This is a genomic window from Proteiniclasticum sp. C24MP, from assembly GCF_043951855.1.
In the GTDB taxonomy this organism is placed as follows: domain Bacteria; phylum Bacillota; class Clostridia; order Clostridiales; family Clostridiaceae; genus Proteiniclasticum.
In genome coordinates, this window is sequence record NZ_JBINJW010000013.1 from 1 (window position 1) to 57,671 (window position 57,671).

Sequence of the window (57,671 nt, forward strand, 5' to 3'; positions counted from 1 at the left end):
GAGGGGTGATGCTGCTGATAGAAAGCCGCATCCCCCTCTTTTTATGTTATTTGTCGTTTCATCTTCTACTTTATGGTGCACCGTTTAATGCTGAACCACCCTTTTCAGCTTATGCTTATATTCCTCTCTTTCCCTACTGATGTAGTTCAGAAATCCTGTCCGAAGTTTTTCTTCCTCCTCTGTGGTTTCAAACGAAGAAACAATTTTAAGGTGCACATCCGCATCATGGATTTTCCCTGCAGTATCCTGTATTCTTTTCAGGTGCTCCGCCCTTTTCATGGCGAGATCGCCCAGAAGGTCATCCTTCATCTGCAATGTATAGTTGATGTTTTTCGCCAATACTCTCAGTTTATGGACTTCTTTTTCCGAATCGTAATCAAGCTTCCTTTCCATCTCGGAAAAATGATCCATCAGCTCCTGATATCTGTCAGCAATGAATGTTTCGCTGTCTTTATCCAGAACCAGGGTGGAATTCCTGAAGAGCTGCTTTCCATAACCCAAAAACCGCTTCAGCGTCTCCTCATACCTGACTCTGAATGCTATAGGATCCAGTTTCTCTTCCTTCCCTCTAAAGAACCTGGTCTTCTCCATTTCTCTCTCATTCATTTCATAAAAGAGGTTCTTCTCTTCTTCCGTGAGCTGACTGCTGAATTTCTCAGACGATTTGAGATACACATGTTTCGCACGTAGAGATCCGAAATTACGAAGCAGCATCTTCAGACTAGAGATGAGCTCCTTTCTCTCCTTCTTTTTCAGCAGCGGCTTGTGGAAATAGAGCAGTGAAATCAGTTTTCTGATATTGATGCGAAGATCGTGAATGATTTCCTCAAGTTCCGTTTCATCGGGATTTCTCCTCAGTTTCATGAGCAGCAGATCCTGTGCAAGAAAAATCACCTTGGCATCCATCTGGAACTGATCGATCAGTGTGTTTTTCATTTTCATCCTTCTCACCCGACTTTTCTTCACTTTTTTCAACATTTTCCATCTTTTTTTAAATTTCTTTCAATGATTTTCCTAACTTCATCATAGATTTAATTATTACGGATATCAAGAAATTCCACCATTGTTATTCGTTTATTTATAGTTATGACGGTTTTGTAAACGATGTTCATTAACAAATGTAAATTTATCACCTCTACTGTCACTATGGTAAACATTTACCACTATTAACAAATCAAAATAATCGAACTAAAAATAATATTGACTTATTCTTATTAGAATGATAATATCACTTCATGATAAAAATTAATAAATAAATTACACAAATGTTGACGAAGAAAAAAACTACCTGGTAGATCCACAGAGAATCGGAGAAGCTGAGAACCGATGAGATACTTGTAGACAATAAATCACTTCCGAGTTTCATGACTGAAAATTCTCCAGTAAGTCATGACGCCTACCAGCGTTACATGGTTAGGGTTTAATAGAACCTGATGAGATAATATCAGCGATGATATTATGAAAATAAAGTGGTACCGTGCTTTTGCACCTTTATTATGTTCTACATAATAAGGGTTTTTTTTATACAAAAGAAATAATCAAATTTATCAAAATGATGGAGGGAACACAAATGAAAAAGGGAATGAAATTATTCACAGCCGGACTCTTATCCTCACTTATGCTCGCAGGATGCGGTGCAAAGGAATCTGTAGGAGACGGTGACACCGTCAAACTGGGACTTAATTATGAATTGTCCGGTAATGTATCCACTTACGGAACCAGCCTAGTCAATGGAATCGAATTTGCAGTGAAGGAGATCAACGCCAATGGTGGTGTGCTCGGAAAGCAGATCGAACTTGTCAAAGTGGACAATAAGTCATCAGGAGAAGAGGCTGCCAATGTCTCATCCAGACTTGCAACCAGAGACAACGTAGTGGCCATCCTCGGACCTGCAACATCAGGTAATACAAAATCAGCACTTCCACCAGCGGAAGAAAACAAAGTACCCCTGATATCAGCGTCCGCCACCGCTGACGATGTAACCCTTGATTCAAATGGAAATGTCAGACAGTATGTCTTCAAAACCTGTTTCAGCGACTCCTTCCAGGGTGTCACCATGGCAAACTTTGCCGCAAAGGAACTGGGACTTCTGAAGACTGCGATTCTGAGAGATAACACCTCTGATTACAGCCAGGGACTTACAGATGCCTATAAGAACACCTATGGTGCTTTAGGAGGAGAAGTCGTTGCCGAGGAAGCTTATCAGGCAAAAGATACAGACTTCAAAACACTTCTCACAACCATAAAAGCATCCGACCCGGATGTACTGTTTGTTCCAGGTTACTATGAAGAAGTCGGTCTTATCATCAAACAGGCAAGAGAACTTGGAATGAACATGCCTGTTCTAGGCGCAGATGGTTTCGACTCTCCAAAACTTCTGGAAATCGCAGGAGCAGACAATCTGAACGGAACCTACTACTCCAATCACTATTCATCAGGCGATACTTCCGATGAAGTGGTGGAATTCAAGACTTCCTTCAACACGGAATACGGTGCAGACCCGGATGCCTTCAACGCATTAGGCTATGACATGGCGTACATGGTGGCAGATGCTCTTGAAAGAGCCGGCGAAGTGGATCGTGAAAAACTGAAAGAAGCTCTGGAAGCTACTGAAAACTTCAAGGGCATCACAGGATCACTGTCCATCGATGAATTCCACAACCCTGTTAAAGCTGTGACCATTCTTGAGGTGAAAGATGGCGTACCGACTTACCTCATGAAGCAGCAACCATAAAACAGACCATAAGGATAGGGCTGTCTAGTTTAGACAGCCTCTACTCCATTTAAAGGAGGAATCATCTTGGAACAAATCATACAGCAGCTGATAAACGGTGTCTCACTGGGCAGCATCTACGCGCTCATCGCTCTTGGATATACAATGGTATATGGAATCATAAATCTTATTAACTTCGCCCATGGAGATGTACTGATGATCGGTGCTTACATCGGCTTCGCTCTGACAGGTATTTTCGGTTTTTCTTTCTTCCCCGCCCTGATCGTATCCATGCTGGCATGTGGGATTCTGGGTATGGTCATTGAAAAGGTCGCTTACAAACCCCTTAGAGGAGCGTCGAGAATCTCGAACCTGATCACTGCCATAGCTGTATCTCTTTTTCTTCAGTACGGTATGATGTATTTCGTCGGACCGGAAAGCCGAACCTATAAAGAAGTGCTTCCGTCATCACAGATCAAAGTCATGGGAACCGGAGCCGTCATTGACATCAAGAGTTTTTACATCATCGGAATCACCATTATTCTGATGCTGGTGCTTATGTATATCACAAACAGAACGAAAATCGGAAAATCCATGAGAGCTCTTTCCCAGGATAAAGATGCTGCGGAACTCATGGGCATCAACGTGAATAAAACCATCTCCTACACCTTCTTCATCGGCTCTGCTCTTGCAGGTGCAGCTGGAGTGCTTATCGGCGTCTATTACAGTACACTGAATCCGCTCATGGGCGCTACGCCAGGTCTGAAAGCCTTTGTCTCAGCTGTAATCGGTGGAATCGGAATCATTCCAGGCGCAGTATTCGGCGGTTTCTTCCTGGGTCTCATCGAGACACTTGTCAGCTCCATAGGTGGTTCACTCTATAAAGATGCAGTCGCTTTTCTCATTCTGATTCTGGTACTGCTCATTAAGCCTACAGGTCTTATGGGTTATAAAGAACAGGAAAAGGTATAGGAGGTAACATGAAGGAATTAATCAGCAAAAACAATATCGTAAAAGCGGCGATGGTTCTGGCTCTTTATCTCACCGTATACCTTCTGATGAATGCAGGAATCATCGATTCCTACATATTTCTGAATATCGTAAGTATCGGAATCAACATCATACTTGCAGTCAGCCTGAATCTCATCACCGGTTTCACCGGTCAGCTTTCACTGGGACATGCGGCATTCATGTCCATAGGCGCTTACGCATCAGGGATTCTTACAGCGAAACTGGGACTCCCCTTCATCGCTGGTATTCTCGGTGCAGCCCTTGCCGCAGCCCTTGCAGGCGTTCTCATCGGTGTCCCCACATTACGTCTCAAAGGAGATTATCTTGCCATCGCAACTTTGGGGTTCGGAGAAATCATCAGAATCATCGGCCTCAACTGGAAATATGTTGGGGGTGCCATGGGACTCAATGACATTCCCCGGTATACCAACTGGACGTGGCTTTATTGGATCATCGTTCTTACAGTGGTAATCATATGGAATTTTCTTTCCTCCTACAACGGAAGAGCAGTCATTTCCATCAAGGAGGATGAGATCGCATCCACTTCCATGGGCGTCAACACGAACTACTACAAAGTGCTGGTATTTACCATAGGTGCACTGTTCGCAGGAATCGCAGGTGCTCTTTATGCCAATTATTTCTATTTCATCAAACCGGATTCCTTCGGATTCATGAAGTCCGTGGATATTCTAGTCATCGTCGTATTAGGTGGCCTGGGCAGCATCAGAGGAAGCATCATAAGCGCCATCGCCTTATCACTGGTATCTTTGTCTCTGCAGGGAATCCCAGAACTTCGAATGGTCATCTATGCTGTGATTCTATTCATCATGATGGTGTATAAGCCTCAGAGAATACTCGGTTCTTTCAGAAAACTTGTGAAAAAGGAGGTATAAAATGGCACTGCTTAACGTAACGAAACTCACTAAAAACTTTGGTGGCGTAAAAGCTGTCACCGATGTCGATCTTGATGTGGAAGAAAACACCATCACCGGAATCATCGGTCCCAACGGTGCCGGAAAGACGACCTTTTTCAATCTTCTCACCGGGATCTACAAGCCCAGCTCAGGAGACATCATCTATCACATCAACGGTGATGTGAAAAGCCGCATGCTGAAGCCTCAGAAGATGACCAGTTATGGAATCGCAAGAACATTTCAGAACATAAGACTGTTCAAGGAAATGACCGTCACCGATAATGTTCTGCTTGGTTATCACTGCAATCTTTCCTATGGTGTGCTTCCTTCCATATTGAGACTTCCCTCCTATTTCAGGGAAGAATCCAAAGCTCTTTCCAAAGCCCATGAACTTCTGAAGATCTTCAATCTCTATGACAAAAGAGAGGAACTGGCTAAAAACCTTTCCTACGGAGACCAGCGTAAAGTGGAAATTGCCAGAGCTATGGCGGCGGACCCGAAGATCCTTCTTCTGGATGAGCCTGCTGCCGGTATGAATCCCAATGAGACAAAAGAACTCACAAAACTCATCAAATGGGTTCAGGAAGAATTCCAGCTTACCATTATTCTCATTGAACATGACATGTCACTGGTCATGAAATTATGCGATAAGATTTTCGTATTCGACTATGGACACCTCATAGCTGAAGGAGATGCGGAAAGTATACAGAACAATGAAAGAGTGCTCAAAGCGTATCTGGGAGGTGATTACGTTGCTGAAGCTCGATAATCTATCCGTCCACTATGGCGCGATACAGGCTCTTAGAAACATCTCCCTGGAAATCGGTCAAGGAGAAGTCGTTTCCCTCATCGGTGCCAACGGTTCTGGAAAAACCACAACTTTACGGACCATCTCCGGCCTGGTCAGGAAATCCTCTGGTGAAATACTCTATGACAACAAGGATATTTCAAAGAAGCAGGCTTCGGATATCGTGAAGATGGGACTTTCTCATGTTCCAGAAGGAAGACGTATTTTCCCCAGAATGAGTGTATATGAAAACCTCGAAGTGGGTGCCATTACCAGAAAGGATAAGGATGGCGTGGAAAAAGATTTCAAACGGTCCTTCGAACTGTTCCCTCGTCTTCTGGAAAGAAAGCATCAGATGGCAGGAACTTTGTCTGGTGGTGAGCAGCAGATGCTCGCCATTGCACGTGGACTTCTTTCAAGACCAAAACTTCTGCTGCTGGATGAGCCTTCCATGGGACTGGCTCCACTGATTGTAGAGGAAATCTTCACGATTCTTCGCGATATCAACGAGACAGGCACCACCATCCTGCTGGTGGAGCAGAACGCAAACCTTGCTCTTAATTTTTCCAATCGTGCATATATCCTGAAAAACGGAATCATTGACCTGGAAGGATACTCCAAAGACCTTCTCCATAATGAAGAAGTCAAGAAAGCCTATCTGGGCGCATAGAAAGAAGACCGGTGAGCGTCATTTTCACTCATCGGTCTTCTTTTTTTGCACTGTGGTCTGCTGCATTTAGAGGGTCTCCATATGGAAGATCGAAAACCCGGGTATTGACCTGGAGCAATCCGTTTCAGAGTCCTTGTTCCTTCAGATGCTACGCATCAAAATCGAAGAACTCTTCCTGTGGCACATTGAACTCCTCATAAATCGTCTCCGTTCTCACTGAATAGAACAAAGATCCCAATACAACGACGATAATGAATGGCAGGAGGACGGCTATGGCAAGTATCGCAATGAGGGACCTGTTTCCTTTCTTGACCGTTCTCTCACTATATGGATTATCATGATAATGATCAAGCGCTTTGGCGCAGTTGGGGCAGACTTTGTAGTGAGGCTCCACTGCCATGCCACAGTCAGGACATCTTTCCTTCAGATCTGCTCCACAGGATGGACAGGTCATGAATTCAGGCCTCACCCGTTCTCCACAGTTCGCGCAGGATAGCGAAGAATAGTTTTCCCTGAAGATAAGATAGATGATGAGACCCAGCAGTGAGGGCACGAATACAGCAACAATGGTCCACAACAGTGCATTCATCCCTCTCTCGCTGGCATCCCGATAGACATAGACGCCAATCATGACGGGAATGACGAAAATGAAAAGCAGTATGATCAGCAGTGGTATGGTGGATAGAAATATACTCATCGGTAAAGAACCTCCTTATAATTGATGTAGAGTTTATTTAATCCGTAGAAGAGGATGATCACGGATAAACTGACTATGATGAAGAGAGCAGCCATAAGATTCACTACCCATAATGGAAGTGCAGCTGCAACACCTAGAAGAAATGACAGGGCGTAATTGAAAAGAATCACAGCCAGAGAAGTCATCACCACAATGATTTTCCATTCTCTTTTCTCTTTTGAGATTCCCTCCAGTTTCTTCTGATCATAGAAAGGCTGCACGATGAACACTTCCTCCCTCTCCTCCAAAGATCTTATTTCTTCAAAAGCATTACTGATTTTATCGTCAAAATCCTGGTTCTCATTCATCTCTCAATTCCCTCCTTAATTCCTCTCTTGCCGCATGAAGTCTGGACTTGACAGTCCCTTCCTTAACCCCTGCAAGTTCAGCGATTTCTCTGGTTGAATATCCTTCATAATAGTGCAGAACAACTATCATCCTTTTCCTTCGATCCAGGCTCCCAAGCGCTTCAAGAAGTTCCTCACGGGCTGAGTCCTCCTTCGCGTATTCCGCGCTTTCAAGAACATAGTCCTTCTGCTCACTGGATCTGAATTCAGAAAACAGACTTTCAAAGGCACGTTTTTTCAGCATGCTGCGGTATGTGTTGACGCAGATTTTAGTGAGCCATGGGTAAAAAGACTGCTGTGAATTATATGTACCTATCCCTTTCAGGACTTTCAGCCAGGTCTCCTGATAGAGTTCTTCCGCTCTCAGTGGATCCCTTTCAAGCTTCAGACACAGAAAGTAAAGCCTTCTCCCATATTCATCAATGAACTCATCAATCATCCTGTCACCTGCCTTCAACTTGATCCTCTTATCTATATATACATCAGTTTATACCGAAAGGTTCATTTTAAATTCAGATTCTCCTGTTTCATCACAAAAAAATCATAAGTCAGACGCTGACTTATGATTTTCTGCTCTATATTTTATCAGGAATACTTTGTATGATCTCATCCAGAATTCCATGGGCAGTATCCGCTTTGGATAATTCACCTAAGTCTCTCTTCAGACCATCTTTTCCCAATAGGATAATCCGGTTGTGATCCTGGCCGAAAACCTTCCCATCCGAGATATCATTGGCTGCAATGAAATCCAGATTCTTTCTGGTCAGCTTTTCTTCTGCATACTGTTCCAGGTTCTCGGATTCTGCAGCAAACCCGATGAGGATCTGATTTTTCTTCTTCTGGCCAAGTTCTTTTAAAATATCCTTGTCTTTCACAAGCTCCAGTGTGAGAGAAGAATCTTCTTTCTTGATCTTATCCTTCGCCACTTCTTTTACTTTGAAATCGGAAACTGCCGCGGCCATGAAAACCATATCCGCAGACTCGAAATATGCATTTACCGCCTGGTCCATGGCTTCATTGGTAAGCGCAGTGATCTGCTGGATCCCCTGAGGCACACTTCCTGCAATATTACCGGTTATGAGAATCACTTCCGCTCCGCGGTCTCTCAGCGCTTCAGCGAGCGCCATCCCCATCTTGCCGGAAGAACGGTTCGTCAGAACCCTTACCGGATCCATAGGTGCTTCTGTTCCTCCTGCGGTGACGATGACCTTTTTCCCTGCATAGTCCTTCTTTGGATAAAGAAGTTTCATGATCTCATCGAAAATGTCATCCACCAGAGCAAGCTTTCCTTCGCCCACATCTCCGCAAGCCAGTCTACCTGCACCCGGTTTCACAAAAGTGAATCCCAGGCTCTTCAGCTTCTCGATATTTTCCTGAACCATGGGGCTTGCATACATCTGCGTGTTCATGGCAGGTGCAATGAGCACTTTGGCCTTCGTCGCCATGATGGAAGTTGAAATCCAGTCATCGGCGATGCCGTTTGCGATTTTGCCGATCATGTTCGCCGTTGCCGGAACCACCGCGAACACATCCGCTTTCTGGGCGAGAGAAATATGCGCGATCTCAAATGCCTTGGGCTCATCGAACATATCCGTAATGACAGGATTCTGACTCAGACTCTGAAAACTGAGGGGAGTGACAAATTCCTGTGCCGATTTTGTCATGGCCACGTCAACATCAATATTCTGCTTTTTCAGTCTCGAAACCAGTTCAAGGGCTTTATAGGCGGCTATGCCTCCTGTTACACCCAGCACAACGCTTTTCATCTTACTTCACACCATCTTTTAGTGTTTCATATTCAATCAGCCCTGCATTCACTTCATTTACTGCACTGGACAGCGGATTCACGCTGGTTCCAGGAAGAAGTGGTTCCTGTCCGTCTATAAGCTGTCTTGCTCTTCTTGATGTGATGGTCACCAGTCTGTATCTGTTCTCTACTCTGTTTAGTAATTCTGTTACTGATGGATCTATTAATGAACTCATTATAATTTTTCCTCCTTAAGGGTTAATATCTCATTTGAAACACGAGTGACACGACATTTCTCAGCTCTGACAATGCATATCAGATCCTGATAAGCCTGTTCCACTGTGTGATTGGTGATGGCATAATTGTATTTGTTCACATAGTTGATTTCATTATACGCCGATTTGAATCTGGTCAGAAGAGACTCTGGTGTCTCGCTTCCTCTCCCGATGATTCTGTTTCTCAGCTCATTCATGGAAGGCGGCAGTATGAAAATGAAAATCCCTTCGGTGGTGTTCTCCTGCACATTCAGTGCACCCTGAATGTCGATTTCCAGAATCACATCTGTTCCTTCACTGAGTTTTCGCTCCACTTCTGCCCGTGGCGTTCCATAGTAATTCCCATATACCTCAGCATATTCCAGAAACTCATCATTTTCGATCATTTTCTGGAACTCCTCGCGGCTTACGAAGTAATAGCTTTCTCCTTCCACTTCTCCCGCTCTAGGCGCTCTCGTGGTCATGGATACAGAATTCCATATGAAATTCTCGCAGTGTTTCTTGTATGCATCACATACGGTTCCTTTGCCTGCTCCTGAAGGTCCTGATATGACCAGGAGTAATCCTCTACTCATCTATACCTACCTCATCCACAATTTCGTCTTTCGTTTCCAGTCTGTGTGCTACGGTTTCAGGCTGCACTGCGGAAAGAATGATATGATCCGAATCCGTCACCACTACAGCCCTGGTTCTTCTGCCATAGGTAGCATCAATGAGCATGCCTCTTTCCCTTGCTTCCTGAATAATCCTTTTTATAGGAGCGGATTCAGGAGAAACGATGGCTACAATCTTATTGGCTGATACAATATTCCCAAAACCTATATTAACGAGTTTAATATTCACGACCTCACCCCTACTCAATATTCTGCATTTGTTCTCTGATTTTCTCGATTTCGTTCTTGATGAGAAGCACATTATTTGTGATCTCGATATCCACAGATTTCGATGCCATGGTATTGGCTTCTCTGTTCATTTCCTGAGCCAGAAAATCCAGTTTTCTGCCCACTGGAACAGTCTCATCCAGGAAGCTCTTCATCTGATCCATATGAGACAGAAGTCTTGTGATCTCTTCATCGATGCTTGCTTTATCTGTATATAGCGCAATTTCCAGAGCCAGCCTGGATTCATCCACCGGAACGGTTTCCAGAAGCTCTTTGATTCTGTTTTCCAGTCTTTCTTTATAAAGTGGAATGACTTCTTTGTCTTTTTCTTTGATCACTTCCACGATCTTTCTGACTTCATCCGCTTTGACCAGCATATCGTTTTTAAGGGATGCCCCTTCCACTTCTTTCATCTCCAGCATCTTCCTGGCGGCTTCTTCCACCGCTTCTGCCATGAGTGTCCAGATTTCCTCCATATTCTCTTCTTTTTCTTCTGTGAAAACCACGTCCGGAAATCTGGAAATCAGTGAAACCGAAATATCATCTGCCAGTGTAAACTCATCGCGAAGGTTTTTCAGGATATCCACATACCCCTTCGCCAGATACTGGTTGGATTTGACCACCGTATCTTCCTTTGTGTAGTTTCTGTAAGTGATGAATACGTCCACCTTTCCTCTGGAAAGATATCCGGAAATCACTTTTCTCACTCTGTCCTCCACAGGCATAAGACTCTTGGGCATTCTGATGTTCATATCGAGGTACCTGTGATTTACGCCTCTCATCTCCACCAGAAAACTTCTCTTTCCATCGTCCACCATGGCTCTTCCAAAGCCTGTCATGCTCTTTATCATCATACGCCTCCAATTTATTCCTTCATTATATGCCTTAACTCAGAGAGCATCAAGCATTATCCGTTTCTTCCAGATAGAGATCCTTCTCAAACCAGTCCCTTACATCCTCCGGATCGTCGTATATGGAAAGCGCAACCATCAGCTTTATTCTTGCTTTCTGACCGGGCAGCGCATCTCCGAAAATGACGCCCATATTCCTGAGATGCTTTCCTCCACCCTCATATCCGTAACTGCCGAAGACGCGTCCTTCGTAGCATCTTGATACAATGACCACATGGATTTTTCTGGATAGCGCATAGCGAATGCCTTCCACCATCTGGGGTGGAACATTTCCACGACCGAAAGCTTCGATGATAATTCCTTTTGTACCTTTATCCACCAGGAATTTCAGGTAGGTGGAATCCATTCCTGCCACGGTTTTCACAAGATCCACATTGGATGTCAGATGGTCTATGTCATGCACCTGTCTTACATCATTGCTTCTGTAGTATATTACACGGTTGTTGTCCACTATGCCTAAGGGTCCGAAGGATGGTGTTCTGAACGCGTTCAGTGAAAGTGAATTCGTCTTGGTCACTTCCTGGGCTGCATTGAGTTCTCCATTGAGGCAGACAAGGACACCACGATTTCTGGATTCCTTCGAAGAGGCAGTTACAATGGACTGCGCCAGATTGGATGGACCATCATAGCCAAGTTCCGAACCGGAACGCATGGCTCCAGTGAATACAATGGGAATCTCCGTATCTATGGTAAGATCGAAAAGAAATGCTGTCTCTTCCAGCGTGTCCGTTCCATGGGTGATCACCACACCATCGGGCTGATCTTCGCGAATCACTTTCAGCGTGAACTCTCTTAGCTCCATCATTTTCTCCAGCGTCATGTGCGGACTGGGAAAGGAGCTGAAGTTATAGGAGATGACTTCCGCATGTTTTTCGATTCCTGTGACCATATGCATGATTTCTTCTCCTGTGAGAGAAGGCACCGCAGCCTTTATCTTGGGGTCCACTTTCATCGATATGGTTCCGCCATTAAAAATCACGATAATTTTCTTCATATAATCTGGTCCTCTTTTCTCTTCTCTGCAAAATACTGATAGAAGTAGGTCAGAATCCTGCCATTATAAAGTTTTCTGTTCTTGTGGGCCTTTCTGCCGAAAGCTTTCTCGAACCCTTCCAGCGCAGAGAGGATATACATTTCAAAATCCTCGTTGACAGCCTTGTCACGACCCATTTTCTCCATGAGCATCACGATATTCTCTCTCTCTCCCAGACGCTCTCCGTATGGTGGATTCGTGATGATCGTCACATTCCGGTCTGTGTATTTCAGATTCATGAAATCCTGATGGTTGAAGTAGATATTCTTGAAAACACCCGCTTTTTTCGCATTCATCTTTGCAGTGGAAAGCACATAGGTGTCATTATCATATCCGGTGATGGAGAGTTTAAGGGATTTCACCTGATTTCTTGCCCCTTCTCTCACCTGATCATAAACATCCTTCGGAAACCCCGGCCAGGTCTCTGATACAAATTTACGGTCCACATTCGGTGCGATATTACGCGCAATCATGGCCGCTTCAATGAGGATGGTGCCGGATCCGCAGAAAGGATCGATGAGCGGTCTTGAACCATCATATCCTGAAATCAGAACCATGGCTGCCGCAAGTGTTTCCTTTACTGGTGCTGCGCCTGAATGTTCACGATAGCCTCTTCTATGAAGACCTTCTCCTGATGTGTCCACGGTGATTGTCGCAATATCCTTCAGAAGCGCGATTTCAATCTTGTAGACTGCTCCGGTTTCCGCGAAGATTTCACGATCGTAAGTCTTTTTCATGGACTCCACCACCGCTTTCTTCACAATGCTCTGGCAGTCCGGAACACTGTGAAGCTGACTTCTGACAGATTTCCCGACCACATGCATTTTACCGCTGATGGGAATCAGCGCACCGAAATCAATGGCTTTTGTTCCCTGGAACAGCTCTTCGAAAGTGACGGCTTTGAATTCCGCAAGTTTTATGAGCACTCTTTCTGCGGTTCGAAGGTGAACATTGCAGATGGCGATGTCCATTTCATCTCCATCGAACTCGACTTTACCGTTCTCCACCTTCAGATCTTCATAACCTAAAGCTTTCAGTTCATTGGAAAGTATTTTTTCTATGCCGAAGGCACAGGTGGCAATGAGTCTGTAATCCATTCTTTATTCTCCTTTAAGTGTTAAAGAGAGAGGACAATGATCTGATCCCATGATGTCATTGTATATGGAAAGATCTTCCACATCCTCCAGCATGTTCTCCGATACAACAAAGTAATCTATTCTCCAACCCGCGTTTCTGTCTCTTGCACGGAATCTCTGATCCCACCAGGTGTATTTCACTTCTTCCGGGTTCCTGTCTCTCCACACATCAGCATAGCCGTGGCTTAGAAGCTTGGTGAACCAGTCTCTTTCAATCTGAAGGAAACCTGAAGTCTTTCTGTTGCTTTCCGGATTCGCCAGGTCGATTTCATTATGTGCAACATTGAAATCTCCAGTGATCACCACTTTTCTGCCTGCATCCTTCAGCGCATCAAACTTTGCAAGAAGATCGTCATAGAATCTCATCTTATAAGCCAGTCTTTCCTCTCCTCTTCCTCCATTGGGGAAGTAGATCCCGAAAATCGCATACTCACCTACATTGACCTGAATCACTCTTCCTTCAGCATCGTACTCCTCTATCCCGGACCCCTTTATGATTTCATCCACAGGGATTCTGGTGTAGACCGCTACGGAAGAGTATCCTTTTCTTATTCCGGAGTGCATTGTCAGGGTATATCCCAGCTCTTTCAGATAAATCTCCTCTACCAGCTGGTCCTCCTGCATTTTCGTTTCCTGGATAAAAAGAATATCCGGATCCAGTTCCATGACACGCTCCTTGAATCCTTTTTTCATGATGGCTCGTAGTCCATTCACGTTCCATGATACTATCTTCATTCGATACCTTCCTTTATGAATATATCCACTGCGTTTCTGCCATCCACTTCTTCCAGCATGACTTTAATGAGCTCATTTCTGGAAGTAGGCACATTCTTGCCTACATAGTCTGCTCTGATGGGGAGTTCTCTATGTCCCCTGTCAATCAGTACCGCAAGCTGAATGCTTTTGGGTCTTCCGTTTTCTGTTACAGCATCCAGGGCTGCTCTAACAGTACGCCCTGTATAGAGGACATCATCCACAAGAATGACTTTCTTGTCCTTGATGGGCACATCAATCTGTGCATTCTTGATCATCGGTGTTTCATAATCTTCTTCCAGGTCATCCCGATACAGCGTGATGTCCACACTGGACACAGGAATCACCGCATCTTCAAATTTTCTGATGTTTTCCTGTATTCTCTCCGCCAGAGGTACGCCCCTTCTTTTGATTCCCACAAGAACGATGTCTTTTACCCCTTTATTCTTCTCTACAATCTCATGAGAGATTCTCACAAGAGCTCTTTCTATCGCTTTTTCATCCATGAGTCCCGCTTTAAATTCCATAAGCTGCCATAGAAGTATGCTTCTATGGATGACACCACCTTTTCTGTTTATTTGCTTCATCTATTCTATTTCCTGTTTTGTGCAATCCTATATCATCTCATTATACTAAAACATCCCAGCATAAGGCTAGGATGTGTTCATATTTTATTAATAATATTCATCTTTTGTTCTTATTTTCGTTCCATTCGATGAAGTTTCATGAGAAATGCCTTGAATTCTTCATGAACAGGAGCTCTGAAAATCTTATAGCCTTTCTGAGGCGTTTCAAACCCCAGGGTTGCAGCATGAAGTAGCTGCCCTTTGACAGATTCCTTTTTGTGTCCGTAAACATAATCCCCAACCAGCGGATGATGCAGCGAAGCCATATGCACTCTGATCTGATGGGTTCTTCCTGTCTCAAGCCTGGCTCTGATCAGTGTGAAGCCCTCATATCTTCTGATGACATCATAATGAGTAACAGCTCTTTTCCCGTCCTCCACGATGGCCATCTTCATTCTGTCCTTTCTGGAACGCCCCAGTGGAGCGTCGATGGTTCCATGTTCTGTTTTCACATTTCCATGAACCAGGGCATAATACTCTCTTTTCATCGAATGGTCCTTCAGCTGAGCTGAAAGATAGCCATGCGCAAGATCATTCTTCGCCACAACCAGAATTCCCGTTGTGTCCTTGTCTATCCGATGGACGATGCCAGGCCTTAGAATTCCATTGATTCCGGAGAGATCCTTGACATGGTACAGAAGTGCATTCACCAGAGTATCGTGGTAATTTCCCTGAGCCGGATGCACCACCATTCCCTTCGCCTTATTGACCACCACAAGATCTTCGTCCTCATAAAGAATGTCTATGGGTATATCCTTGGCGCTCACTTCCAGTTCTTCCAGTTCTGGAAGCTCCAGCAGAATTCTTTCATCCTCCTGTACCTTGTAGGATGATTTCCTGATTCTGTCTTCCACTGTAATGCATTCTTTCTCAATGAGCTTCTGTATGTAGGATCTTGAAAGATCCGGCAGTTTCTCACTGAGATACACATCCAGTCTTCTACCGGCTGATTCAGCTTCGACTATATACTGCAGTTCTTCCACGTTAATCCACTTCCTTCAGAATATAGATCACAAGAAGCCCTGTGCCGATGGTGATGCATATATCCGCCACATTGAATGAAGGGAAATAGTATACATCCTTCCAGTGCCAGGATATGAAATCCACCACAAACCCGAATCTCACTCGGTCAATGAGATTACCCACTGCACCAGTGAGAATGAGACCAGTACTGACGGTGAGAAGCCAGGTCTTCTTCTTCGCCTTATAGTAGTTAAACAGAAGTATCCCCATGATGACTACGGTGACTGCAGCCAGAAGGTACGCTCTGCCCTGGAAGATGCCAAAGGCTGCCCCCCTGTTTTCAAGGTAGGAAAGGTCAAAGAATCCTTCTATGACTGTGATATCCTGCTTTCCTTTCAGTGTATCCACTGCCCAAATCTTTGTCACATAATCCAGAATCAGTCCTATAATGAAAATTACGTAGATCATCTCAGCCTCCAAATTTCGCTTGTATTATGCATTATTTCCTTCAGTGTAATCATGTCGATGGTCTGCTGACTATCTGAACAGGCTTTGTCCGGTTCCACATGGGTTTCTATGAGCAGTCCGTCAGCGCCTGCCATGATGCCGGCTAGAGACATGGGTTTCACAAGATCCCGTACTCCCGTTCCATGACTGGGATCTACAAATACCGGTAATCTTGAATTCTTCTTCAGATAAGCAACCGAATTCAGATCCAGAGTGTTTCTTGTGGTGGTCTCAAAGGTTCTGATTCCTCTCTCACACAAAATCACCTGTTCATTTCCTGTATTCAGAATATACTCTGCCGCATTGACCCATTCATTGACCGTCGCGCTGAATCCTCTTTTCAGGATCACAGGCTTTCCAAGTCTGCCCACTTCTTCAAGAAGCACATAGTTATACATGTTTCTTGATCCGATCTGAATGATGTCCACCACATCCATGGCTTTTTCTATGTCTCTCACATCAAGTATTTCCGTGGAAATCACCATCTGAAATTCTTTCTTGATGGCGCTGAGAATTTCAAGCCCTTCCTCTTTAAGGCCTTGGAAATCATAAGGGGAAGTTCTGGGTTTGAACGCTCCACCTCTCAGCACATCCACGCCCAGATTCTTCAGATTCCCGGCGATTTTTCTCATGGTATCCATATCTTCCACAGAACAGGGTCCCGCAAAAAATACAGGGTCTTCTGAGATGATTTTATGTCCGATTTCAATTTTCACTTTGCCTAGCGAAAGGTCCATTGTCTTTTGCATCATTTCCTACTCCAATATCACGGTCAGCGCCTCGAGAATTTCCGCCTCTTGGACCATGACCTTTATTTCAGGTTTCTCTAATTCGCTTAATAGCGTAAACCTCATATTTTCATCATTTTTCTTGTCTTTTCGGATGGCCTCCATGAGCTTTTCTTTATCTGCACTGATTTTTCTCCGAAGACCATATTTGTCCATAATCTTCATAGCCTTGATCCCTGTCTCCGGATTCAGTCCCAGCTTCATGGTGCTGAGATCTATCTCGGCAAGTATTCCCAGCGCTACCGCTTCTCCATGGGTGACAGCACCCTCCAGTACACTTTCAATGGCATGACCGACATTATGTCCGAAGTTCAGGATGTTGCGTATTCCCTGATCACTGTAATCCGCCTGCACCACTTCACTTTTTATGAGCAGCCCGGAAAGGATATACTCCTTCATGGGCAGATGAAACAGATCCTTATCCGATGACAGAAGATCGTCCAGAATCAGCCGATTTCCGATGAGACCGTATTTCAGAATCTCCCCCAGTCCACTTCTCAGTTCCCTTTCTTCCAGGGTTTTGAGGAATTCCAGACAGATGATGATTCTGTCCGGTTTTCTGAAAGCGCCTATGTAGTTTTTGATGCCTCTGAAATTCACACCGCATTTTCCTCCGACAGAACTGTCGCACATGGACAGTAACGTCGTAGGCACCATAACGAAGGGAATTCCTCTCTTGAAAGTGGCTGCAGCATATCCCGCCAGATCCCCTGTGATGCCTCCGCCGATGGCAATCAACGTCTGGCTGACATGATTCTCAAGAAGAAAATCATAGATTTTCTCCAGTTCCGAAAGATTCTTGTTTTTTTCCGATGCATCAAAGAGATACATCTTTTTTCCTTCTAAAAACGTCATGAGCCCTTCTGTCACCTGGAGCAGCTTTCTATCCACGACAAAAAGCGCATCTTCTGGCAATTTTTCAAAAGTGCGATTCAAACCATCCGTGAATTCTATTTTTTCATTCCTAAACAGTTTTTCTTCCATAACATTTTCCTTTCAAAGGATATCTTATCACATGGAGTCTTCCTTCACAAGAAAAGAGACTTCGTTAAAAAGTCTCCCACTGTAGGATTTCAATCACCCTTTTATTTCCACTTCTTCCTCTGAAAAGCTGTCTTCGTCAAAAGCCCTCTTCTCCATGGATTCCTTCTGTTCAAATGCACTTTCATGAGGAGTAAGACCTGCAACTTTCAAGGAGCCCGTTCCAAGTGTTCCCCTTTCGATTTCCTCTGATGCGGATGTGAAGGAACTCATCTGACTTTCCATGAAATTCAGCACTCTCATTTTGAAATTACTGAATTCCATTCTGTATTTTTCATATTCTCTCTTCAGATTTTCATTGTCCTTGTTGGTATTTTCAATAATTGCCTGCGCTTTTGCCTGCGCATTTTCAATGATATGTTCCGCTTCCCTCTCCGCCTGGTTCTTTGTGGCATCTGCTGTATTCTGTGCCAGAACCAGAGTACTCTGGAGTGTTTTTTCAAGGCTTGCGTAATACTCGATCTTTTCACTGAATCCTTCTATCTTTTCCTTCAAACTTGCATTTTCACGATAGAGCGCTTCAAAATCTTCCACAATCTCATCCAGAAATTCGTCCACCTCATCTGTGCTGTAGCCTCTCATGGTTCTTTTGAAATCTTTATTGGTTATTTCTACTGGTGTGATCTTCATGTGTTACCTCCTCCATACTGAAAATTACTCGAATTTATAAAATGCGACCCTTAAGTTCCCTTTTTGAGTCGTTCCAATGATTTCTCCTATTTTGAACTTTCCTTTTCTTCTGATCGTCAGAGTATCTCCCTCATTTATTTCCTTAGCCTTATCTCTTGCTTCATTGTAATTCAAGAGTACGAGCCCTTTCTGAATCATCTCCAGCGATTTTGTGCGGGAAGTTCTAGCAAGCTCAGCTACAACCACATCAAGTCTCAGGGAAGCGATGACCGCCTCTCTTTTCACCAGATTAGGCTTAAGAAACAACACCTTCTCCTCATACTCATGCAGCGTCAGCTTCACACTGCACCTGCCGATCTGATTGAGATTATTCAGTATGAAGTCTGCCATCTCCTTGAAAATCACCAGATAGGCCTTATCATCTTTCAGAAAAATATCTCCGAATTTTTCTCGCAAGATGCCTAAACTCATGATCGCACCAAGATAATCTCGGTGAGCGAGCTCCATCTGATGATCAAGATTTTCAATTTCCATGATGGCCAGCGGATTTCCCCCTCTGACCCCGGAAGCGAAAATTCTTCTCTCAAAGAAATCTTCTCCCATGACGTGAATATCCCTGTATTCTTTCATATTCAGAATTCTGTTCCAGACACCAGGTGTATAGAATTCATCTGTATGATAAAAGAAGTTGAAGCTCTTTGCTCTTTCCAAAGACTCAAAGAGCTTCGCCATTCTATAGGGATCTTCTTCCGAAAAAGTTTTGATGAATCCCTTTTTATCCATTATTTCCAGTTCAGAAACCCTTTGATAGAGCTTTCTTCCTTCTGATCCCTCGTTACTTCAACCATAGATGGAGATAGAACATACACGCCGTTTTCCACTTCCTGCAGATCACCTGACAAAGCGTAGGTTGCACCGGCGATGAAATCCAGAAGTCTCTGAGCCGTCCTAGGCTCAAGACTTGATGTATTGACCACTACGATCATATTCGCCTTCAGGCTCTCGCAGATCTGTGGAGCTTCGTCGAACGTATTGGGTTTGATGATATTGATCTTTGTATTATTCCCATGAAGATTCACCACTTTATTGGGCTCCTTCGCTTCTCTTCTTCTGTTCAGAATCGAGTAATTTTCCTTAGGCTCAGCGATCTCTTCCTCTTCCAGTTCTTCTAATTCATAATCGTCATACATTTCTTCGTCCTCAAATCCCATCATGTTTTTGAATGAAGTCATAATTTTACCCATGATCTTTTCCTCCTTATAAATCTAATAATTTCTTGATCCGAATATCCCGGTACCGACTCGCACCATGGTGGATCCTTCCAGCATGGCTGCCTCATAATCCGAAGACATGCCCATACTGAGGATCTCCATTGTGAAACGCTCACTTTCATTCTTCTTCAGGTCTGTGAACACCTCCTTCATTTTTCTGAAATAATATCTGTTTTCTTCAAGGCTCCCCTGGGGAATTATAGCCATCAGCCCTCTGACATGGATTCTATCAAGATTTCTCAGAAGTTCCAGAAATTCAGGCAGATCCTTCAGCAGGATTCCTGCTTTCTGCTCTTCTTCTCCAATATTGACTTCTATCAGCGTATCCACCATGAGATTCATTTTTTCAGCTCTCTTATTGATTTCCACAGCCAGAGACTCTCGATCCAGAGACTGAATAAGATGAGTCTTCCCTAGCACTTTTCTGACTTTATTGGTCTGAAGGTGTCCGATGAGATGCCAGCGGATATCCTTCGGGAGCACATCATATTTTGCTTCTATTTCCTGTACTTTATTCTCTCCGAAATCTCTTATGCCCATTGCATAAGCTTCCATGATTTCTTCTGGAGATTTTGTTTTTGAAACCGCGATTAGTGTAACACCTTCTAAAAGAGTTTCCTTCACCCGGGCGATATTTTCTCTGATCCTGCTCAAAAAGTCACAACCTTTCACTCTGCTTCCTGAAGATACTTCGGTATGATAGGCGGCACCGAACCTTCAAGAACAATTATCGGCATTTTTTCAAGATTCACCTGAATGCCTCTGTTTTTCATAATTCTCAACTGATTGAATTCCGTTTCTGTATAGGCTTCCAGAAGACCCTTGTCCCCGATGGCTTTCACCACGAAAGGTGAGGGCAGTTTCTGACCGTTGATGGAAATGAATGCCCAGCTGCAGTAGACCTCAGATGTTTCAGTCACTCTCTGGCCATTTATGGAGATGGCTTCTGCTCCATTGAGCTTCAGCTCGTTGATAAGCTTCAGCATATCTTCATTATGAATGATTCTCAGCCAGCTGTCTATGGAGCCTTCCTGCTCTCCTTCTTTCGGAATCCCATCCTCCAGTGAAATGATGAGCCCCGCTCCTCTCACATCCTTATACCCTAATAACTTTTCATTTCGGCTGTATTCCTCTGTGAGGTCTTCCATCACATGAAAGGAATCCGTGCTTTCCTTCTCATATTCATGAAGCTTCGTCAGTATTTTTTCTTCTGTTTTCTTCAGTGCGTTAATCTCATTTTTCAATCTGCCGCTGTATTCCATAGCATCCTTATACTCGCTCTGTATCAGTATCACATCCACCTGCCCTGTTGCAAGCTGTACACCGGTAGCGATTCCGATTCCGATGATCACTGAGCCAAATAACGTCAGCATCTTACTCAAACGCATCATTTCTCTTTCCCCTATAGTACTTATCTATGAGCAGTCTTCGGATTACTGCAAAGTTATTGAAGATTCTTCCTCCGAACACAACCACTGCCGCCAGATACATGGGAAGACCCAGTTTGTCTCCTAGGAATGTCAGCGCTACAGCTATGATGGCATTTCCGAAGAATCCGGAAATGAACACGATATTATCGAATGTCTTTCCAAGATAAGCTTTCAGTGCCCCGAGCACAGAGTCAAGACAGGTCAGTATGGCTATGGTGAGGTAAGTGGTATACGCATCGGGAATCTTCACATCCAGAAAAAGCCCAAGCAGGATACCAACCAATAGTCCGACTATTACAATCATCTTCTACTTTGCCTCCTCTATGAACGATGCTGAAAAAGGTTTCTCATATTTGTTGATGACCAGCTCATCCACCGGCTGAAAGCGTATGTCATAAAACTCCAGGGCATTGTAGGACATCGCACCCTGAAATGCAACGGCGCTGTTCAGTTTCTCCTTGTCCCCGATGGCTTTGATGACGATCTCTTCTCTAGGAGAAACTTTTTCATCATTTATGAGTATATAGCTGTTGTTGGAACTGGATTTTATTCCGGTCTGTATGGCGATTCTCTTGTCATTGATGCTGATGGCTTCAGCTCCGGCGAATTTCAGTTCATTGATGATATAGACCAGTTCCAGATCCGTGAGATAGGTGAATGTCTGCGGGTTCAGAAGCGGATCAGTGGGTTTCAGGCTAAGGGTAAGTCCCGGTCCTTTAACATCCACCAGCCCTAAAAGCAGCCTCGACTGGTCCAGCTCCGTTTTCAGAAGCTGATTGGCTTCATTGGAGGAGGATGCTGCAAGCTCGTAGCTTTTCAGATCTTCCGTCAGTTTATTGTTGCTGTCAACCAGTGCGGCTTTCTCTTCCTTCAGCATTTCAATTTCATGGAACAGATCTTCTGTTTCCTGAACTGTAAGTTTTTTCACCGGATCCTGCAGCTGCTTATACTGGTAGGTCATAAGGAACCCCAGTAGTACGAAAACCAGTGCCAGAACCCATTGCATATTTCTGTTTGTCTTTTTCATTCTTATCCTTCTTCTTAACCATCACCATTTTCTGGTGCTTCTTCATTCAGTTCATCGTCTTCTGTCGGTTCTATCACTTTCGTCTCATCGAAAACCACCGGCTTCTCCACATAGGATAAATCAACGTATCCCTTTACCCCGTGCAGGTTCCCATCAGAAATGATATTGATTGCCGTGTTCAGCTTCTCTTTGAGTGAATCCGGATAACCCAGTCTTACTTCAAGATCCTTGAAGTAGGTTCTGATGTTTGTCATGTCTCGCAGATCAAGTTCCGTAAAACGTATATCACTTATGTTTCTTTCCTGGAGATATCTGAATTCCTCCAGGATCTTCACTTTTTCCGGATAAGCCTCATAGATATTTTCGCCAAGCTCTGGAAGCGTTATTTCATCCGTAAGGGTCACTCCATCCACCGCATTGGCTCCGATTTCAAGTAGCACGCCTTCTCTTGTTGCCAGACTGATGACGCCATCTTTATAATAATTCACTTCCGCCTTCTTTTCCTCAATTGTAATCTCGATGGTGGAAGGGAATATCCGTTTCATCTTCATATGCCTGAAATACGGCTGTTTTCTGAAAAAACCCTCTGTTTCATGCATGCTGAGCAGAAGTATGTTTTCTCCGAGAAGCTTATCTGTTTCACGCTCAATCAATGGAGATGGAATCTTATCATTTCCTGTTACAGATACAGATTGAATATCGAAAAATGGAGCATGGGTCACTGCTATGCCCGCTGAGATCATTATGAGGAAGAGAAGAAAGAGCATCACCCTTCTTCTTCTTTTCTTTTTTTTCTTTCTGATCCGATCTTGAACTTCTTTCAAGCTCATTTTATTCACGTCCTCTAATCATCACGATCTTCTGTTTCAGTCGTTTCCAATTTCTCAGCTGCCTGTATTCTTCTTCGATTGTCTGGAAATATTCAAAAGTATGCCAACAGCTGCCAGATTAACCACCAGCGAGGTACCTCCTGCACTGATGAAAGGCAGAGTGACTCCAGTAACCGGAAAAGCTCCGATGACCACTGCGATGTTGATCAGGGACTGAAGTGCGAATATGGCAGTGATTCCTATGGCCAGAAGCTTGCCGAAATTATCTTCTGCAGTCAGAGCGATTCTTATTCCCCTGAAAATCAGAATCATGATCATGGCAATAAGAAACAGTCCCCCAATAAGCCCCAGTTCCTCGACGACTACCGCAAATATAAAGTCATTCTGTGCTTCAGGGAGCCAGAAGGCTTTCAGCCTTGACATGCCGATGCCACGCCCGAAAATCCCGCCACTCGTAAGTGCATATAAGGACTGAACAAGCTGATGTCCATCCCCCTGCGCGTCTATGAAGGGATCACCGAAGTTCAGGAATCTTCTCATACGATAAGGTTCCTTGATCATGGCTACCACCAGCATGGATACACCCACTCCGATGTAAGTGAAAATCTGAATATATGGTACACCAGATAGAAATATCATGATGAGCGAAGTCATCATGAGGATTGCTCCTATGGATAAATTACTCTGCAGAACAATGATGATTCCAGCAAATAGTCCAGCCATGAGAAATACTTTTCTCGATGATTTCCAGGATTTTCCCTTGTTGATTTCCACTCGTTTCAGAACGTTGGCTGCATAGAGCACCATGGCGAATTTCGCAAGTTCTGAAGGCTGCAGTGAAAGTGGTCCCATTCTGATCCACCTGCTCGCCCCTTTCGTCGGGTCAAAGAGTATGACCGCAACATTCAGGATCAGCACAACGAAAACGATGAGTTTTGTAAACTGCATTGTATAACGGTGGTAGTTGAAATTGCTGATGATGAAAATCATGATGAACATGCCGCCTAGTGCAAACACGCCCTGTCTGATCACATCTTTGTATGACGCAAACCCTTTCGCCACATTTTCGTAACTGGATGCACTGAACACCATGAGCAGTCCGAAAAACACAAGAGCAATGGTGACTGCAAGAAGAGGGAAGTCCACTTCTTTATACTTCACTTTATATCTGCTGCGTTTCCTGGGCTTCCTGTTTATCTTGCTCCTGGAAGGCAAGCCATCCGTTCTTATCTTCTGTTGTGCTGTATTCATGACTACCTCCTGAACCACAAAGCGCTCTGATCTACATCAGTAAATACGTACCTAATACCATGATCAAAGTCACCAGTGAAAACACACGAACTATTTTTGTTTCTTTCCATCCTAAGGCTTCAAAATGATGATGAATGGGAGCCATCTTGAATACTCTTTTCCCGGTTTTCTTGAAATATCCTACCTGTATGATTACCGATAAGGTTTCTATCACATAAACAATCCCTACAAGAATCAGAAGCAGCTCCGTTCTTGTCAGAAGACTCAGTATGCCTACCGCTCCTCCTAAAGCCAGGGAACCAGTGTCTCCCATGAACACCCTGGCAGGAAACCTGTTGAAATACAGAAAACCGATCAGTGAACCGATCAGTGTCAATGAAAAGAACAGTACCTGAGTGTTCTCCGATGCCAGGGAAACCAGCACGAAAAACAGCAGTACAACGATGGTTACACTGGATGATAATCCGTCAATTCCGTCGGTGAGATTCACTGCATTGGTTACCGCAGCAAAAAAGATCACCACAAAAGGGATATAAAGAATCCCCAGACTGATTTCTCTGCTTAGGAAGGGAATCATTATGCTATTGTAATCAAATCCGAAGTACAGCACACTTCCAGCAAGCAGTCCGAAAATCAGCAGGTAAAGCATCTTGTGCTTTGCACTCAGTCCATCTGAAGATTTCTTCTTCACCTTGAGATAATCATCCAGAAATCCTATGAGTCCGAAGCTTAAGGTGACGAAAATCATAAACAGGACTTTTGTACTGAATCCTGAGAGAATGGTGCCCATTACTGTGAGGACACTCAGAAAAATAAATCCGCCCATACTGGGTATACCCTGTTTTGCCAGATGTGACTCCGGTCCATCCAGTCGTACATTCTGTCCGAACTTGAAGCTTCTCAGCTTGCCGATGATATAGGGTCCTATGATGAGTGCGGCAGCAATGCTTGAAACCATAGAAATAACCGCTAATTCCATTATCTTTTCCCTCCGAACTCTTCAAGTACTGGAATGAATCTTTCAAAATACATCCCTCTGGAAGCCTTGATGAGTACAATGTCATCCAGTTTCAGATGCTGATGCATGTGATTCTCCGCCTCTTCGAAGGTTCTGAATCCGACCGCACCTTCACCATAGACTGCACTCATCTCTTCCATATACTCTCCTACTGCAATAAACTGATCGATTTCCTTGTTTCTCGCATAATACGCCACTGATTCATGCGCAGCAAGGGCTTCCTCTCCAAGTTCCTTCATTGTTCCAATGACGGCAACTTTTCTTCCTTTGAAGTTGGACAGATAGTCAATGGCGGCTTTGGTGGAATCAGGATTCGCATTATAGCAGTCATTTATGATGGTGAGGTGATCCAGATGAATCACATCCATACGCATAGAACTCTTCAGAATATGCACATGAGATAGTTCTTCCTCTTTTATCCCTAGCTCTCTTGCGACAATATAACATAAAATTCCATTTTGAACATTATGCTTTCCTGGTATGTCCAGACGGATGATGTCTTTACTTTTATTTACAGAAAACTCAACATAATCTTCAGCGATATTGATGTTTCGTGCAATATAATCTCCTCTGTTCAGGCCTCCGTACAAAACCCTGTAAGGCTTGTTTTCCACGGTTCTCAGATACTCATCATCCCCGTTCAGCACAAGCAGTGAGTCACTGCCGAAGAAATCCGTTATTTCCATTTTCGCTTTCAGAATGTTTTCCTGTGAGCCTAGATATTCTATATGCGATAAGCCTATGTTCGTTATGACTGCAATGTCCGGTTGTGCCACCCTAGCCAGATTATGAATTTCAAGCGGCGCACTCATCCCCATTTCGAGTATGGCATAGTCATAGCTGTCATCCAGGGAAAAAATCATCAGTGGCAGACCCAGTTCATTATTGTAGTTACCTGAAGTCTTGAACACTTTGTATTTTTCTGAAAGCATTCCATGAAGAATGTCTTTTGTGGAGGTCTTTCCGGTAGAACCGGTGATGCCGATGATCTTAAGATCCAGCATTTTTCTGTAATAATAAGCAAGGTCAAGAATAGCCCGATAAGTGCTGCTTACCTTAAGGACGGCCTTCCCTTCAGGAACTTCAGTGATTTCCACATCTTCAACAACTGCTACATTGGCTCCATTTCTGAATGCATCCAGATAATGTTCATTACCGTTGAAGTGTTCGCCTTTGATACCGATGAACAGTGATTCTTCAGTGACAGTTCTGGAGTCGATAAACACAGCATCAAAGCCTGCTTCAGCACTTCCATATAAGGTTGCGTCTAAATGTTCCGCGATCTCTTTAACAAGTATAGTTTTCATAATTTCCTCATCTCTTCATACAATTCCAGTTTCAGAATCAGCATTAAATTCCTTATCAAATATATCATAATCTCACAGTTTTTGCTGAGGTTATACGAAAATAGCATGTGATTTCACATGCTACTTCTGATCAGTTTAAGGACAGATATTTCTCCACTTCCAGGAAGATCTCCTTAGCCCATGGAGCCGCAACCGTGTTGCCGTAAATAGCATCTTTAGGATTATTGACGATAACAAGAACTGTAATCTGCGGATCTGTATAGGGTGCTCCACCGATAAATGAAGAAATAAACTCATCATCGGAATATCCCTGTTTTCCATTCTCATCTGTAATGATCTTCTGTGCTGTGCCTGTTTTGCCGAACACAGGAATATCTTCCATGTATGCAGCACTCCGATCATTCTCTCCTACCACACCGTATAGCAGCTTCAGCATTCTATCCGCTGTATCCCTGCCTATGACTTCATGCTCCTGTGCTGTATCAAGAGCTCGCACCGTCAGATTGCCGTTGACATCTTCCAGTACAGCCTTCTCTGCCAGATGAAGCGGTTTCATGACACCACCGTTGGAAATGGTGTTGATGGCATTCATCATCTGAACCGGACTTGCCGTCTGAGCCTGTCCGATGGATGATGTGGCAAGGTCGATGGGTTTCATGTTCTCCTCTTCAAATACGATACCCGTTGTTTCACCGGGCAAATCAATACCTGTTTTCTGCCCGAAAAGATACGCGTCCACATATTCACTGAATTTTTCTTCTCCAAGCCTCTGGGCAATGAGAATGGTGCCTACGTTGCAGGAGTTTCGAAGAACATCCTGCAGGGACTGGTCTCCGTGTCCGGATCGATTGACGCAATTCACTCTGACGCCGTTGACCATGATGTATCCCGGACAGTTGAAATGATCGTGCTCATCTACAAGGCCCTCTTCCATTGCAGCAGATACCGTAACAATCTTGAATGTGGATCCCGGTTCATAGGAATCATTTACCGCAAAATTTCTGGTCACTGCATCAAACTCTTCCTGTGTACGATCCTCTCTCGGATTGTTGGGATCGAAATCCGGCAGATTAACCATACCAAGGACACCACCACTTTTAGGATCCGATACAATCATAGTGATGCTGTCAGCTTCATGTTTCTCCATAGCTTCTTCAGCCAGATTTTCAATGAAGTATTGGATTTTCTCATCAATCGTGAGTGTTATGTCGCTTCCATCAATTGCAGGAGTCTGAACGACTTCCGAATAGGGAAGTTCTCTGTTCTGTTTGTCGACCTCTGCAATTTTGATTCCACTTACGCCACGAAGTGTTTCATCATACCAGTACTCCAGACCCATGACACCTGTACCATCAATATTCACCGAACCCAGCACATGAGACAGATAGCTGCTGTTCGGATAATATCTGATATTATCATATCCGATCAGAAGAAAACTGATTCCTTCTTCCTTGATGTATGCTCTCAGCCTGTCGATGACATCTTTTTCGATTTTTCTCTTGATGATGATTCCTCTATGATCTGAAGTCAGCTTTTCCAGCATGACCTCGGTTTCTTCCCCCAGAATCTGGGCCAATGGTGCAGCGTAGCTTTCTGGAGTTTTCCCTTTTGATGCAAGGAGCCTTCTGAACGTATCCAGATCTGCATCCACTCTATACGCTTCAGTGGTTGATGCTAAAAGAGAGCCATTTCTATCCAAAATGTCTCCTCTTTTTGCAGGAATTATTATTTCTCTTACAATCTGACTCTGTGCTTTGGTGAAAATTTCATCTTTGGCTATGACTGTCACATAAAACAGTCTCGCACCCAGCCCTAAAAACAAAACCAGCGTAAGCACTGTAACGCCTATGTATCTTTTGTTATTCATATCCCACCTCTATGACCCGATTAGTTGAATATATTCAAGTTCAGCATAGAGAATATTTTATCTGTAAACTTGGGCTGTTTCACCACGGGTTCATCTTCAATAAAATTATTCTTTGACAAATCAGCTGTTATTGCACTTTCCTGACCAACTGCTACAAGTTCCAGTTCAATGGACTTTTCCGCAATCTCACCAATGGAAGAAGCTTTGATTATTTCTGCCTGCAGTGCTTCATTATTTTTCATGGTCATACGTGTTTCATTCTGCAGCTGAACATATTCATTCTGCATGTTATAGATCATTCCGCTTCTGAATATCGTAACAAATAGTCCTGTTGCCATAAAAAATATGGTGAGTACTGCACTCATTCTCATCTTATTGTTTCTGGCAGCATTTTTCTTCGCAAATTCCTGTCTCGACTTTTCCAGTCTTCTCTTCTCTTCTTCCTGAGCTCTTCTCTTCTCTCTTGTAATCTCAGGATTAGGAACAGCATTCATGTACTGAACTCTGTTGGGTAGTGCCATCATCATCACACCTTTCTATATATCCCGTAACCTATATTTTCTCTAAAACTCTGAGTTTTGCGCTTCTTGACCTGGGATTCTCTTCTATCTCTTCGTCTCCAGGTAAAATCGGTTTTTTGGTAAGAATCTTTACCGTCGCTGTCTTCCCACAGATACATGGCATACTAGTAGGACATGTACACGGGAACATCAGCTCTTTATATGTGTTTTTAACGATTCGGTCTTCCAGCGAATGGAAGGTGATTATCGCCAGTCTTCCCTCAGGCTTTAATCCGTCCACTGCATCCAGAATGGTATCTCTTATGATTGTCAGTTCCCTGTTCACTTCAATTCTTATGGCCTGGAACGTTCTCTTTGCAGGATGAGGTCCTTCTCTTCTTGCTTTTGCAGGAATTGCCGCTTTAATGATCTCCACAAGTTCATGTGTTGTAGCGATGGGTTTTTCTCCCCTTGCTTTTACTATGAATCCTGCAATTCTCTTGGCAAATTTCTCTTCTCCATAATCCCGGATTACGCGAGCGATATCTGCTTCTTCGTATCCGTTGACTACATCGTATGCTGATAGAACATCTTCCCTGTTCATTCGCATATCCAGTGGAGCATCTTTCATGTAAGAGAATCCTCTTTCCCCTTCATCCAGTTGATAGGATGAAACACCCAGATCCATCAGAATCCCATCCACCTCTTGGGGTGCATGCTCTTTAAGGATCTTCCTGATATTTTCAAAATTCGAATGTACCAGAACCACGTTTTCATACTCTTTCAGTATTTCTCTGGCATTGTTAAGAGCATCTGTATCCTGATCGATTCCTATGAGCTTCCCACCTCTTAGTTTTTTCAGGATTTCTTTTGTATGCCCTGCACCACCTAAGGTGCAATCCACATAAATACCATTTTCCTTTATATTCAACGCCTCTATACATTCATCCAATAGAACAGACACATGTTTAAATTCCATATTCTCACCTATATTCCCAGTTCATTCATTTTCTCAGCTATTGCATCCATATCCATTTCACTCTCGTTATACGCTTCCCACTTTTCTTTAGACCATACTTCCACACGATCCATCATACCAACGCTAACAACTTCGCCTTCAATACCTGCATAGCTTAAAAGAGATTGTGGTATAAGCACTCTTCCCATCTTGTCCGGTTCCATCTCATTGGCTCCGGAGAAAAAGAATCGAACGAAGGATCTGACATTCTTGTCAGTCAGCGGCAAAGACTTCAGCTTCTGTTCAAAAATCTGCCATTCGTTTTTGGGATAGATGTATAAACATGAATCAAGACCTTTGGTCATGATGAATGTCTCTCCCAATCCATCTCTGAGCTTAGATGGAATAATTATTCTGTTTTTCTTGTCCATTCCGTGACTAAACTCACCAATCAGCATCTTTTCTCACCACTTTTCACCACTTTTTACCACTTATATGTTTATTTTACACAAAAAAGAATAACCCTTCAATAGCTTGAAGGGTTATAATCGAAATATATTTAAAATTCACAGAATATCTATAATTATATTTGCCTTGATTTTCAGCGTTTTTCGCCATTGTCAGAAAATACTGTCATGATTTGTAAACGAATTCAATCTGTATGTTCTTGACAGGAATATTTCTTTCGATTCAATTATTGATTTGATGCTCAACCACTTTGATAAATATGCAATTATCAGTATAGAACATGCGTTTTATCTGATGATCACCTTAGTACTGTTCTCAGCATGAAATACTTCCAGAAATTTAGCCCTGACATCTTCAATGGTAATATTCTTGAGTTTCTCCACATAAGTGAAAATATCCTCTTTATGCAGAAGCATTCCTGTAGTTGTAACACCGATCCGGTCCACAGAGTTGAAGATATTGACAAAATTACCAGTCATCCCTTTCTTGATTCGTTCCATATCGTTTTCCAGATCATCAAAGAAAGTCTTATCAGTTTTTATGGACTCGATATAATCTTCAATCAGCGTGAATACCTTCTCCGGTTCCCTTGATTCTCCACCGATGAAGATTTCGCCATGATCTTCATCCAGACTTATTTCACTGGAAAAGCTGTCGTTGATCTTTCCGTTCTTTATGTTCTCTTCGTAAAAGTATGAAGTTGAACCGAAAATCAGTTTCATGAGTAAAGATCCGGTCAATGTTTCCATCAAGAGATCTTTCTTCCTGTTGATCACTTTCAGTCCGTAAATATAGTTGGGCACCTGCAGATCCATATGCAGGGTGCTCGCTTTCTTCAAAGATTCCTTTGGTTCATTGTATATCTTTTTGACAAGGTCCAGTGGTTTTCCCGGCTTCACATTTTCCGAAATCAGCTGCTCCACTTCATTGATTTCCAAATCACCGACCAGAACAAGTATCATGTTTCTCGGATTATAGAAAGCATCGTAACATTCAATGAGGTCTTTCGGTGTAAGACTGTATATGGAATCCACACTGCCTGCTATATCTTCACGAACAGGGTGTTCATGATAGAGTGCTTTCATTGCTTCAATGTATCCTCTGAAACCAGGATGGTCATCATACATCTTGATTTCTTCCGCGATGATTCCCTTTTCCTTTTCCACGTTTTCTTTCGTCAGGTGAGGTGTGAATACCATCTCAAGGAGAAGTTTCAGGTTCTTCATGAAATGAGAGGTGGTACTGAAATAGTATGAAGTCTGATGATTATTTGTAAATGCATTGACTGATGCGCCAAGTTCTGTGAACTTGTTGAACACATTTCCCCCTTCCGGCATTTCAAACACTTTATGTTCCAGAAAATGTGCAATGCCTTCGGGATATCGCTTGTAACTTTTTCCGCCATCTATGGAAAACTCCACATCTTTACTACCATAATCTGATGTGAGGATCGCATATGATTTTGCAAATCCTTTCTTTGGTATATAATACACTTTTAAGGTGTTGATTTCCGTTTCATAGATTTTCTCATCTATGAATCTAAGCTCTTTCATGTTCCCCATCTTTGTCCTCCCCATCTAAGTAATGTGCACAAATGAATTCAAGATTTTCTGCTACATTCATTATTCTTTCCTTTGTCACTTCTTTCAGCCCATCGATGACCTGTCCAATGGTATAGTCAATGCCAAACACTCGTAAGGCAATGAGATAATTTGACGTATTGAAGATGGAATCACTCATGGCATTGAGAGAACTGATGACCTTCGTTCGCGCAACTTCAATATCTTCCTGTGAAAACTCACCTTTCTTCATTTTGCCGATTTCTTCATCAATCAGCTCTTTTGCTTTTCTGAAATTCTTGAAATCCGTTCCGGCACCTATTGTCATTACTCCCGCAAATTTATCAAAGCTGGAGTAAATGGAGTAGGCCAGAGAATGCTTCTCTCTGACTTCATTGAAGAGTTTCGAATGAGCACCACCGCCGAATATGGAATTGAACAGAACCAGCGCGAAATAATCGCCATGGAAAATACTGTTGTTCGTATTGTACAGCAGTGACATTTTACCCTGATTGATCTTCATTTTTTCAAAGACTTCGCCACTTTCACGATTAAAATCTCTCTTTTCCGAAGAACTCAAATCATGACCGTTCTTTCTGTTTGAAAGAATCTTCAAGGAAGACACCTTCTCCAGTACTTCTTCTTCATTCTTAATGTTTCCTGATGCGTAGCAGAAGGCCTCTTTCCCTTTCAGTTCTTCCCATAAATCCATCAGGACTTTCCTGTCGATTTTATCAAGCTCCAGAATGGTTCCATACTCTGGAATTCTATAGGAATCATGAAGACCAAGTTCCATGACTCTGTTCATGGAGTAATGTCCTTTGTCATCATAGATGGATTCTATATAAAGCCTGTGATTCAGAATTTCCTGCGCAATGATTTCTTCCTCAAAGTCATCCTCTTTCAGCAGCGGATGATAGATCAGTTCATTCAGAAGATGAATGGCTTTGTCCCACAAATCTTCTTTATATAATGTGAACCGATTGTCCATGAAACTCACATAAAAGATCACAAATAATTTATTCCCGATTTTACTTAGCATGATATCAAAGTTCGCCCCGTACATATCCTGAAGATATCTGGCGATTTCCGATGAGGAATGAAAAGATTTCGTTCCTCTTTTGAGCACCTGAGCCAGCACATTATATCCCGTTACATTCTCTTCCAGACTGACCGGAACGACCAGGCTGATGGCATTGTTTTTGAATTTAGATGTTTTGATTATTCCAATGTTATCCATTTTCCCTCCATGTCTGCACCATATAGCACAGTTATAACCTGAATTGGTTGTATAAAATATATTATCACATTTACACCTGAAAATCTTCTTAAGAAAACAGGTTTCCATAGAAGGTTTTATCCTTCTTACAGAAACCTGTCTAAACTAGTGATTTCTATAGTTTTGTGTCATCTACTGAATCAAGATATGCTTCAATATCCGGTAAAATCGATGGAATCGTCTCAGGCAGGAACGGATTTTTCAGACCTGCAAGTTCGACCAGCTCCAGGAACGGCTTGCTTCCACCCTCTTTACACAATGCCACATAATCATCCCATGCTTTCTTCCCTTCATTTCTGCTCCTGATGAAGTACTGGAGCGCACATACCTGTGCCAGCGTATAATCTATGTAATAGAAAGGTGCAGTGAAGATATGCAGCTGTTTGAACCAGAAACCGCCTCGGTTGTAGAAGTCATTGTCTTCATAATTCTTCAGAGGAAGATACTTCTTTTCGATTTCTCTCCATTTCAGTTTCCTTTCCTCTGGTGTCGCTTCAGGATTTTCGTAGACAAAATGCTGAAACTCATCTACTGTTACACCATAAGGCAGAAAGAGCAGTGTCCCTTGAAGGTGAGAGAACTTGTACTTGTCTGTTTCTTCCTTGAAGAAGTTCTCCATCCAAGGCCAGGTGAAGAATTCCATGGACATGGAATGAATTTCACAGGCTTCATAGGTGGGAAAACTGTATTCAGGCACTTCATAATGTCTTGAGGAGAATACCTGGAAGGCATGTCCCGCTTCATGTGTCAATACATCGATGTCTCCAGAAGTTCCATTGAAGTTGGAGAAGATGAAAGGTGACTTGAAATCCGGAATATAAGTACAGTAGCCACCGGCCTGCTTTCCTTTTTTCGTTACAAGATCCAGAAGTTCATGTTCCACCATGAAATCAAAGAATTCCTTCGTTTCTTTTGAAAGCTCCTCATACATCGTCCTTCCATTATCAATGATCCATTCGGGTGATCCCTTTGGTGTGGCATTCCCTGTAGTGAATTCAATGGCTTCATCATAATATTTCAGCTCATCAAGCCCAAGCCTATTAGCCTGTCTTTCACGAAGCTTGACCACTAGAGGAACAATATGATTCAGAATCGCTTCTCTGTAAGTCCTGACTTCTTCTGGTCCATACTCGGTTCGCAGAAGACCGTCATAGGACATCTGCACATAATTTTCATATCCCAGTTTTCTGGCCATCTGATGTCTCACTTTGACCAGTTCATCATAAATCCGGTCAAATTCCTTTTCATGGTCTCTGAAGAATCCTGAATAAGCTTCATACGCCGCTTTTCTTACAGCTCTGTCTGGATTTTCCATGAAAGGCACAAGACCTGACAGGTTTCTTTCTTCCCCTTCGAATAGGATGCTGGCAGAAGCTACTAGCTTTGAGTATTCAGATGACAGCTTGTTTTCTTCCTGCATGTCTTCTATGATTTCAGGCTTGAAAGCTTTGATGGAAAGTTCTGCCAGATTCAGCAGATGCTTTCCGTATTTCTCTTCCACATCCCCTTTGTAAGGAGTGTCGAGGATCACGTGATAGAAACTTGTCACCAGATCCTGAAGCTCCGGCATAGCCATATCGACATAATCCGATTCCTTGTCATAGAATTCGTCTCTTGTATCAATACTGTGCCTGATTGATACAAGCTGGAACATGGACTCCACATAAAGTCTAAGCTTGATGAATTCATCCATACTTTCAAGAAATGCTTCTCTTGACTCGGCTTTTTCCATGGTCTTCAGAATTTCCTGCGCTTTTGCTTTGACCTCTTTCATTTCTGGTCTTTCATACTTATAGTCATTGAATTTCATACTTTCCTCCTAATAATTATCAATATATGTTTCTTCCTGAATCAGTTCCACATCAAAACTGTTCAGGATAAAATCCGCAACTTTCCTCATGGTGCCTTCGATTATATCCCTGTCAGATGATACACAGGCTACACTGATGACGATGCTTTTGTGCTGATCCAGATCTTCTGTTTCCGAAATGGAGACGTTGAATTTATTCTTCACTTTCGCTTTCAGACTGTTCACGATACTTCTTTTCTCTTTCAGAGAGCGCACATAACCTGCTCTGAAACTCAGCCTAGCTATACCTACGTAGGCCATCGATCAGCACCACCCTTGCAGGAGCAGCTTCAGCTCCACTGATTTTCAACGGGAATGCGCTTAAAGTATATCTGCCACATGCCACATGACTCAGATTCAGGTTTTCAAGAATAATTATACCACTTTTCAAAAGCATTTTATGTACTTCGTAAGGCTCACCTTCTTCAATGGAATCGAGGGCCGTTCCCACCACTTTTATTCCACCTTCAATAAGCGCCTGTGCCCTTTCTTTCGCAATATAACCATCTTTGAAGATTACTCTCACTGTTCCCTCAGGAAGAAATTCAGAAGAGGTTTCAGCCACCCTCACTTCTCCATATAAAAGATTCAGATCCACATCATCCTGGGTTCCACCGTTTTCAATGAAATGACTGGGAAAATCCATATGTGTTGATGCATGTGTGTTCATCTGGATACTTCTTACGGCATAGCCCTCCTGGGAAATGCTACGCACTTCTCTGATCTCCACTTCGGGGTCCCCCGGATAAACAGGCATGCCATCCACAAGCGCTTTTGAGATATCTATGATCTTCTGACCCTCCAGTGGGATCTTCCTTTCTGAAGTCTCATGGTCTTTTCGGTACGCTGATTTCACTCCAGCGGCTCGATGCATGGGACCGTCATAGGCAAGAAAGCCCCTGTTTTTCACAACATAGGAAATAAAATAGATGGATGCTGCAATGTAAAACAGTACCAGAATGCCTCCGAGGACTTCCAATCCCATACCGGAAGGATCCGCATCTCCAATGAACAGCGGCAGTGAGAATGCTATAAGGTTGTTCACCATATGGCCAGCCATCACAAGGAGAAGACTCCCTGTTCTGTGATAGATGAAGCAGAGAACAAATCCTATAACTGCTGTTGGAACCATGGTTTCAGCATGAAGAAATCCGAAGACCAGAGAGGATACGATCATCGCAGTCAATGTACTCCTCTTCTTGTTGAGCAGATTGAAAAAGATGCCTCTGAACACAATCTCTTCCACAATCGGCGCTAATATCACAACGGATATGAACATCAGCACCAGCTCAAGGGGATCTGAATAAAGTGAGACTCCCTGCATCTGCTCAGCAGCTTCCATATACGATTCGTATAATCCTGGAAGCCACTGCTGCAGCGCCAGTACATACAAGAAAGTCACAAGACCTCCCACAAGAAAAGGAACGACTGCAAGATGAAGAGGCTTTTTCTCTACTCCTTTTGCCAGAAGCAGTTTCCGTTCTCTTCGCGTCAGTCCCAGATAATAAAACCCTATGAACATTAGTATATAAAAAAGTATCTGTATGAAATAAACGAAATACGCTGATCCTCCCGTGAAAGACGCAGCTGCTACAGATACGATAAGAATCGCAAAAATCGCCACCAGCATCAGTATGAATTTTGATACACTCATTTTCTCGAATCTAACAGGCATCATGGACCTCCAATTCTATTTCTGAATTCCGGATAATAAATAAACAATATACTCTAAGTATAGCAAAAGGAATGCTAAAAAGATAATGTTTGCAAAAAGAAAATCTCCATACCACTACAGTATGGAGATTGAACTCTTTACACGTTGAATCTGAAGTTGACCACATCACCTTCACGCATGATATATTCTTTTCCCTCGATTCTATAAAGCCCTTTTTCCTTGGCATGGGCTTCTGAACCAGATTCCATCAAGGCATCATAGGAGATGACTTCCGCTCTTATGAATCCTCTCTGTATATCCGAATGGATCTTGCCGGCAGCAACAGGCGCTTTTGTGCCCACTTTTATGGTCCACGCTCTTACTTCCTGAGGTCCTGCTGTCAGAAAACTCATGAGACCGAGTAGTCTGTAGCTTTCCTTGATCAGGCGGTCCAGTCCGGTTTCCTTGATGCCGTATTCAGCAAGCATTTCGATCTTCTCATCCTCTTCCAGTCCTGAAAGTTCTTCTTCCAGTCTGGCACAGATGGTAACAAGTCCGGAATGTTCCTTCTCTGCATGTTCTTTCACTTTTTTCACCATCTCGTTCTCTTCTCCTGACATGAGATCTTCCTCAGAGATGTTGGCCGCATAGAGAACGTCCTTGGAGGTCAGAAGAAACAGTCCTCTGATCACTTCTTTCTCCTCTTCCTCCGCTTCGAAGGTTCGAACCGGATTTCCTGATTCCAGATGGGCTTTGATTCTTTCCATGAGATCATATTCAGCCTGCGCGGTCTTGTCTCCTGAACGTTTCAGCTTCATCGCCTTATCCATTCTCTTCTCCAGCGTTTCAAGATCGGAGAAAATCAGTTCAAGATTGATGGTTTCAATATCTCTCAGGGGATCCACGCTCCCCTCAACATGCACAATATTATCATTCTCAAAACATCTGACCACATGAATGATCGCTTCCACTTCTCGGATGTGGCTCAGAAATTTATTTCCAAGACCTTCTCCCTGTGATGCACCTTTAACAAGGCCTGCAATATCATAGAATTCCACATGAGCAAAGACCTTCTTCTTTGAATTATACAGCTTCTCGAGATGATCCAGTCTTTCATCCGGGACGGAAACAACTCCGATATTCGGCTCTATCGTTGCAAAAGGATAATTTGCAGCTTCAATTCCGGCTTTTGTAATCGCATTGAACAATGTACTTTTGCCGACATTGGGCAACCCTACTATTCCTAATTTCATTCTTATTCCTCACTTTATTACATTCATTTACATCTTTTCAATTATACAGATGTATGGGTAATTTATCAAGGTGCTCAAAAAGAAAACCCTCTTCTCATGACGATTCAGCCAAAAACAGACCCCCCAGAAATCTGAGGGGTCTTGATTAACATATTAAGCTAATGTGGAATTCAGCATCCAGAGTTCCTTCTGATAGTATGCTGTGAATTCATTCATGATATCCACTGTAGGATCATCTCCAGCCTTTTCCGCTTCTTCCTTCACTTCAAGTGTTGTCTTAAGAAGATATTCAAAATCCTTTTTCACGATTTTCACTAAATCGATATCTTTCGCATATTCTTCGCTTCTTTCTTCGATTTTAGCGATCTCCAGTGCACCCTTAAGGCTTGCGACAGGCTTCATGTCCAGCTGCAGCATTCTTTCAGCAACTTCATCCATGTCTTCTGTGACCTTGTCGTAATATGCTTCGAATAGTTCGTGCATTCTGTGGAACTGCTTACCCTGTACATACCAGTGCACATTATGAAGCTTTGTGTAGGCCACCATAAGATCTGCCACATACTGATTGAGTTTCTTTTCAAGATTTGTCATTAAATTCATCATCCTCCGTTTTTAATTGCATTGCGTTAGCTTAGGCTGAATATAACTTGATTCTTTGTGGATTTATGATATTTTATCCACACCTTCTGAATCTTGTTCAGCTATAGCTGAACCTAAGCTAAAGTTGCTTTGATCATCCATAGCTGCTTCTGATAATATGCAGTGAACTCATTCATGATATCCACTGTAGGATCGTCTCCAGCTTCTTCCGCTTCCTTTTTCACTTCAAGGGTCAGTTTCAGAAGATATTCAAAGTCCTTGTTCACGATCTCGACGAATTCAAGATCCTTACCGAATCTTTCTTCTCTTTCTTCAATCTTTGTGATTTCCAGCGCGCCTTTTAAACTGGCTACCGGTTTCATGTCCAGCTGAAGCATTCTTTCAGCTACCACATCCATATCTTCCGTGACCTTATCATAGTACATTTCAAATAGTTCGTGCATTGCATGGAACTGTTTTCCTTCCACATACCAATGAACATTGTGAAGCTTGGTATAAGCCACCATTAAATCTGCAACATACTGATTGAGTTTCTTTTCTAAATTTCCTTTAGCCATTTTTTACCTCCATAATTTGTAATTAGTTTTAAATTGTAATGATTATCATTTACTGTATCTTTATAATACATCAACCAGAAACAATTTACAAGGGATAAACATGTCTAATTTGTAAACATATTATAACTATTATAATTATTGACGACCATAGATCTTATCAATAACAATAGCTACGATATCTTCTTTGAGATTCTTTGATTTTTCAACATACTCATCTGTCTGAGCTTTCAGACTGATGTTTTCCTCATTCACTTCTGACCCGGCCAGATTGATGAAAACATTAAGCGCAGCCCCTTCAATGGCGCTGTGTATAAGAATTGCAGCAACACCGGCATCGGATATGGCATTTTTGTTTCCATACTCTGTGGCAATCTTCAGTGCCTCATACATGTCAAAGGATTCTTTGACCAGCTGATAAGGAATTTCCAGAACACGTTCCTTTGCGGAATCAATCTTGCTCTTTCTCAGTATTTTCTCCTCTTCCGTTTCCTTTGGTAAAGAGAATGCAGCCATGAGTCCATCAAAAGATTCGGCGTCATTCACCATAAGCTCCAGATATCTGTTTCTGAAACGATCTGTAGCTTCTCTTGCATCTTTCATGGATCTGATGACGGATTCCGGATAATCTTTTGCAGCTTTCTTGTCAATAGTTAGATTAAAGACCATGGACGTCAGGGCTGCTGCCAAAGATGCACTTAATGCCGCTGCAGCTCCTCCGCCTGGAGTTGCCTTTCCTTCTCCTAATACATTGGTAAAATCATTAATGGTTAATTCTCTTAACATATTTTCACCTCTTATATAATATTTTAGACCTTATAGAATACAATTTCATGGTTCTCACGAGATATTAATTAAACATTATCATATTATTAACATGAAACAGATTTATTGACTATAATTCCTATATGTATGAGTCTAATATATCATAAACCTTGTTCATCTGCTCATACATAATCACATCTTCTTCAATAAATGGAACCCCTTCTCTGATCTTATTGTAGATTTTCGACGTTTCTTTGCCCAGTTTCACGTCTTCACGGAAATCAATGGCCTGACAGGCTGCAAACGCTTCAATCGACAGTACACGTCTGGTATTTTCAACGATGTCCCTTAATTTTCTGGCAGCTGTGTTTCCCATGGATACATGATCCTCCTGATTGGCAGATGATGGAATCGAGTCCACGGATGCCGGATGAGACAGCACCTTGTTCTCTGAAACCAGAGCTGCCGCACTGTACTGGGAGATCATGAAGCCTGAATTGAGTCCTCCAGACGGTGCCAGAAAGGCTGGCAGGTCATTGAGCTGATAATTCACAAGTCTCTCCAGTCTTCTCTCTGAGATGTTCCCAAGTTCACTCACAGCGATGGCGAGATAATCAAACAGAAGGGCCATGGGTTCTCCATGGAAGTTTCCTCCGGAATAGATTTCGTCTTCGTTCAGAACAATCGGATTATCCGTCACAGCATTCATTTCAATCGTGATCTTGTCCAAGGCATAATCCAGCGTATCTTTGATGGCTCCATGAACCTGAGGAATACATCGGATGGAATAGGCATCCTGTACTCTGATATCATTCTGCTTCGTAACAAGTGAGGATCCTTCCAGAAGTTCAAGAATCTCTCTGGCGATGTCCATCTGACCTTTATGGCCTCTCACTTCATGAAGCCTTGCATCAAATGCAGTGGTGATGCTTCTTAGGGCTTCCATGGACAATGCTGCAGAGAGATTTGCTGTTTTCAAGGCACGAGAAGCATCATAAAATGCAAGGGCACCTATGGAAGTAAGCGCCTGGGTTCCATTGATCAGGGCAAGACCTTCTTTGGCTTCCAGTTCAACTGGGGTGATTCCAGCCCGTTCCATCGCTTCTCTAGAAGGAATTGAATGCCCATTGTATTCAGCTTCTCCTTCTCCGATCAGTGTCAGCACCATATGTGCCAGAGGAGCCAGATCCCCTGACGCACCTAAAGAACCTTTTTCCGGTATCACAGGATGCACGCCCTTGTTGAGCATTTCCTTCAGTGTCTCCACTGTTTCCAGCCGGATGCCTGAGTAGCCTCTTGCCAGTGCGTTGATTCTAAGAAGCATCAGTCCCCGCACCTCTTCGGTCCTCATGGGATTCCCGATCCCGCAGGCATGCGAGATGATGAGATTCCTCTGCAGTGTCTTCAGTTCGCTTTTCCCGATCTTCACTTCAGAGAATTTTCCGAATCCCGTGTTTACGCCGTAGACAGCCTGTGTTCCAGCAGCCGCTTTTTCCAGCATTTTTCTGGACGCCAAGATCCTCTGTCTTGTGTCTCCACTGAGCGTTAGAGTTTCCTTGTCTCTGGCCACCTTTATAAATTCTTCTATTGTCAGTTTCCCATTTTCTATCGTTATCATATTATACCTCCTGATAATTCTATAATAATATGAAATCGTTTAAAATTAAAGTGATGATTGAAAATCTCGTACTATTTACCAGTATTTAAACTTCAAATTTTAGAATTTCTTAATCACTATGTGAATATTCAAAAATCTCCACCCAAAAAATACAGCTGTCACAGTTCTGCAGACAGCTGTATCTATACTCTTTCTTATTCAGTCAGAGCTCTATTCTTCTGTTTTCTTGACTATACCAATTCCTAATTCCATCAGCTGAACTGGATCCACCGTATTTGGCGCTTCGGACATCGGATCATATGCGTTCTGGTTCTTAGGGAATGCGATGACATCCTTTATGTTGTCCGTACCTGCAAGGAACATGACTAGCCTGTCCATACCAAATGCCAGTCCGCCATGTGGTGGTGGACCATACTTGAAGGCTTCCAGAAGGAACCCGAATCTCTCCCAGGCTTCTTCTTTACTGAATCCCAGTAAGGAGAACATCTTTTCCTGAAGCTTCGAATCGTGGATTCTGATGGATCCACCACCCAGTTCCTCACCATTAAGCACCATATCGTATGCCTTGGCTCTGACAGCACCAGGATCTGTCTCCAGCAGGTGGAGATCTTCTTCCATAGGACTTGTGAATGGATGGTGAAGTGCTACAAACCTTCCAGCTTCCTCATCTCTTTCAAGCAGCGGGAATTCTGTCACCCATGCGAACTTGAACGCTTCCGCGCCTTCTAGGAGATTGTATTTCTTAGCCAGTTCCAGTCTCAGTGCACCCAAGGACTGGAAGACCACTTCATCTTTATCCGCAACGATGAAAATCACATCTCCGGTCTTAGCTTCTGTTCTTTCAATGACTGCACTGAACTCTTCATCACTGAGGAATTTGGATAAAGGAGACTTCAGGCCTTCTTCCTTCAGCTGAATGTATGCAAGTCCTTTTGCTCTGTAGGTCTTCACGAACTCTCCCAGACGGTCGATGTCCTTTCTGCCCATGGATGCCCCGCCTGTTAGTGTAATGGCTCTTACACTTCCATTTTGCTCTATGGCGTTTTTGAACACCGCGAATTCGGAATTCTTTACAAGGTCAGTGAGATTCTTCAGTTCCATTCCAAATCTGAGATCAGGCTTGTCTGATCCGAATCTTTCCATGGCGTCTTTGTAGGTGAGTCTTTCAAAAGGAAGTACCACATCCTTATCCAGAACCTCCTTGAACACTCTCTGTACAAGTCTTTCATTGAGATCTATGATATCTTCCACACCTATGAAGCTCATTTCGATATCGATCTGAGTGAATTCCGGCTGCCTGTTGGCTCTTAGATCCTCATCTCTGAAACATTTGGCAATCTGGAAATACTTGTCGAAACCGGAAACCATAAGCAGCTGCTTGAAGATCTGAGGACTTTGCGGCAGTGCGTAAAAGCTTCCAGGATAATTTCTTGATGGTACCAGATAATCTCTTGCGCCTTCTGGTGTGCTCTTATTGAGAATCGGTGTCTCCACTTCCAGGAAACCTTCTCCATCCATGAAGTTTCTGATGGAGATATAGGCTTTGCTTCTGATCTTGAATATTTTCTGCATGTCCGGTCTTCTCAGATCGAGATATCTGTATTTCAGTCTTACACTTTCTGCAGCATCCAGATTCTCCTTGATGTAGATTGGTGGCGTCTCGGATTCAGACAGAATTTTAAGCTCCTTGGCAATGAGTTCCACCTGGCCGGTAGGAATGCTGTCATTGACGGATTCTCTTCTTTCCACTGTACCTCTTACAAGGATGCAGAATTCATTTCTCAGTCTGTCCGCTTTTTCATATGCTTCCTTGGAGTCTTCTTCTCTGAATACAACCTGAAGAATCCCTTCTGTATCTCGGACATCACAGAAAATAAGTGATCCCAGATTTCTTCTCTTTGCTACCCATCCGGTAACGATGACTTCCTGTCCGATGAACTTCTCATCCACAAGACCCGCCATATGTGTTCTTCTTGATTGGCCTAACATTTCACCCATTTATCATTCACCTCTTTTTACCATCTGCATGATTTCTTCAGCAGACAGCTTCACTTCGACTTGTTCACCGCTTTCCATATTCTTCAGGGAAGCTGTATTGTTCGCCAGTTCATCTTCACCAAGAATCATAGTGAACCTGGATCCGATTTTATTGGCATATTTCATCTGTGCCTTCAGCTTTTTACCCATGTGGTCAATGTCCACCTTCAGCCCCTTCTTTCGAAGCTGATGTGCAACAGAAGCTGCCTTTAAAGCCGCTTCCTCTCCCATGGACGCAATAAAGATGTCAAAACGTACTGGTTCTGGAATCTCCACGCCTTCATCAGCCATGGTCATGAGCAGTCTCTCAAGTCCTAACCCGAATCCGACTGCAGGCATCTTCGGACCTCCGATTTCTTCGATCAGATAATCATATCGCCCTCCACCACAGACTGTAATATCTTTATTGACGATTTCAAAAACCGTTTTGGAATAGTAATCCAGCCCTCTTACGATTCCTTTATCCACTTCATAGGGAATCTCCATGGCTTCAAGATACTTTCTGAGTTTTGTGAAGTGGTCATTGCAGTCTTCGCAGATGTGATCCAGAATAAGCGGAGCCTCCTTGACGATCAGCTGACAGCTTTTCTCCTTGCAGTCCAGAATTCTCATGGGATTCTTATGGAATCTTTCCTTGCATACAGGGCAGAGGTCCTCATAGTGTGGGGTCAGGAACTCTTTGAGCCGCTTATTGTAGTCTGTTCTGCACTCAGGATGACCGATGGAATTGATCTTCAGTGTCAGTCCATTGATTCCCAGTTCCTCGAAAGCGCTCATAGCGATGGAGATGACTTCGGCATCTGCAGAAGGCTCCTCACTTCCGAACAGTTCGACACCGAACTGATGGTGCTGCCTGAGCCTTCCCTTCTGTACATTTTCATACCTGAATACAGGTGTGAAATAATAAAGCTTCGTCGGCTGCGCATCCGCATACATAGACGATTCCACAAATGCTCTTACCGCAGGAGCAGTCCCCTCCGCTTTGAGCGTGATACTTCGTTCTCCTTTATCAAGAAATGTATACATTTCCTTCTGTACAACGTCCGTGGTTTCACCTACTCCACGTGTGAAAAGCTCTGTGCTTTCAAACATAGGTGTTCTGATTTCTCTGAACCCGTATTCATGGGCGATCGCTTTCAGATGTTCTTCAATATAATGCCATTTGTACGCTTCCATAGGCAGCATATCTTTGGTACCCTTGGGTGCCTGCAAGTCCATACTTTCTCCTCCTTATTCCATCAGGAACTTCATTTTCTTCTCCATCATTTCCTGAAATCTCTCTGTATAGTCATTAAGTCCTTTGAAGTTGGCGAAACGTTCGATGACGCCGTCCTTCACTTTTTTCGTTACGCCGTCTGCGCCAACAGCAATGATCGTTTTAACCTCTTCGATCATGACCATGTTATAAAGGTTTTCCATTCCTTCTTTCGCATAGCCGACATTCTCTAGATTCCCGACCATGTTCTTCTGCCGGTACATGTAGTACGGCTTCTGTCCGAGAGATCTTGCCATCTCATCCGTCTTCTGATACATGAGGTTCATTTCATCCTGCCTGGGCAGTGCGTATTTCTTTTCCATCAGAAAGTCTTCGTACAGTCTGGATGCTCTTTTCAGAGCAAGTCCATGGACCGTGATGCTCTCTGGAGAAAGGTCTCTGACCGCTTCAATGGTTCTCTCCACATCCTGCAGCGATTCTTCCGGCAGACCAAGAATCATGTCCATATTAATATTATCAAAACCCAGGCTCCTTGCCAAATGAAATATCTCCACAACCTTTTGATGATCATGATTGCGGCCGATGAGCCTGAGCGTATCGTCATTCATCGTCTGCGGATTGATGGAGATCCTTGTAGTGTGATGTCTTTTCATACTCAGCAGCTTCTCTTTCGTGATGCTGTCCACTCTACCGGCTTCCACAGTGAACTCCAGGAGGTTTCTGCCACGGACGAAGCAATCATCAATGCACTGCATCATTTCCTCAAATTCGTCCTCTGAGACCGCTGTAGGGGTACCTCCACCGAAGTATACATTATTGATCTTCAGCTCTTTGTCATCAATATAGTCTCGAATCTGCATCATTTCCATCTTTAAAAGTTTCAGATACTCATCTTTATACTGATTGCCCCTGTATACATTGGAGGCGAAAGAACAGTATAAGCACCTGGATGGACAGAAGGGCATCCCTATGTAAATATCCACAGAGTGCTCCGTGTCCACCTTCTTCAGAAGATCCGATTCCTTCAGGGCCACTTCATAGGCCAGCTCGATCTTTTCACGGTCCGCCAGATATTCTTTCTGGAGGAAAGCTGTAATTTCTTCCTTCGTCTGGTTCTTTTCAATGAGTTCTCTCACGATCTTCGAGGGGCGGATTCCGATGAGGATGCCCCAGGGAAGGTGCTTCTCCGTTTTGATTTCCAGCAGCTTAAAAAGCACCCGTCTCATGATGTTCAGATTCCGATCCGGATAGTCATGCACTGTAAGCGTAGCGAAGAAACGAACCGTGAGCACTTCCTCCTCTACTGTGACAACAATATCGGCTTCTGAAAGATCCGCTTCATCCAGATATTCGATCTTTCCGGCAGGATAAAACAGAGTGACTATATGATATACATGATATCGCAGGGAATTGTTGCTTCTAACTTTTATCATCTCTTCCCCTATCTTAAATAACCGTTGAAGGACTTTTCCATGCCCAAGGTCGTTTCAGGACCATGTCCCGGCATGACTCTTGTACTTTCAGGCAGCTTCATGAGTTTTTCCTTGATGGACCTTAATAGCTCTTCCATGTTCCCGCCGGGAAGATCCGTTCTCCCTACAGAATTCTGGAACAGAACATCTCCTGAAAAAAGAATGCCTTCGATGAGAAAGCTCAGACTCCCCTTGCTATGTCCTGGCGTTTCCAATATCCTGATCTTCTTTCCTGCAAAACTGAAGTCATCTCCCTCCTTCAGAAAAAAATCGGCTCTTCTCATTTTCCCGAAAGCCATCTTTCTCTGCTCGATGTATTTCATATCTGTTTCCGAAATATACACAGGAATTTCAAAGGCATCCCGAACCGCATCCACAGCTCCTACATGATCGATATGGCCATGGGTCAGTAAAATATATTTCAGATTGATGTTCATTTTCCGGAGATGTTTTACCAGTTCTTCCCCTTCATCCCCTGGATCAATGATCAGCGCATCTTTCGAATCATCATCGATCACGATGTATGCATTTTCCTGATACGCACCTAAAACAAGTTTATTAATCTGCATAAGTCCTCCCTTCACACTAGAAATTCTTCCTGCTATCCAGAAGAATTGTAACAGGCCCATCATTTTCGATGAGCACCTTCATCTCCGCTCCGAAAACCCCCGTCTCCGTATGATATCCGCTGTCTCGCAGATTCTTTACCAGAGTATCGTAGATTTCTTCCGCCTGTTCCCCCTTGGCAGCCTGAATAAAACTGGGTCTTCTTCCTTTTCTCGCATCACCATATAGGGTGAACTGTGAAATCAGAAGAATCTCTCCCTGCACTTCTTGAAGCGCCAGGTTCATTTTTCCTTCCGAATCTTCAAAAACACGAAGCCCTTTCAGCTTTTCTTCGATATAAGTCATGTCCTCCCGGGTATCATCATCTTTGATCCCCAGAAGGACATTAAACCCCTTACCGATCCTGCCTACAGTTTCTCCATTTACAATTACCTCTGAAGATAATACTCTTTGTACAACTGCTCGCATACTATCACCTACACATTGCCCGTTCGGAACGCATCCGTAACACTGGACAGTTTTCTTAATCTCTTTAGACATTCTTCCAGCAGATTCACATCTTTGATCAGTAAAGACAGATGGATCACGGCTGATTTATCTTTTCTTGTTTCCACATTCATCGCATTCAGTGGAATTTTCAGTTCATTCACAAGTGATATGATATCAGACACCAGATTCGGCCTGTCCATGGCATGAATCTGAACCCGCGCACTGTAGAGTTCCTGACTCTCCTTTTCCCACTGAACATCCACTATTCGATGGGTCTTGTCGTTCTTCATGGTTTCGATGTTGGAGCAGTCCGCTCTGTGGATACTGATCCCTCTGAAGTTCGTGATGAACCCGATGATTTCATCTCCAGGCACAGGATTGCAGCATTTTGCGAATCTCACCTGCACATTGCTCATCCCTGAAACCACAACACCGAAATATGACTTTTTCTTGGCTTTCTCTTTCTTTCTCTGCGCATCAATCATTTTTTCTGCTTCTAGAAGAGAAGCTTTGTTGTCTTCATTGATTTTCGCTTTCTTTTCTTCCTCCAGGACATCCTTCAGCGCTGTAACAATCGTGGAAGGAAGCACCTGGCTTGCACCGACAACAACGTAGAGATCATCAATATTGTTCCCGTGGTATCTTCTGATGAGTTTATCCAGCATTTCTCCCTTTGCGATATCCGCAAAGTTTCTGTCCTGTTTTTTTGCTTCTTTTTCAAGGAGTTCTTTTCCTCTCTGAATATTCTCTTCTCGCTTCTCTTTCTTGAACCATGCTTTGATCTTCGTCTTTGCCTGATTGGAAGTTGCTATGTTCAACCAGTCGATATTCGGACCCTTTGGTTTTGAGGAAGTGATGATTTCCACAATTTCTCCGGTGGCGAGTTTATAATCCAGTGTTACCATATTCCCATTGACCTTTGCTCCAATGGTACGATTCCCCACGTCCGTATGAATTCTATAGGCAAAATCAATGGGAGTCGCTTTATTCGGAAGATTGATCACTTCCCCTTTTGGCGTAAACACAAAGATTTCATCTCCGAAAAGATCGATTTTAAATGCTTCCATAAATTCTTCAGCATCGGATGTTTCCTTCTGCCACTCCAGCATATCTCTGAGCCAGATGAGTTTCTGGTCCATATTATCCTTAGGAGCTTCCTTGGAAGAACCTGTTTCCTTATATTTCCAATGGGCAGCGATTCCGTATTCTGCAACTCTGTGCATATCATAGGTCCTGATCTGGATTTCAAAAGGTTTCCCTTGGGGTCCGATCACTGTTGTATGAAGACTCTGATACATATTCGGCTTCGGCATGGCGATATAGTCCTTGAATCTTCCTGGAATCGGTTTGTAGATGGTGTGAACAATCCCAAGTGCCGCATAGCAGTCCTTGATGGAATCCACCAGCACTCTGATTGCTGTCAGGTCGAAAATCTGATCGATATTCTTGTTCTGCGCCATCATCTTCTTGTAGATGGAATAGAAATGCTTCGGCCTGCCATCGATGTCACATTCAATACTTGCATTTTTCAGCTTGTCTACAATGTCGTCCATGATCATGGAGATATAGGATTCACGTTCCTTTCTCTTCTCAGCGATCTGATTGACCAGATCGTAATACTCGGTAGGATACATATATCGGAAGGCTAGATCTTCCAGTTCCCATTTGATCCGGAACATCCCTAATCTATGAGCCAGTGGAGCGTAGATATCAAAGGTTTCCTTGGATTTTTCCTTCTGCTTTTCCGGCTGCATGTATCTCAGTGTTCTCATATTGTGAAGGCGATCCGCCAGTTTGATCAGAATGACTCTGATGTCCTTTGCCATGGCAAGAAGCATCTTTCTGACATTGTCAGCCTGCTCTTCTTCCTTGGACTTGTATTTGATCTTACCAAGCTTTGTCACGCCATCCACAAGCTCAGCGATCTCTTCGTTGAAAATCTCGCTGATTTCTTCATATGTATACTTCGTATCTTCGATGACATCATGAAGAAGCCCGGCTACAACAGTATTCGTATCCATGCCCATATCCACTAAAATGGATGCGACCTCCACAGGATGAGTCACATAAGGCTCTCCTGAAATTCTTCTTTGGTCACCATGAGCTTCTGCAGCCAGATTATATGCTTTTATAACAAGTTCCTTGTTAATATTGCCTGCTTTATCAATCTTTTTCATTAAATCGTACAGCATTTGTCTTCCTCATTTCCATCACAAATAAACATCTATGAATAACGTATAGGCTGGTATATCACCAGCCTTTTCAATCATTATATTTTATCTTTAAAAACTTGTCTATATATCGTACTGAACCATGGAATTGACATTGTATCCATCCAGCTTATCTCTACCATGAAGTTCCGTCAGTTCGATCATGAAATCGACTGAAACCACTTCACCGCCGGCCATTTCAATCAGTTTTGCACACGCGGATATGGTCCCTCCTGTAGCAAGAAGATCATCCACCAAAGCGACTCTGTCACCTTTTCTGAATGCGTTCTTGTGAATTTCAAGAGTGTCAGAACCGTATTCCAGGTCGTATGTGATGGAAACTGTTTCCTGTGGCAGTTTGCCCGGCTTACGGATTGGAATGAAACCGACTCCCAGCGCATAGGCGAGAGGTACTCCGAATATGAAGCCTCTGGCTTCAGGACCCGCAATATAATCCACACCCTCTGCTCTCAGTTTTTCAGCCATGGTGTCAATAAGCTCCTTAAAAGCCGCTCCGTCACCAATAAGGGGGGTGATGTCCTTGAAACTGATTCCTTTTTTAGGGAAATCCTCAATGATGGCAATCTTTTCTTTAAAATCCATGTTAACCTCCAAAGTTACTTTCTATTTTAACTATTGATAAGATACTTGGCAATTTGTTCTGCCCGATTCGTATCTTCTGTAGTAAGCAGTTCTATGATTATACGTGCATTATCCACCATGGACCAGGGGTTCTCTTTGGGTGTGATCAGTTTTCTGAGATCCTTCTCATCACAGGGTTTCAGTCTTTTCAGTGATTCTATGCCATAATTGGTTGATATCTTCAGCCGATTGAGCCCCATATTTAGAACTTCATCTTCATCGACATCTTCCTCATCAGATCCGAGGTAGACCAGGTCGATGTATCTGAAAATGTTCCTAGTGTCGTAATTAATCGACAAGTCTTTCGCAAAGACAAAAACATTCTTGAGCAGCGTATCATCCCCCGAACTGAATCCGTATGTGATCTGATCTTCCCCGTGTCCGATGGACACAAGATCCGTATCACAGTCTTCCAGTGCGTCATGGACACTTTCGGTAAAGGTCTCATTTAATGAAAGCATGACACCAGGGTTGAAGAAGTTGAGGTGGGTTTTAGCATCAGCAATAAGACTCTCACGATTCCCTCCCTTCGGGATCAGAAAATAGTCAAAGTCTGCATTGAAATATCTGAGCACAAGAATCAGCGTAGCGATACTACAGATCCCTTCGCGGTTCCCTCTTCCATATATGAGGATCTTCTCTCGATTGTTAACTGCCTTCATTATTCTGAAAATAGTCTTATGGGTATATTTCGGCGTACTGATTGCATCTGCACCCTTGAATATCGCCCTTAAATATGTAGTCACCATACGCATCCCTCACCTGTTGAAACAATTCTTATTATAATACAAATCCTTGCGCACCACAACGAAACCGTGAACATTAGCGATACAAAATAAATATAAGGCTGCCCATTCAAGCAGCCTTACTTCAACTGATCTGATTACAGTATTACTTTCTCTTTCGCGCTCTGTCTTCCAGGTAAATCCACATTGGTCCTGCGATGAAGAAGGTGGATAATCCGCCTACTACAACACCGATGGAGATCGGAAGTGCGAAGTCTCTGATCTGAGGTACAAATATGGCTACTGACAGAATTGTGAATAACGTAGTCAGCAATGTTCCTACAGATCTGGTGAACGCATCATTCATGGACATGTTCACGAGTGCTCTTGAACTGATTCCAGGATGCAGGTTCTTGTTTTCTCTCAGTCGGTCAAATACAACGATGGTATCATTGATTGAATAACCCAGGATTGTGAGAACCGCTGCAATGAATGGTGTGTTGACTGAAATTCTCAGCACTGCATATACTGCCACAAGGAATATGATATCGTGGACCAGCGCTGTGATTGCAGCGAATCCGTAATTCTTTTTGAATCTCAGTGAAATGTAGACAAGCATGAAGACTGCTGCCAGAATCACTGCCTTTATTCCGCCTTCGGTCAGTTCCTTCCCTACGGAAGCACCGATTTCGTCCAGAGTGATAATGCTGTCATCCTCCAGAGAATAGTCTTCCTTGATGTTGTTCACCAGATCATCGATGGTATCCGTGGAAAGAGCCTGGCTTCTGACTTCAATCTGTGTCCCATCCACTTTCTGTGTCACTGCATTGGCATCATAGACTTTTACGATTTCATCCATTTCCGCTTTATCAAAGTCTTCTCCGACTTCCATGACAAGTCTTGTTCCACCTGCAAAATCGAGTCCAAGATTCAGCCCCTGAGTACCTATGAAGAATAATCCTACTGCCAGTACAGCAGCTGCAAGGATTCTCCATACTTTTGCACCGGATATGAAATCGATCTTTCTCTCTCTGATCTGATCAGATACACCGAAATCCTTAGGTTTTGACAGGAAGCCCATTCTTAATCCCAGCCACATCAAGTGCTTGGTTATGAATAGTGCAGAGAATAGTGATATCACGATACCGATCATGAGTGTGAGTGCAAATCCTTTTACGGAACCTGACCCTACAAAGTATAAGACAAGTCCGGCAATGATTGTGGTGATGTTCGCATCTATGATTGAACTCATGGCATTGGAGAAACCACCTTCAATTGCTTTATGGATATTGCTTGTTCCGCGAAGTTCTTCTTTGATTCTTTCGAAAATCAGCACATTCGCATCCACCGCCATACCGATGGTGAGCAGGAATCCGGCAATACCCGCCAAGGATAGTGTCGCATTGATTCCATAGAACACGAACAGCAGCAGCCATACATAGAATCCCAGTGCTACAGAAGCCAGGAACCCTGGTCTTCTATATTTCAGAAGCATGTAGACTACAACCAGTGATAACCCGATGGCAGATGCTCTCATTACATCTCCCATGACACCAGCACCGAGGCTTGGACCTACAGTCTTCACCTGGATTGCTTCTACAGGATATGGAAGTGCTCCGGAATTGATGATTCCAGCCAGATACTGCGCTTCCTCAACGGATGCCATACCTGTGATCATCGCTTCTCCACCTGTGATGACATCATTGACCATAGGCGCTGAAAGCACCTCATCATCCATGTTGATGCTGATCTGCTTTCCTCTGAATTCCGTTGTGGCTGCTTCGAACTTCTCTGCACCCACTGCATTCAGTACCATAGAAACCACAGGTTTGCTTGTGGAATCCAGCATCGCTGATGCAGATGTCACATCACTTCCTGTCAGTATGATATTTCCGTCCGGATCTTCAAATGTCAGTTCTCCGGTTGTCTGAAGATTCGTCACGATTTCACTGGAGTTGTATACTCCAGGAATATCGATTCTGATTCTCTTCTCCCCTTCTGTGACGGAAACTGTCTCGCTTACGCCGATCTTGTTGACTCTGGAGTCCAGCAGCGTTTTTATGGAAGAGAGCTCTTCCGCTTTCAGTGAATCTGTCTGAACCTCCATCACAACGGATACCCCGCCCTGAAGATCAAGCCCTCTGTTGATCACTTCTCCAAAGGATTTGAATCTGTAACTGCCAAGTGTCAATCCATTGATACCTGTATAGGCTAGAAAGGATAATACTAATAAGATAATGACGAAAATGGTAATATTTCCTCTTTTCTTCATAATGAAATAACCTCCGTTTAATTTAGCGCTTTATTCAACAATAATTTCACTAACCCGTTTTTTTGTTCTGATAATCTAAGTGCCGATTGGATTTTCACAAATCAAAGGGCAGAGCTTTAGCACTGCCCCTGATCTTTTCATATTCAATTGGAAAAGCTGGCTATTCAGCAACACCAGTTCTCACTGCTGCCACAGCACTTTTCGCAAACTTGATCTTCACTCTGTCAGCGCCAGTTTCCAGGGTTATCGTTTCTTCATCCAGCTTTACGATTTTTCCGATGATACCCCCTCTTGTCGTAACTTCATCGTTCACCTTCAGCTCACTGATCATCTTCTGAAACGCTGTCTTTCTCTTCTTCTCTGGAAGAAACAGCATGAAGTACATGAGTCCAAGGAATAGGATAATTGGTAAAACCTGTCTTATGATATTTTCCATTATTATGCCTCCAATGTTTAATACTACTATTATAGTGAATTTTTTATGAATAAGAAAGATAAATTTGGAAATTCATCCTTATATCTTATTAATTCCCGATTTTTCCCGTCTATTTCTCAATATGAGGTTCCTGCCCTCTGGACCATTCTGCAAGCTTCTGCGCTTTGAATTCATGGAACCGATCTTCATCAATGGCTGTTCTGATATCCTCCATGAGCTTGTTGTAGAAATACAGATTATGAAGCACACAGAGTCTCAGAGCCAGCATTTCCTTCGCTTTGAACAAATGTCTGATATAGCCCCTTGTGTAGTCTCTGCAGGCAGGGCACTGGCAGCCTTCATCAATGGGCTTTTCATCCATTTCAAAACGCTTGTTGTTGAGATTGATTTTCCCCCTTGCGGTGAATACATGGCCATGTCTTCCATTTCTCGCCGGTAGAACGCAATCGAAAAAATCTACGCCTCTTTCAACAGATTCCAGAATGTTTTCTGGTGTTCCGACGCCCATGAGATAAATGGGTTTGTCTTCAGGAAGGTGCGGTACTACCGCATCAAGTGTTCGGTACATCTCTTCATGGGTTTCACCAACCGCAAGTCCACCGATGGCATATCCGTCCAGATCCATCTTTGCAATCTCTTGTGCATGTCTGATGCGGATATCTTCGTAGGTTCCGCCCTGATTGATGCCAAACAGCATCTGTTTTTTGTTGATCGTGTTTTCCTGCGCATTCAGGCGATCGATTTCATTCTTTGACCTCACAAGCCACCTTGTGGTTCTTTCAACGGAACGCTCCACATATTCTCTCTCCGCAGGAAGCTCTATGCATTCATCAAAGGCCATGGCGATGGTGGATCCCAGGTGAGACTGGATTCTCATGGACTCTTCAGGACCCATGAAGATTCGGCTACCATCAATATGGGAACTGAAATAGACCCCTTCTTCTTTGATCTTTCTGATCTTTGCCAGAGAAAAGACCTGGAACCCTCCGGAATCCGTCAGAATAGGGCCATCCCAGTTCATGAACTTATGAAGCCCTCCCATTTTATAGACCAGCTTATCTCCCGGTCTCAGGTGCAGATGGTAGGTATTGCTCAGTTCCACCTGGCACCCGATTTCCTTCAGGTCCATTGAGGAAACCGCTCCTTTTATCACACCTAGTGTTCCGACATTCATGAACACCGGTGTTTCTATGGTTCCATGAGGTGTTTCAAAACGACCTCTTCTTGCTCTTTTCTCTTTCTTTAATAATGTGTACATACTTATTCCTTAATAAACATCGAATCACCGAAACTGAAGAACCGGTATTTCTCTTTTACCGCAGTCTCATAGGCATTCATGATATTTTCCTTTCCTGCCAGTGCAGAGACCAGCATAATTAATGTAGATTCCGGAAGATGGAAATTCGTGATCAGACAGTCAATGCATTTGAACTGATATCCCGGATAAATGAAGATCTTCGTATAACCGGAATCCTCTTTCACGAATCCATCTTCATCTGCTATGGTTTCCAGCGTTCTGGTAGATGTTGTTCCTACGGAAATCACCCTGTTTCCCTTTCGCTTGGCATTGTTTATGATCTCCGCATTATGCGCATCTAAACTGTAGAATTCAGAATGCATGTCATGATTTTCAACCGATTCCACCTTAACAGGTCTGAAGGTGCCAAGTCCCACATGCAGTGTCAGAAATGCGATTTCCACACCAAGCTCTCTGATTTCCATCAGCAGCTTCTCCGTGAAATGCAGACCTGCTGTAGGTGCTGCTGCAGATCCCTCTGATTTTGAATAGACCGTCTGATACCGCTCCTTGTCTTCCAGTTTTTCCTTGATGTAAGGTGGAAGTGGCATTTCACCTAGACGGTCCAGTATTTCTTCAAAAACGCCATCGTAATGAAACTGCACGATTCTGTTTCCGTTGTCCAGCACTTCGATTACCTCGGCTTTCAGAAGCCCTTCTCCAAAGGTGAATTTCGCGCCTACCCTGGCTCTCTTGCCCGGTTTTGCAAGACACTCATATGTATCCAGATTCTTCCTGTTTAAAAGGAGAAACTCGATCTTCCCTTCCGTCTCCTCCTTCATGCCAAGAAGTCTTGCCGGGATCACTCTGGTATCATTGAGCACCATGACATCCCCTTTTTTCAGATAATCCAGGATATTGTGGAATTTCCTGTGTTCCAGGTCCCCTGTATTCTTATCCACCACCAGAAGCCTGGACTGATCTCTTTCCTCCAGGGGATGCTGCGCGATGAGTTCCAATGGCAATTCAAAATTAAAATCTTCTACTCTCAAATATGTAACCTCTTTTCTAGAATATAGTCTGCTGACTATCTGTTTTTCGTTTCACACCCAGATGTTCATAGGTTCTGTCTGTTGCGACTCTGCCTCTTGGCGTTCTCACAATAAAACCTTTCTGAAGCAGATATGGTTCATAGACATCCACAATGGTATCCAGTTCTTCCCCAATGAAATAGGACAGCGTCTCCGCCCCCACAGGACCTCCATTGAAATTATGAACAATCGCATCGAGAATCTTTCTATCGATCCGATCAAATCCTTCATCATCCACATCAAGAGATTTCAATGCGGACAATGCTGTCTTTTCGTCTATGACGGATTCTCCTTTCACCTGAGAAAAATCTCTCACTCGCTTAAGAAGCCTGTTGGCGATTCTCGGTGTACCTCTGCTCCTTCTTGCAATACACAAGGCTGCTTCATTGGTGATTTCAAAATCAAGAATACTTGCACTTCTTGTTATGATCTCCTCCAGCTCTTCATAGGTGTAGTATTCCATGGAAAGCTGAACACCGAAACGATCCCGCAAAGGGGATGTCAGCAGTCCTATTCTTGTAGTTGCACCGATCAGTGTAAAGTGGCTCAGATCAAGCCTGATGGATTTGGCCTGAGCGCCCTTTCCAATGACAATGTCAAGAGAATAGTCTTCCATGGCAGGATATAGAATTTCTTCCACCGTTCTTGAAAGCCTATGTATTTCGTCAATGAAGAGAACATCGTTGTCATTCATCGTTGTCAGAATCGAAGCAAGATCCCCTGCTCGTTCAATGGCTGGTCCTGAAGTGATCTTCAGTGTTCCGCCCATCTCTCTGGCAATGATGTTGGCTAAAGTCGTTTTACCCAACCCTGGAGGACCGTGCAGTATGACATGGTCTAAGGCTTCTTCGCGAATCTTTGCCGCCTCGATGAAAACCTTCAGATTATCCTTCACCTTATCCTGTCCGATGTACTCACTCAGCTTCAGCGGACGCAGAGAATATTCACTTTGCACATCTTCTTCCATAAATTCAGAAGTTATAATTCTTTCATCCATTCTATTTCCACCTAATTCATCAGATATTTCAGTGCATCCTTGATGATGCTTTCAATACTCTGATCTTCTTCCACATGTTTTAAAGCGGTTTTCGCTTCTCTTTCTGTATAACCCAATGTCATGAGTGCAGCCAGTGCTTCATTAGAGATATTTTCCGTCATGGCTTTCTTTTTCGAAGTTTCATCCATTCCTGAAAAATCTTCAATCTTCAGTTTGCCCTTCAGCTCCAGAATCAGTCTCTGTGCAATCTTCTTTCCGATTCCAGGTGCCTTGATCAGCAGAGCTTCGTTCTCGTTGACTATGGCGAATTTCAGATTTTCCGGAGAGCTCGCTGATAAAAGCGACAATGCGGCTTTTGCGCCCACTCCATTGATCGTAATCAGAATAGAAAATAATTCTAACTCATCTCTGGTCGTAAATCCATATAAACCTATAAAATCTTCTCTTACAATCTGTGTGAGATAAAGCGTAGTTTCTTCATCTATTCCAGGCATCATGGCCATGGAATTTCCTGATGTGTACACCTTATAACCAATGCCTCCATTTTCAACGGAAACGTAGTCTTTGAAAATGCCTTTGTATTTTCCCTTGATATAATCGTACATAAGAAATCGTTGCCAAAAACTTATAAAAATCTAAAAATCCTGTTTCAATCCCTGTTCCACGTGCCCGATTTTGCTGTAAGGCTACTTTCGTTTGATATAACACTCCTAGGGCTTAGATTCCCATACAACGAATGGTGCATAGAAGCAG

61 protein-coding genes and 1 other annotated feature are annotated in these 57,671 nt (G+C 43.3%); of the genes, 5 read left to right on the forward strand and 56 right to left on the reverse strand.

Annotation, left to right across the window (positions count from 1 at the left end; translation table 11 throughout):
• Window positions 1-84: 84 nt before the first annotated feature.
• The gene (locus ACHAL6_RS09765) at window positions 85-936 is read right to left on the reverse strand and encodes a CHAD domain-containing protein (protein WP_395270434.1); all 852 of its coding nucleotides are present in this window, start codon (window positions 934-936) and stop codon (window positions 85-87) included.
• Window positions 937-1,259: 323 nt separating this feature from the next.
• Window positions 1,260-1,496, forward strand: a binding site (T-box leader).
• 74 nt (window positions 1,497-1,570) lie between these two features.
• Here ACHAL6_RS09765 and ACHAL6_RS09770 point away from each other — a divergent pair.
• The 5 genes from ACHAL6_RS09770 (at window position 1,571) to ACHAL6_RS09790 (ending at window position 6,095) form a co-directional block, all read left to right on the forward strand.
• Window positions 1,571-2,734 carry an ABC transporter substrate-binding protein gene (locus tag ACHAL6_RS09770; RefSeq protein ID WP_395270436.1) on the forward strand — a complete coding sequence of 388 codons (1,164 nt, stop codon included), beginning with the start codon at window positions 1,571-1,573 and terminating at the stop codon, window positions 2,732-2,734.
• Between the two features lie 66 nt (window positions 2,735-2,800).
• Complete coding sequence (locus ACHAL6_RS09775; RefSeq protein WP_395270438.1) at window positions 2,801-3,685, forward strand: branched-chain amino acid ABC transporter permease; 885 nt, start codon at window positions 2,801-2,803, stop codon at window positions 3,683-3,685.
• An 8-nt stretch (window positions 3,686-3,693) separates the two neighbouring features.
• A complete protein-coding gene (locus tag ACHAL6_RS09780) occupies window positions 3,694-4,617 on the forward strand; it encodes a branched-chain amino acid ABC transporter permease (RefSeq protein WP_395270440.1) in 924 nt (307 codons plus the stop codon).
• 1 nt (window position 4,618) lies between these two features.
• Window positions 4,619-5,407, forward strand: coding sequence for an ABC transporter ATP-binding protein (locus tag ACHAL6_RS09785; RefSeq protein WP_395270442.1), 789 nt, complete (start codon window positions 4,619-4,621; stop codon window positions 5,405-5,407).
• Window positions 5,391-6,095, forward strand: a complete 705-nt coding sequence (locus ACHAL6_RS09790; RefSeq protein WP_395270444.1) for an ABC transporter ATP-binding protein — start codon at window positions 5,391-5,393, stop codon at window positions 6,093-6,095. The genes ACHAL6_RS09785 and ACHAL6_RS09790 overlap by 17 nt, the downstream gene beginning before the upstream one ends.
• Window positions 6,096-6,243: 148 nt before the next feature.
• On the opposite strand, the gene ACHAL6_RS09795 is transcribed toward ACHAL6_RS09790, so the two are convergent.
• The 55 genes from ACHAL6_RS09795 to ruvA all read right to left on the reverse strand — a co-directional run bounded on the left by ACHAL6_RS09795 (window position 6,244) and on the right by ruvA (window position 57,523).
• Window positions 6,244-6,792 (reverse strand): zinc-ribbon domain-containing protein, encoded by a 549-nt coding sequence (locus ACHAL6_RS09795; protein ID WP_395270445.1) that lies wholly within the window; start codon window positions 6,790-6,792, stop codon window positions 6,244-6,246.
• Window positions 6,789-7,139 (reverse strand): hypothetical protein, encoded by a 351-nt coding sequence (locus ACHAL6_RS09800; RefSeq protein ID WP_395270447.1) that lies wholly within the window; start codon window positions 7,137-7,139, stop codon window positions 6,789-6,791. The genes ACHAL6_RS09795 and ACHAL6_RS09800 overlap by 4 nt, the downstream gene beginning before the upstream one ends.
• Complete coding sequence (locus tag ACHAL6_RS09805) at window positions 7,132-7,635, reverse strand: RNA polymerase sigma factor (protein WP_395270449.1); 504 nt, start codon at window positions 7,633-7,635, stop codon at window positions 7,132-7,134. The genes ACHAL6_RS09800 and ACHAL6_RS09805 overlap by 8 nt, the downstream gene beginning before the upstream one ends.
• A gap of 118 nt (window positions 7,636-7,753) precedes the next feature.
• The gene (coaBC, locus tag ACHAL6_RS09810; protein ID WP_395270451.1) at window positions 7,754-8,944 is read right to left on the reverse strand and encodes a bifunctional phosphopantothenoylcysteine decarboxylase/phosphopantothenate--cysteine ligase CoaBC; all 1,191 of its coding nucleotides are present in this window, start codon (window positions 8,942-8,944) and stop codon (window positions 7,754-7,756) included.
• Between the two features lies 1 nt (window position 8,945).
• Window positions 8,946-9,161, reverse strand: coding sequence for a DNA-directed RNA polymerase subunit omega (gene rpoZ / locus ACHAL6_RS09815; RefSeq protein ID WP_242693922.1), 216 nt, complete (start codon window positions 9,159-9,161; stop codon window positions 8,946-8,948).
• The gene (gene gmk, locus ACHAL6_RS09820) at window positions 9,161-9,775 is read right to left on the reverse strand and encodes a guanylate kinase (RefSeq protein ID WP_395270454.1); all 615 of its coding nucleotides are present in this window, start codon (window positions 9,773-9,775) and stop codon (window positions 9,161-9,163) included. Before gmk ends, rpoZ begins: the two co-directional genes overlap by 1 nt.
• Window positions 9,768-10,043 (reverse strand): extracellular matrix/biofilm regulator RemA, encoded by a 276-nt coding sequence (gene remA / locus ACHAL6_RS09825; RefSeq protein WP_207598250.1) that lies wholly within the window; start codon window positions 10,041-10,043, stop codon window positions 9,768-9,770. The genes gmk and remA overlap by 8 nt, the downstream gene beginning before the upstream one ends.
• Before the next feature lie 10 nt (window positions 10,044-10,053).
• Window positions 10,054-10,932 (reverse strand): YicC/YloC family endoribonuclease, encoded by an 879-nt coding sequence (locus ACHAL6_RS09830; protein WP_395270552.1) that lies wholly within the window; start codon window positions 10,930-10,932, stop codon window positions 10,054-10,056.
• 49 nt (window positions 10,933-10,981) lie between these two features.
• Window positions 10,982-11,986, reverse strand: a complete 1,005-nt coding sequence (locus ACHAL6_RS09835) for an asparaginase (RefSeq protein WP_395270456.1) — start codon at window positions 11,984-11,986, stop codon at window positions 10,982-10,984.
• A complete protein-coding gene (locus ACHAL6_RS09840) occupies window positions 11,983-13,122 on the reverse strand; it encodes a class I SAM-dependent RNA methyltransferase (protein ID WP_395270457.1) in 1,140 nt (379 codons plus the stop codon). The genes ACHAL6_RS09835 and ACHAL6_RS09840 overlap by 4 nt, the downstream gene beginning before the upstream one ends.
• Window positions 13,123-13,125: 3 nt before the next feature.
• Window positions 13,126-13,896 carry an exodeoxyribonuclease III gene (locus ACHAL6_RS09845; protein WP_395270459.1) on the reverse strand — a complete coding sequence of 257 codons (771 nt, stop codon included), beginning with the start codon at window positions 13,894-13,896 and terminating at the stop codon, window positions 13,126-13,128.
• Window positions 13,893-14,441, reverse strand: a complete 549-nt coding sequence (pyrR, locus tag ACHAL6_RS09850) for a bifunctional pyr operon transcriptional regulator/uracil phosphoribosyltransferase PyrR (protein ID WP_395270553.1) — start codon at window positions 14,439-14,441, stop codon at window positions 13,893-13,895. The genes ACHAL6_RS09845 and pyrR overlap by 4 nt, the downstream gene beginning before the upstream one ends.
• A gap of 170 nt (window positions 14,442-14,611) precedes the next feature.
• On the reverse strand, window positions 14,612-15,523 hold the full coding sequence (locus ACHAL6_RS09855; protein WP_395270461.1) for an RluA family pseudouridine synthase: 912 nt from the start codon (window positions 15,521-15,523) through the stop codon (window positions 14,612-14,614).
• A 1-nt stretch (window position 15,524) separates the two neighbouring features.
• Complete coding sequence (gene lspA / locus ACHAL6_RS09860; protein ID WP_395270462.1) at window positions 15,525-15,971, reverse strand: signal peptidase II; 447 nt, start codon at window positions 15,969-15,971, stop codon at window positions 15,525-15,527.
• The gene (aroF, locus tag ACHAL6_RS09865) at window positions 15,968-16,762 is read right to left on the reverse strand and encodes a 3-deoxy-7-phosphoheptulonate synthase (RefSeq protein ID WP_395270464.1); all 795 of its coding nucleotides are present in this window, start codon (window positions 16,760-16,762) and stop codon (window positions 15,968-15,970) included. The genes lspA and aroF overlap by 4 nt, the downstream gene beginning before the upstream one ends.
• Window positions 16,763-16,765: 3 nt before the next feature.
• Complete coding sequence (locus tag ACHAL6_RS09870) at window positions 16,766-17,782, reverse strand: 3-dehydroquinate synthase family protein (protein WP_395270466.1); 1,017 nt, start codon at window positions 17,780-17,782, stop codon at window positions 16,766-16,768.
• A gap of 93 nt (window positions 17,783-17,875) precedes the next feature.
• Entirely contained in the window at window positions 17,876-18,469 is a 594-nt protein-coding gene (locus ACHAL6_RS09875; RefSeq protein WP_395270468.1) for a DivIVA domain-containing protein, read from the reverse strand.
• Window positions 18,470-18,493: 24 nt separating this feature from the next.
• On the reverse strand, window positions 18,494-19,252 hold the full coding sequence (locus ACHAL6_RS09880) for a YlmH/Sll1252 family protein (protein WP_395270470.1): 759 nt from the start codon (window positions 19,250-19,252) through the stop codon (window positions 18,494-18,496).
• Window positions 19,252-19,713: a cell division protein SepF gene (locus ACHAL6_RS09885; RefSeq protein ID WP_395270471.1), complete on the reverse strand. Its 462-nt coding sequence runs from the start codon at window positions 19,711-19,713 to the stop codon at window positions 19,252-19,254. The genes ACHAL6_RS09880 and ACHAL6_RS09885 overlap by 1 nt, the downstream gene beginning before the upstream one ends.
• Before the next feature lie 21 nt (window positions 19,714-19,734).
• Complete coding sequence (locus ACHAL6_RS09890; RefSeq protein ID WP_395270473.1) at window positions 19,735-20,394, reverse strand: YggS family pyridoxal phosphate-dependent enzyme; 660 nt, start codon at window positions 20,392-20,394, stop codon at window positions 19,735-19,737.
• Window positions 20,395-20,408: 14 nt separating this feature from the next.
• The gene (locus ACHAL6_RS09895; protein WP_395270475.1) at window positions 20,409-21,131 is read right to left on the reverse strand and encodes a DUF881 domain-containing protein; all 723 of its coding nucleotides are present in this window, start codon (window positions 21,129-21,131) and stop codon (window positions 20,409-20,411) included.
• Window positions 21,115-21,474, reverse strand: coding sequence for a small basic family protein (locus ACHAL6_RS09900; protein WP_395270477.1), 360 nt, complete (start codon window positions 21,472-21,474; stop codon window positions 21,115-21,117). The genes ACHAL6_RS09895 and ACHAL6_RS09900 overlap by 17 nt, the downstream gene beginning before the upstream one ends.
• Before the next feature lie 3 nt (window positions 21,475-21,477).
• Window positions 21,478-22,197, reverse strand: coding sequence for a DUF881 domain-containing protein (locus ACHAL6_RS09905; RefSeq protein ID WP_395270479.1), 720 nt, complete (start codon window positions 22,195-22,197; stop codon window positions 21,478-21,480).
• 14 nt (window positions 22,198-22,211) lie between these two features.
• Window positions 22,212-23,027: a cell division protein FtsQ/DivIB gene (locus tag ACHAL6_RS09910; protein ID WP_395270480.1), complete on the reverse strand. Its 816-nt coding sequence runs from the start codon at window positions 23,025-23,027 to the stop codon at window positions 22,212-22,214.
• A 54-nt stretch (window positions 23,028-23,081) separates the two neighbouring features.
• On the reverse strand, window positions 23,082-24,278 hold the full coding sequence (gene ftsW, locus ACHAL6_RS09915; protein WP_395270482.1) for a putative lipid II flippase FtsW: 1,197 nt from the start codon (window positions 24,276-24,278) through the stop codon (window positions 23,082-23,084).
• Between the two features lie 31 nt (window positions 24,279-24,309).
• Window positions 24,310-25,257: a phospho-N-acetylmuramoyl-pentapeptide-transferase gene (gene mraY, locus ACHAL6_RS09920; RefSeq protein WP_395270484.1), complete on the reverse strand. Its 948-nt coding sequence runs from the start codon at window positions 25,255-25,257 to the stop codon at window positions 24,310-24,312.
• A complete protein-coding gene (murF, locus tag ACHAL6_RS09925) occupies window positions 25,257-26,603 on the reverse strand; it encodes a UDP-N-acetylmuramoyl-tripeptide--D-alanyl-D-alanine ligase (RefSeq protein WP_395270486.1) in 1,347 nt (448 codons plus the stop codon). Before murF ends, mraY begins: the two co-directional genes overlap by 1 nt.
• Window positions 26,604-26,733: 130 nt before the next feature.
• The gene (locus ACHAL6_RS09930; protein ID WP_395270488.1) at window positions 26,734-28,470 is read right to left on the reverse strand and encodes a peptidoglycan D,D-transpeptidase FtsI family protein; all 1,737 of its coding nucleotides are present in this window, start codon (window positions 28,468-28,470) and stop codon (window positions 26,734-26,736) included.
• Between the two features lie 20 nt (window positions 28,471-28,490).
• Complete coding sequence (locus ACHAL6_RS09935) at window positions 28,491-28,997, reverse strand: hypothetical protein (RefSeq protein ID WP_395270490.1); 507 nt, start codon at window positions 28,995-28,997, stop codon at window positions 28,491-28,493.
• 25 nt (window positions 28,998-29,022) lie between these two features.
• Window positions 29,023-29,949: a 16S rRNA (cytosine(1402)-N(4))-methyltransferase RsmH gene (gene rsmH, locus ACHAL6_RS09940; protein ID WP_395270492.1), complete on the reverse strand. Its 927-nt coding sequence runs from the start codon at window positions 29,947-29,949 to the stop codon at window positions 29,023-29,025.
• 8 nt (window positions 29,950-29,957) lie between these two features.
• A complete protein-coding gene (mraZ, locus tag ACHAL6_RS09945; protein WP_207598274.1) occupies window positions 29,958-30,386 on the reverse strand; it encodes a division/cell wall cluster transcriptional repressor MraZ in 429 nt (142 codons plus the stop codon).
• 297 nt (window positions 30,387-30,683) lie between these two features.
• The gene (yfmH, locus tag ACHAL6_RS09950) at window positions 30,684-31,958 is read right to left on the reverse strand and encodes an EF-P 5-aminopentanol modification-associated protein YfmH (RefSeq protein ID WP_395270494.1); all 1,275 of its coding nucleotides are present in this window, start codon (window positions 31,956-31,958) and stop codon (window positions 30,684-30,686) included.
• Window positions 31,936-33,195 (reverse strand): EF-P 5-aminopentanol modification-associated protein YfmF, encoded by a 1,260-nt coding sequence (gene yfmF, locus ACHAL6_RS09955; protein WP_395270496.1) that lies wholly within the window; start codon window positions 33,193-33,195, stop codon window positions 31,936-31,938. Before yfmF ends, yfmH begins: the two co-directional genes overlap by 23 nt.
• Before the next feature lie 154 nt (window positions 33,196-33,349).
• A complete protein-coding gene (locus tag ACHAL6_RS09960; RefSeq protein WP_395270497.1) occupies window positions 33,350-35,044 on the reverse strand; it encodes a M3 family oligoendopeptidase in 1,695 nt (564 codons plus the stop codon).
• A 9-nt stretch (window positions 35,045-35,053) separates the two neighbouring features.
• Window positions 35,054-35,344, reverse strand: a complete 291-nt coding sequence (locus ACHAL6_RS09965) for a DUF503 domain-containing protein (RefSeq protein WP_395270499.1) — start codon at window positions 35,342-35,344, stop codon at window positions 35,054-35,056.
• Entirely contained in the window at window positions 35,322-36,761 is a 1,440-nt protein-coding gene (locus tag ACHAL6_RS09970) for a type II CAAX prenyl endopeptidase Rce1 family protein (RefSeq protein WP_395270500.1), read from the reverse strand. Before ACHAL6_RS09970 ends, ACHAL6_RS09965 begins: the two co-directional genes overlap by 23 nt.
• A 134-nt stretch (window positions 36,762-36,895) precedes the next feature.
• Complete coding sequence (gene ychF / locus ACHAL6_RS09975) at window positions 36,896-37,990, reverse strand: redox-regulated ATPase YchF (protein ID WP_395270502.1); 1,095 nt, start codon at window positions 37,988-37,990, stop codon at window positions 36,896-36,898.
• Between the two features lie 153 nt (window positions 37,991-38,143).
• On the reverse strand, window positions 38,144-38,581 hold the full coding sequence (locus tag ACHAL6_RS09980) for a DNA starvation/stationary phase protection protein (RefSeq protein ID WP_395270504.1): 438 nt from the start codon (window positions 38,579-38,581) through the stop codon (window positions 38,144-38,146).
• A 122-nt stretch (window positions 38,582-38,703) separates the two neighbouring features.
• Window positions 38,704-39,147, reverse strand: coding sequence for a Dps family protein (locus ACHAL6_RS09985; protein ID WP_395270506.1), 444 nt, complete (start codon window positions 39,145-39,147; stop codon window positions 38,704-38,706).
• Window positions 39,148-39,282: 135 nt separating this feature from the next.
• The gene (locus ACHAL6_RS09990; RefSeq protein ID WP_395270508.1) at window positions 39,283-39,930 is read right to left on the reverse strand and encodes a cyclodeaminase/cyclohydrolase family protein; all 648 of its coding nucleotides are present in this window, start codon (window positions 39,928-39,930) and stop codon (window positions 39,283-39,285) included.
• Between the two features lie 118 nt (window positions 39,931-40,048).
• On the reverse strand, window positions 40,049-41,527 hold the full coding sequence (gene hutH / locus ACHAL6_RS09995; protein WP_395270509.1) for a histidine ammonia-lyase: 1,479 nt from the start codon (window positions 41,525-41,527) through the stop codon (window positions 40,049-40,051).
• Window positions 41,528-41,737: 210 nt separating this feature from the next.
• Complete coding sequence (gene aspS / locus ACHAL6_RS10000; RefSeq protein WP_395270511.1) at window positions 41,738-43,525, reverse strand: aspartate--tRNA ligase; 1,788 nt, start codon at window positions 43,523-43,525, stop codon at window positions 41,738-41,740.
• 3 nt (window positions 43,526-43,528) lie between these two features.
• A complete protein-coding gene (gene hisS, locus ACHAL6_RS10005) occupies window positions 43,529-44,782 on the reverse strand; it encodes a histidine--tRNA ligase (protein WP_395270513.1) in 1,254 nt (417 codons plus the stop codon).
• A 12-nt stretch (window positions 44,783-44,794) separates the two neighbouring features.
• Entirely contained in the window at window positions 44,795-46,213 is a 1,419-nt protein-coding gene (gene hemZ, locus ACHAL6_RS10010; protein ID WP_395270514.1) for a coproporphyrinogen dehydrogenase HemZ, read from the reverse strand.
• 8 nt (window positions 46,214-46,221) lie between these two features.
• On the reverse strand, window positions 46,222-46,821 hold the full coding sequence (locus tag ACHAL6_RS10015) for an MBL fold metallo-hydrolase (protein WP_395270516.1): 600 nt from the start codon (window positions 46,819-46,821) through the stop codon (window positions 46,222-46,224).
• A 16-nt stretch (window positions 46,822-46,837) separates the two neighbouring features.
• On the reverse strand, window positions 46,838-47,287 hold the full coding sequence (gene dtd / locus ACHAL6_RS10020; protein ID WP_395270518.1) for a D-aminoacyl-tRNA deacylase: 450 nt from the start codon (window positions 47,285-47,287) through the stop codon (window positions 46,838-46,840).
• A gap of 8 nt (window positions 47,288-47,295) precedes the next feature.
• Window positions 47,296-49,500, reverse strand: a complete 2,205-nt coding sequence (locus ACHAL6_RS10025; RefSeq protein WP_395270520.1) for a RelA/SpoT family protein — start codon at window positions 49,498-49,500, stop codon at window positions 47,296-47,298.
• Between the two features lie 102 nt (window positions 49,501-49,602).
• Window positions 49,603-50,121, reverse strand: coding sequence for an adenine phosphoribosyltransferase (locus ACHAL6_RS10030; RefSeq protein ID WP_395270522.1), 519 nt, complete (start codon window positions 50,119-50,121; stop codon window positions 49,603-49,605).
• Window positions 50,122-50,147: 26 nt separating this feature from the next.
• Entirely contained in the window at window positions 50,148-50,909 is a 762-nt protein-coding gene (locus ACHAL6_RS10035; RefSeq protein WP_395270524.1) for a hypothetical protein, read from the reverse strand.
• Between the two features lie 142 nt (window positions 50,910-51,051).
• The gene (secD, locus tag ACHAL6_RS10040) at window positions 51,052-53,157 is read right to left on the reverse strand and encodes a protein translocase subunit SecD (protein WP_395270526.1); all 2,106 of its coding nucleotides are present in this window, start codon (window positions 53,155-53,157) and stop codon (window positions 51,052-51,054) included.
• A gap of 160 nt (window positions 53,158-53,317) precedes the next feature.
• Window positions 53,318-53,593 (reverse strand): preprotein translocase subunit YajC, encoded by a 276-nt coding sequence (gene yajC, locus ACHAL6_RS10045; RefSeq protein WP_395270528.1) that lies wholly within the window; start codon window positions 53,591-53,593, stop codon window positions 53,318-53,320.
• Between the two features lie 109 nt (window positions 53,594-53,702).
• On the reverse strand, window positions 53,703-54,851 hold the full coding sequence (gene tgt / locus ACHAL6_RS10050; protein ID WP_395270530.1) for a tRNA guanosine(34) transglycosylase Tgt: 1,149 nt from the start codon (window positions 54,849-54,851) through the stop codon (window positions 53,703-53,705).
• Window positions 54,852-54,853: 2 nt separating this feature from the next.
• Window positions 54,854-55,882 carry a tRNA preQ1(34) S-adenosylmethionine ribosyltransferase-isomerase QueA gene (queA, locus tag ACHAL6_RS10055; protein ID WP_395270532.1) on the reverse strand — a complete coding sequence of 343 codons (1,029 nt, stop codon included), beginning with the start codon at window positions 55,880-55,882 and terminating at the stop codon, window positions 54,854-54,856.
• Window positions 55,883-55,898: 16 nt separating this feature from the next.
• Complete coding sequence (gene ruvB / locus ACHAL6_RS10060) at window positions 55,899-56,918, reverse strand: Holliday junction branch migration DNA helicase RuvB (protein ID WP_395270534.1); 1,020 nt, start codon at window positions 56,916-56,918, stop codon at window positions 55,899-55,901.
• Window positions 56,919-56,929: 11 nt separating this feature from the next.
• The gene (gene ruvA, locus ACHAL6_RS10065) at window positions 56,930-57,523 is read right to left on the reverse strand and encodes a Holliday junction branch migration protein RuvA (protein WP_395270536.1); all 594 of its coding nucleotides are present in this window, start codon (window positions 57,521-57,523) and stop codon (window positions 56,930-56,932) included.
• Window positions 57,524-57,671: the final 148 nt, after the last annotated feature.

Excerpts from the sequence above, each read along its gene's own strand:
- yajC (WP_395270528.1), bottom strand. The coding sequence starts at position 53,593 with ATGGAAAATATCATAAGACAGGTTTTACCAATTATCCTATTCCTTGGA.
- tgt (WP_395270530.1), bottom strand. The coding sequence starts at position 54,851 with ATGTACACATTATTAAAGAAAGAGAAAAGAGCAAGAAGAGGTCGTTTT.
- ACHAL6_RS09900 (WP_395270477.1), bottom strand. The coding sequence starts at position 21,474 with ATGATTGTAATAGTCGGACTATTGGTTGGTATCCTGCTTGGGCTTTTT.
- ACHAL6_RS09985 (WP_395270506.1), bottom strand. The coding sequence starts at position 39,147 with ATGGCTAAAGGAAATTTAGAAAAGAAACTCAATCAGTATGTTGCAGAT.
- ACHAL6_RS09885 (WP_395270471.1), bottom strand. The coding sequence starts at position 19,713 with ATGGGTAAAATTATGACTTCATTCAAAAACATGATGGGATTTGAGGAC.
- ruvB (WP_395270534.1), bottom strand. The coding sequence starts at position 56,918 with ATGGATGAAAGAATTATAACTTCTGAATTTATGGAAGAAGATGTGCAA.
- hisS (WP_395270513.1), bottom strand. The coding sequence starts at position 44,782 with ATGGACTTGCAGGCACCCAAGGGTACCAAAGATATGCTGCCTATGGAA.
- ACHAL6_RS09990 (WP_395270508.1), bottom strand. The coding sequence starts at position 39,930 with ATGTTAAGAGAATTAACCATTAATGATTTTACCAATGTATTAGGAGAA.
- secD (WP_395270526.1), bottom strand. The coding sequence starts at position 53,157 with ATGAAGAAAAGAGGAAATATTACCATTTTCGTCATTATCTTATTAGTA.
- ACHAL6_RS09870 (WP_395270466.1), bottom strand. The coding sequence starts at position 17,782 with ATGGAAGAAAAACTGTTTAGGAATGAAAAAATAGAATTCACGGATGGT.
- ACHAL6_RS09980 (WP_395270504.1), bottom strand. The coding sequence starts at position 38,581 with ATGACAAATCTTGAAAAGAAACTCAATCAGTATGTGGCAGATCTTATG.
- lspA (WP_395270462.1), bottom strand. The coding sequence starts at position 15,971 with ATGATCTACGTAATTTTCATTATAGGACTGATTCTGGATTATGTGACA.
- ACHAL6_RS09875 (WP_395270468.1), bottom strand. The coding sequence starts at position 18,469 with ATGAAGATCACACCAGTAGAAATAACCAATAAAGATTTCAAAAGAACC.
- yfmF (WP_395270496.1), bottom strand. The coding sequence starts at position 33,195 with ATGGATAACATTGGAATAATCAAAACATCTAAATTCAAAAACAATGCC.
- rsmH (WP_395270492.1), bottom strand. The coding sequence starts at position 29,949 with ATGGAATTTAAACATGTGTCTGTTCTATTGGATGAATGTATAGAGGCG.
- aspS (WP_395270511.1), bottom strand. The coding sequence starts at position 43,525 with ATGGGTGAAATGTTAGGCCAATCAAGAAGAACACATATGGCGGGTCTT.
- ACHAL6_RS09785 (WP_395270442.1), top strand. The coding sequence starts at position 4,619 with ATGGCACTGCTTAACGTAACGAAACTCACTAAAAACTTTGGTGGCGTA.
- ACHAL6_RS09845 (WP_395270459.1), bottom strand. The coding sequence starts at position 13,896 with ATGAAGATAGTATCATGGAACGTGAATGGACTACGAGCCATCATGAAA.
- dtd (WP_395270518.1), bottom strand. The coding sequence starts at position 47,287 with ATGCGAGCAGTTGTACAAAGAGTATTATCTTCAGAGGTAATTGTAAAT.
- ACHAL6_RS09960 (WP_395270497.1), bottom strand. The coding sequence starts at position 35,044 with ATGAAATTCAATGACTATAAGTATGAAAGACCAGAAATGAAAGAGGTC.
- ACHAL6_RS10025 (WP_395270520.1), bottom strand. The coding sequence starts at position 49,500 with ATGCTGTACGATTTAATGAAAAAGATTGATAAAGCAGGCAATATTAAC.
- ACHAL6_RS09840 (WP_395270457.1), bottom strand. The coding sequence starts at position 13,122 with ATGGATTACAGACTCATTGCCACCTGTGCCTTCGGCATAGAAAAAATA.
- pyrR (WP_395270553.1), bottom strand. The coding sequence starts at position 14,441 with ATGGAATTTAAAGCGGGACTCATGGATGAAAAAGCGATAGAAAGAGCT.
- ACHAL6_RS09830 (WP_395270552.1), bottom strand. The coding sequence starts at position 10,932 with ATGATAAAGAGCATGACAGGCTTTGGAAGAGCCATGGTGGACGATGGA.
- ftsW (WP_395270482.1), bottom strand. The coding sequence starts at position 24,278 with ATGAATACAGCACAACAGAAGATAAGAACGGATGGCTTGCCTTCCAGG.
- rpoZ (WP_242693922.1), bottom strand. The coding sequence starts at position 9,161 with ATGAGTTCATTAATAGATCCATCAGTAACAGAATTACTAAACAGAGTA.
- ACHAL6_RS09910 (WP_395270480.1), bottom strand. The coding sequence starts at position 23,027 with ATGAGCTTGAAAGAAGTTCAAGATCGGATCAGAAAGAAAAAAAAGAAA.
- ACHAL6_RS09795 (WP_395270445.1), bottom strand. The coding sequence starts at position 6,792 with ATGAGTATATTTCTATCCACCATACCACTGCTGATCATACTGCTTTTC.
- ACHAL6_RS10015 (WP_395270516.1), bottom strand. The coding sequence starts at position 46,821 with ATGCAGATTAATAAACTTGTTTTAGGTGCGTATCAGGAAAATGCATAC.
- ACHAL6_RS09905 (WP_395270479.1), bottom strand. The coding sequence starts at position 22,197 with ATGAAAAAGACAAACAGAAATATGCAATGGGTTCTGGCACTGGTTTTC.
- ACHAL6_RS09895 (WP_395270475.1), bottom strand. The coding sequence starts at position 21,131 with ATGATGCGTTTGAGTAAGATGCTGACGTTATTTGGCTCAGTGATCATC.
- aroF (WP_395270464.1), bottom strand. The coding sequence starts at position 16,762 with ATGATGCAAAAGACAATGGACCTTTCGCTAGGCAAAGTGAAAATTGAA.
- mraZ (WP_207598274.1), bottom strand. The coding sequence starts at position 30,386 with ATGCTGATTGGTGAGTTTAGTCACGGAATGGACAAGAAAAACAGAATA.
- ACHAL6_RS09970 (WP_395270500.1), bottom strand. The coding sequence starts at position 36,761 with ATGATGCCTGTTAGATTCGAGAAAATGAGTGTATCAAAATTCATACTG.
- ACHAL6_RS09835 (WP_395270456.1), bottom strand. The coding sequence starts at position 11,986 with ATGAAGAAAATTATCGTGATTTTTAATGGCGGAACCATATCGATGAAA.
- ACHAL6_RS09935 (WP_395270490.1), bottom strand. The coding sequence starts at position 28,997 with ATGATGATGGCACTACCCAACAGAGTTCAGTACATGAATGCTGTTCCT.
- coaBC (WP_395270451.1), bottom strand. The coding sequence starts at position 8,944 with ATGAAAAGCGTTGTGCTGGGTGTAACAGGAGGCATAGCCGCCTATAAA.
- yfmH (WP_395270494.1), bottom strand. The coding sequence starts at position 31,958 with ATGGGGAACATGAAAGAGCTTAGATTCATAGATGAGAAAATCTATGAA.
- murF (WP_395270486.1), bottom strand. The coding sequence starts at position 26,603 with ATGAAAACTATACTTGTTAAAGAGATCGCGGAACATTTAGACGCAACC.
- gmk (WP_395270454.1), bottom strand. The coding sequence starts at position 9,775 with ATGAGTAGAGGATTACTCCTGGTCATATCAGGACCTTCAGGAGCAGGC.
- ACHAL6_RS09800 (WP_395270447.1), bottom strand. The coding sequence starts at position 7,139 with ATGAATGAGAACCAGGATTTTGACGATAAAATCAGTAATGCTTTTGAA.
- ruvA (WP_395270536.1), bottom strand. The coding sequence starts at position 57,523 with ATGTACGATTATATCAAGGGAAAATACAAAGGCATTTTCAAAGACTAC.
- ACHAL6_RS09770 (WP_395270436.1), top strand. The coding sequence starts at position 1,571 with ATGAAAAAGGGAATGAAATTATTCACAGCCGGACTCTTATCCTCACTT.
- ACHAL6_RS10030 (WP_395270522.1), bottom strand. The coding sequence starts at position 50,121 with ATGGATTTTAAAGAAAAGATTGCCATCATTGAGGATTTCCCTAAAAAA.
- ACHAL6_RS09880 (WP_395270470.1), bottom strand. The coding sequence starts at position 19,252 with ATGGATAAAAAGGGATTCATCAAAACTTTTTCGGAAGAAGATCCCTAT.
- ACHAL6_RS09965 (WP_395270499.1), bottom strand. The coding sequence starts at position 35,344 with ATGGCCTACGTAGGTATAGCTAGGCTGAGTTTCAGAGCAGGTTATGTG.
- ACHAL6_RS09765 (WP_395270434.1), bottom strand. The coding sequence starts at position 936 with ATGAAAAACACACTGATCGATCAGTTCCAGATGGATGCCAAGGTGATT.
- ACHAL6_RS09780 (WP_395270440.1), top strand. The coding sequence starts at position 3,694 with ATGAAGGAATTAATCAGCAAAAACAATATCGTAAAAGCGGCGATGGTT.
- ACHAL6_RS10035 (WP_395270524.1), bottom strand. The coding sequence starts at position 50,909 with ATGGTGACTACATATTTAAGGGCGATATTCAAGGGTGCAGATGCAATC.
- hutH (WP_395270509.1), bottom strand. The coding sequence starts at position 41,527 with ATGATAACGATAGAAAATGGGAAACTGACAATAGAAGAATTTATAAAG.
- ACHAL6_RS09930 (WP_395270488.1), bottom strand. The coding sequence starts at position 28,470 with ATGAATAACAAAAGATACATAGGCGTTACAGTGCTTACGCTGGTTTTG.
- hemZ (WP_395270514.1), bottom strand. The coding sequence starts at position 46,213 with ATGATAAAAGTTAGAAGCAACAATTCCCTGCGATATCATGTATATCAT.
- mraY (WP_395270484.1), bottom strand. The coding sequence starts at position 25,257 with ATGGAATTAGCGGTTATTTCTATGGTTTCAAGCATTGCTGCCGCACTC.
- ychF (WP_395270502.1), bottom strand. The coding sequence starts at position 37,990 with ATGAAATTAGGAATAGTAGGGTTGCCCAATGTCGGCAAAAGTACATTG.